Source organism: Reichenbachiella agariperforans, from assembly GCF_900142205.1.
Lineage (GTDB): Bacteria > Bacteroidota > Bacteroidia > Cytophagales > Cyclobacteriaceae > Reichenbachiella > Reichenbachiella agariperforans.
The window spans coordinates 1-57,671 of the sequence record NZ_FRAA01000010.1 but is presented as its reverse complement, the minus strand read 5'-3'; the positions used below and the strand labels follow the sequence as shown (position 1 = coordinate 57,671).

At 43.4% G+C, this 57,671-nt stretch carries 46 protein-coding genes (1 of these 46 running past the window's edge); 21 read left to right on the top strand and 25 right to left on the bottom strand.

Annotation, left to right across the window (positions count from 1 at the left end; all coding sequences use genetic code 11):
- Positions 1 to 63, top strand: the 3' portion of a protein-coding gene (locus BUB99_RS18555; protein WP_073125109.1) for a hypothetical protein. 543 nt of this gene lie to the left of the window's left edge; only the last 63 of its 606 coding nucleotides appear in the window; the start codon falls outside the window, past its left edge; its stop codon occupies positions 61 to 63.
- On the opposite strand, the gene ytxJ is transcribed toward BUB99_RS18555, so the two are convergent.
- From ytxJ to BUB99_RS18540, 3 genes are all read right to left on the bottom strand, one after another.
- Positions 60 to 413 carry a bacillithiol system redox-active protein YtxJ gene (gene ytxJ / locus BUB99_RS18550; protein ID WP_073125108.1) on the bottom strand — a complete coding sequence of 118 codons (354 nt, stop codon included), beginning with the start codon at positions 411 to 413 and terminating at the stop codon, positions 60 to 62. The two genes, BUB99_RS18555 and ytxJ, sit on opposite strands and share 4 nt — an antisense overlap.
- 2 nt (positions 414 to 415) lie before the next feature.
- Positions 416 to 1,795: a hypothetical protein gene (locus BUB99_RS18545; protein ID WP_073125106.1), complete on the bottom strand. Its 1,380-nt coding sequence runs from the start codon at positions 1,793 to 1,795 to the stop codon at positions 416 to 418.
- Positions 1,796 to 1,951: 156 nt separating this feature from the next.
- The gene (locus BUB99_RS18540; protein WP_073125104.1) at positions 1,952 to 3,931 is read right to left on the bottom strand and encodes an alpha-ketoacid dehydrogenase subunit alpha/beta; all 1,980 of its coding nucleotides are present in this window, start codon (positions 3,929 to 3,931) and stop codon (positions 1,952 to 1,954) included.
- 223 nt (positions 3,932 to 4,154) lie between these two features.
- On the opposite strand from BUB99_RS18540, the gene BUB99_RS18535 reads away from it, so the two are divergent.
- Positions 4,155 to 5,447 carry a M16 family metallopeptidase gene (locus BUB99_RS18535; protein ID WP_084190666.1) on the top strand — a complete coding sequence of 431 codons (1,293 nt, stop codon included), beginning with the start codon at positions 4,155 to 4,157 and terminating at the stop codon, positions 5,445 to 5,447.
- Here BUB99_RS18535 and BUB99_RS18530 read toward each other — a convergent pair.
- The 4 genes from BUB99_RS18530 to BUB99_RS18515 form a co-directional block, all read right to left on the bottom strand.
- The gene (locus BUB99_RS18530) at positions 5,444 to 6,079 is read right to left on the bottom strand and encodes a thioredoxin family protein (RefSeq protein WP_073125100.1); all 636 of its coding nucleotides are present in this window, start codon (positions 6,077 to 6,079) and stop codon (positions 5,444 to 5,446) included. The genes BUB99_RS18535 and BUB99_RS18530 overlap by 4 nt on opposite strands.
- Positions 6,080 to 6,091: 12 nt before the next feature.
- Positions 6,092 to 6,607: a TlpA family protein disulfide reductase gene (locus BUB99_RS18525; RefSeq protein WP_073125099.1), complete on the bottom strand. Its 516-nt coding sequence runs from the start codon at positions 6,605 to 6,607 to the stop codon at positions 6,092 to 6,094.
- Between the two features lie 267 nt (positions 6,608 to 6,874).
- A complete protein-coding gene (locus BUB99_RS18520; protein ID WP_073125097.1) occupies positions 6,875 to 8,650 on the bottom strand; it encodes a chloride channel protein in 1,776 nt (591 codons plus the stop codon).
- Between the two features lie 96 nt (positions 8,651 to 8,746).
- Positions 8,747 to 10,432 (bottom strand): M61 family metallopeptidase, encoded by a 1,686-nt coding sequence (locus BUB99_RS18515; protein WP_073125096.1) that lies wholly within the window; start codon positions 10,430 to 10,432, stop codon positions 8,747 to 8,749.
- A gap of 251 nt (positions 10,433 to 10,683) precedes the next feature.
- Between BUB99_RS18515 and rpmH the strand changes: the two genes are divergently transcribed.
- The 7 genes from rpmH (at position 10,684) to BUB99_RS18480 (ending at position 16,013) form a co-directional block, all read left to right on the top strand.
- Positions 10,684 to 10,842 carry a 50S ribosomal protein L34 gene (rpmH, locus tag BUB99_RS18510; protein ID WP_073125094.1) on the top strand — a complete coding sequence of 53 codons (159 nt, stop codon included), beginning with the start codon at positions 10,684 to 10,686 and terminating at the stop codon, positions 10,840 to 10,842.
- A 33-nt stretch (positions 10,843 to 10,875) separates the two neighbouring features.
- Positions 10,876 to 11,277 (top strand): ribonuclease P protein component, encoded by a 402-nt coding sequence (rnpA, locus tag BUB99_RS18505; RefSeq protein ID WP_073125092.1) that lies wholly within the window; start codon positions 10,876 to 10,878, stop codon positions 11,275 to 11,277.
- Entirely contained in the window at positions 11,278 to 12,921 is a 1,644-nt protein-coding gene (locus BUB99_RS18500) for a S41 family peptidase (RefSeq protein WP_073125090.1), read from the top strand.
- 12 nt (positions 12,922 to 12,933) lie between these two features.
- Positions 12,934 to 13,620, top strand: coding sequence for a tRNA (adenosine(37)-N6)-threonylcarbamoyltransferase complex dimerization subunit type 1 TsaB (tsaB, locus tag BUB99_RS18495; protein ID WP_073125088.1), 687 nt, complete (start codon positions 12,934 to 12,936; stop codon positions 13,618 to 13,620).
- The gene (locus tag BUB99_RS18490; RefSeq protein WP_073125087.1) at positions 13,620 to 14,138 is read left to right on the top strand and encodes a DUF2480 family protein; all 519 of its coding nucleotides are present in this window, start codon (positions 13,620 to 13,622) and stop codon (positions 14,136 to 14,138) included. The genes tsaB and BUB99_RS18490 overlap by 1 nt, the downstream gene beginning before the upstream one ends.
- Positions 14,139 to 14,208: 70 nt before the next feature.
- Positions 14,209 to 14,958, top strand: a complete 750-nt coding sequence (locus BUB99_RS18485) for a segregation and condensation protein A (RefSeq protein ID WP_073125085.1) — start codon at positions 14,209 to 14,211, stop codon at positions 14,956 to 14,958.
- Positions 14,958 to 16,013 (top strand): lysylphosphatidylglycerol synthase transmembrane domain-containing protein, encoded by a 1,056-nt coding sequence (locus tag BUB99_RS18480; protein WP_073125084.1) that lies wholly within the window; start codon positions 14,958 to 14,960, stop codon positions 16,011 to 16,013. Before BUB99_RS18485 ends, BUB99_RS18480 begins: the two co-directional genes overlap by 1 nt.
- Before the next feature lie 62 nt (positions 16,014 to 16,075).
- On the opposite strand, the gene BUB99_RS18475 is transcribed toward BUB99_RS18480, so the two are convergent.
- Positions 16,076 to 16,495, bottom strand: a complete 420-nt coding sequence (locus BUB99_RS18475) for a nucleoside-diphosphate kinase (RefSeq protein ID WP_073125082.1) — start codon at positions 16,493 to 16,495, stop codon at positions 16,076 to 16,078.
- 151 nt (positions 16,496 to 16,646) lie between these two features.
- On the opposite strand from BUB99_RS18475, the gene BUB99_RS18470 reads away from it, so the two are divergent.
- From BUB99_RS18470 to BUB99_RS18450, 5 genes are read left to right on the top strand one after another with little or no spacing between them, the layout of a single operon-like run.
- Positions 16,647 to 17,660 (top strand): DHH family phosphoesterase, encoded by a 1,014-nt coding sequence (locus BUB99_RS18470; protein ID WP_073125080.1) that lies wholly within the window; start codon positions 16,647 to 16,649, stop codon positions 17,658 to 17,660.
- Positions 17,650 to 18,543, top strand: coding sequence for an FKBP-type peptidyl-prolyl cis-trans isomerase (locus BUB99_RS18465; protein WP_084190665.1), 894 nt, complete (start codon positions 17,650 to 17,652; stop codon positions 18,541 to 18,543). Before BUB99_RS18470 ends, BUB99_RS18465 begins: the two co-directional genes overlap by 11 nt.
- A 5-nt stretch (positions 18,544 to 18,548) precedes the next feature.
- Entirely contained in the window at positions 18,549 to 19,397 is an 849-nt protein-coding gene (locus tag BUB99_RS18460) for an FKBP-type peptidyl-prolyl cis-trans isomerase (protein WP_073125076.1), read from the top strand.
- Between the two features lie 3 nt (positions 19,398 to 19,400).
- A complete protein-coding gene (locus BUB99_RS18455) occupies positions 19,401 to 20,231 on the top strand; it encodes an FKBP-type peptidyl-prolyl cis-trans isomerase (RefSeq protein ID WP_073125074.1) in 831 nt (276 codons plus the stop codon).
- Positions 20,232 to 20,235: 4 nt separating this feature from the next.
- Positions 20,236 to 20,808 carry a non-canonical purine NTP diphosphatase gene (locus tag BUB99_RS18450; protein ID WP_073125072.1) on the top strand — a complete coding sequence of 191 codons (573 nt, stop codon included), beginning with the start codon at positions 20,236 to 20,238 and terminating at the stop codon, positions 20,806 to 20,808.
- Positions 20,809 to 20,810: 2 nt separating this feature from the next.
- On the opposite strand, the gene BUB99_RS18445 is transcribed toward BUB99_RS18450, so the two are convergent.
- The 16 genes from BUB99_RS18445 to BUB99_RS20640 all read right to left on the bottom strand — a co-directional run bounded on the left by BUB99_RS18445 (position 20,811) and on the right by BUB99_RS20640 (position 35,944).
- Positions 20,811 to 21,284, bottom strand: coding sequence for a nucleoside deaminase (locus tag BUB99_RS18445; RefSeq protein WP_073125070.1), 474 nt, complete (start codon positions 21,282 to 21,284; stop codon positions 20,811 to 20,813).
- 18 nt (positions 21,285 to 21,302) lie between these two features.
- Positions 21,303 to 22,043 carry an EcsC family protein gene (locus tag BUB99_RS18440; RefSeq protein ID WP_073125068.1) on the bottom strand — a complete coding sequence of 247 codons (741 nt, stop codon included), beginning with the start codon at positions 22,041 to 22,043 and terminating at the stop codon, positions 21,303 to 21,305.
- 180 nt (positions 22,044 to 22,223) lie between these two features.
- Positions 22,224 to 22,718: a cupin domain-containing protein gene (locus tag BUB99_RS18435; protein ID WP_073125066.1), complete on the bottom strand. Its 495-nt coding sequence runs from the start codon at positions 22,716 to 22,718 to the stop codon at positions 22,224 to 22,226.
- Positions 22,719 to 22,728: 10 nt separating this feature from the next.
- Positions 22,729 to 23,469, bottom strand: a complete 741-nt coding sequence (locus BUB99_RS18430; protein ID WP_073125064.1) for an EcsC family protein — start codon at positions 23,467 to 23,469, stop codon at positions 22,729 to 22,731.
- Between the two features lie 218 nt (positions 23,470 to 23,687).
- On the bottom strand, positions 23,688 to 25,433 hold the full coding sequence (gene lysS, locus BUB99_RS18425; protein WP_073125062.1) for a lysine--tRNA ligase: 1,746 nt from the start codon (positions 25,431 to 25,433) through the stop codon (positions 23,688 to 23,690).
- A 266-nt stretch (positions 25,434 to 25,699) separates the two neighbouring features.
- Positions 25,700 to 26,350 carry a peroxiredoxin-like family protein gene (locus BUB99_RS18420; RefSeq protein WP_073125060.1) on the bottom strand — a complete coding sequence of 217 codons (651 nt, stop codon included), beginning with the start codon at positions 26,348 to 26,350 and terminating at the stop codon, positions 25,700 to 25,702.
- 286 nt (positions 26,351 to 26,636) lie between these two features.
- On the bottom strand, positions 26,637 to 28,136 hold the full coding sequence (locus BUB99_RS18415; RefSeq protein ID WP_073125058.1) for an ArnT family glycosyltransferase: 1,500 nt from the start codon (positions 28,134 to 28,136) through the stop codon (positions 26,637 to 26,639).
- A 497-nt stretch (positions 28,137 to 28,633) separates the two neighbouring features.
- The gene (locus tag BUB99_RS18410; protein WP_221407533.1) at positions 28,634 to 32,002 is read right to left on the bottom strand and encodes a M4 family metallopeptidase; all 3,369 of its coding nucleotides are present in this window, start codon (positions 32,000 to 32,002) and stop codon (positions 28,634 to 28,636) included.
- A 431-nt stretch (positions 32,003 to 32,433) separates the two neighbouring features.
- A complete protein-coding gene (locus BUB99_RS20705) occupies positions 32,434 to 32,562 on the bottom strand; it encodes a hypothetical protein (RefSeq protein WP_262501927.1) in 129 nt (42 codons plus the stop codon).
- The gene (locus BUB99_RS18405; protein ID WP_073125054.1) at positions 32,563 to 32,862 is read right to left on the bottom strand and encodes a hypothetical protein; all 300 of its coding nucleotides are present in this window, start codon (positions 32,860 to 32,862) and stop codon (positions 32,563 to 32,565) included.
- 761 nt (positions 32,863 to 33,623) lie between these two features.
- Positions 33,624 to 33,809 (bottom strand): hypothetical protein, encoded by a 186-nt coding sequence (locus tag BUB99_RS18400; protein WP_073125052.1) that lies wholly within the window; start codon positions 33,807 to 33,809, stop codon positions 33,624 to 33,626.
- Positions 33,810 to 33,908: 99 nt separating this feature from the next.
- Positions 33,909 to 34,085: a hypothetical protein gene (locus tag BUB99_RS20495; protein ID WP_170863848.1), complete on the bottom strand. Its 177-nt coding sequence runs from the start codon at positions 34,083 to 34,085 to the stop codon at positions 33,909 to 33,911.
- A 7-nt stretch (positions 34,086 to 34,092) separates the two neighbouring features.
- A complete protein-coding gene (locus BUB99_RS18390; RefSeq protein ID WP_073125049.1) occupies positions 34,093 to 34,443 on the bottom strand; it encodes a cupin domain-containing protein in 351 nt (116 codons plus the stop codon).
- A 349-nt stretch (positions 34,444 to 34,792) separates the two neighbouring features.
- Entirely contained in the window at positions 34,793 to 35,353 is a 561-nt protein-coding gene (locus BUB99_RS18385) for a helix-turn-helix domain-containing protein (protein ID WP_073125048.1), read from the bottom strand.
- Positions 35,354 to 35,457: 104 nt separating this feature from the next.
- Positions 35,458 to 35,631 carry a hypothetical protein gene (locus BUB99_RS20645; protein WP_245816880.1) on the bottom strand — a complete coding sequence of 58 codons (174 nt, stop codon included), beginning with the start codon at positions 35,629 to 35,631 and terminating at the stop codon, positions 35,458 to 35,460.
- The gene (locus BUB99_RS20640) at positions 35,609 to 35,944 is read right to left on the bottom strand and encodes a helix-turn-helix transcriptional regulator (protein ID WP_245816878.1); all 336 of its coding nucleotides are present in this window, start codon (positions 35,942 to 35,944) and stop codon (positions 35,609 to 35,611) included. The genes BUB99_RS20645 and BUB99_RS20640 overlap by 23 nt, the downstream gene beginning before the upstream one ends.
- 604 nt (positions 35,945 to 36,548) lie before the next feature.
- Here BUB99_RS20640 and BUB99_RS18375 point away from each other — a divergent pair.
- Entirely contained in the window at positions 36,549 to 37,850 is a 1,302-nt protein-coding gene (locus tag BUB99_RS18375) for an APC family permease (protein ID WP_073125046.1), read from the top strand.
- 193 nt (positions 37,851 to 38,043) lie between these two features.
- Here BUB99_RS18375 and BUB99_RS18370 read toward each other — a convergent pair whose 3' ends face one another.
- Positions 38,044 to 40,308 (bottom strand): glycoside hydrolase family 3 N-terminal domain-containing protein, encoded by a 2,265-nt coding sequence (locus BUB99_RS18370; RefSeq protein ID WP_073125044.1) that lies wholly within the window; start codon positions 40,306 to 40,308, stop codon positions 38,044 to 38,046.
- A gap of 154 nt (positions 40,309 to 40,462) precedes the next feature.
- On the opposite strand from BUB99_RS18370, the gene BUB99_RS18365 reads away from it, so the two are divergent.
- The 6 genes from BUB99_RS18365 (at position 40,463) to gndA (ending at position 57,403) form a co-directional block, all read left to right on the top strand.
- The gene (locus BUB99_RS18365) at positions 40,463 to 44,602 is read left to right on the top strand and encodes a two-component regulator propeller domain-containing protein (protein WP_073125042.1); all 4,140 of its coding nucleotides are present in this window, start codon (positions 40,463 to 40,465) and stop codon (positions 44,600 to 44,602) included.
- 147 nt (positions 44,603 to 44,749) lie between these two features.
- The gene (locus BUB99_RS18360; protein WP_084190662.1) at positions 44,750 to 47,944 is read left to right on the top strand and encodes a SusC/RagA family TonB-linked outer membrane protein; all 3,195 of its coding nucleotides are present in this window, start codon (positions 44,750 to 44,752) and stop codon (positions 47,942 to 47,944) included.
- Positions 47,945 to 47,963: 19 nt separating this feature from the next.
- Entirely contained in the window at positions 47,964 to 49,649 is a 1,686-nt protein-coding gene (locus BUB99_RS18355) for a RagB/SusD family nutrient uptake outer membrane protein (protein WP_073125040.1), read from the top strand.
- Positions 49,650 to 49,729: 80 nt separating this feature from the next.
- Positions 49,730 to 53,023: an FG-GAP-like repeat-containing protein gene (locus tag BUB99_RS18350; protein ID WP_073125038.1), complete on the top strand. Its 3,294-nt coding sequence runs from the start codon at positions 49,730 to 49,732 to the stop codon at positions 53,021 to 53,023.
- A 188-nt stretch (positions 53,024 to 53,211) separates the two neighbouring features.
- The gene (locus BUB99_RS18345) at positions 53,212 to 55,479 is read left to right on the top strand and encodes a glycoside hydrolase family 3 N-terminal domain-containing protein (RefSeq protein ID WP_073125036.1); all 2,268 of its coding nucleotides are present in this window, start codon (positions 53,212 to 53,214) and stop codon (positions 55,477 to 55,479) included.
- Positions 55,472 to 57,403, top strand: coding sequence for an NADP-dependent phosphogluconate dehydrogenase (gndA, locus tag BUB99_RS18340; RefSeq protein WP_073125034.1), 1,932 nt, complete (start codon positions 55,472 to 55,474; stop codon positions 57,401 to 57,403). The genes BUB99_RS18345 and gndA overlap by 8 nt, the downstream gene beginning before the upstream one ends.
- Positions 57,404 to 57,671 lie beyond the last annotated feature (268 nt).

Below are 57,671 nucleotides of genomic sequence, written 5' to 3'. Positions count from 1 at the left end.
AAGAAGGCTCAGCAGATCAAAAAGATGGTGGAGTCTCTAAACAACGAAGAAACCGAGATTTAAGCTGGGCTTAAATCTTTGGCTATTTTGATGATATCGTTGTAGGAGATGCCCATGTGAGAGTTGTTGTAGATGGCTTTGCCGTCTGAGATGACTACTACTTGTGGAGACTGGTGTTCTACGCCCAGTTGTGCTGCGATGGCACTCGATACATCTCGGTGAGCGATTAGGTCTAGATAGTATGGTGTCAAAGGCTGTGCTTCTTCTAGATTCCATGAGCGCTCTAATCTATTGAGAGCCATGCTACTAATGCTACAGCGTGTACTGTGTTTGAATATCAAGACGGGGTTTTCGTGTGATGCATTAATAAGATCCGTCAGTTGTGCTGTAGATGTTAGTGTTTCCCAGTTCATAATTAATTGTTCCAAATGTCTTTTTCGTCTTTGTCAAATTTGGCTTTGCCAACTTTGTCCTTAACCGCATCCGGTTGCGTTTGGTTCCCGAACATGCGTACCCACGATACATTTAGTTTTCTTTTGGTATCTCGTACGACTCTGCTGTCGTCCCCTTTGGCAGAGAGGTGTCTAGCACTCGGGTGCATGTCACTTGTTTTTCGGAGTTTTCGAACCTTACCTGTGTAAGTGGCTAGCTGATAATTGGGTGAGTTGCGTACGGATTTATCCGTTTGTTTTTTATAGCTCTTGATGCTTTCGTTGTGTTGTCCTGCTGTATTTGGTTGACTGTATGTTGGTTTGACTGTTTTTGGTCCTAGTGATTTTTGGGCGGGTTGCTTTTTGTATTTCGCTCTGTCAATGATCAGGTTGACATTCGTCAAAAATCCACTTTTTTGGTTGTTAGCAGTTGCTTTGGCATAGTCTGGCGGGATAGAATACCGTGGGGATACTTTTCGGTAGGGGACATCACCGGCGTTGTTTCTCGTGTAGCGTGGGCGTACACGTGTGCCGTGACCAAATTCCCCAGCATTCTCTTTCGAAAACCTCGGTTTGATGTTCTTTTTCTTGTATTCACCTGCGTTATTCTGTGTGAATCTTGGATTGACAACTATTTTATGTCCGACTTGTCCTGCATTCTCTTGCGTGAACCGTGGATTAATCACGATTTTGTGTCCTACTTCACCTGCATTTTCTTGCGTAAATCTAGGACTCACTTTCATCTTGTGACTAATCTGGCCAGAATTCTGCTGGCTAAATCTTGGTTGAATCTTCTTTTGACGTCCATAGTTGCCTGCATGCTCTTGTGTAAATCGTGGATTGACGGACATTTTGTGGCTGATTTGACCTGCATTCTGCTGGCTAAATCGGGGCTGTATTTTTTTGCTTCGACCGTAGTTACCCGCATGCTCTTGAGTAAATCGTGGACTGATTTTCCACTTGTGACCAACCTGTCCAGCGTTTTCTTGTGAGTAGCGTGGACTTACTTTGAATTTTCTTTTGGATTGTCCCGCATTGTTTTGGCTGTACCGCGGATTGACTTTGATGCCACGTCCAGATTGTCCCGCATTCTCTCTAGAGTAGCGAGGCTGAACCGCGTATCTTGATTTAGATTTTTGTGGTTTGCTGAACTTAGGGTTGATCTTTCTGGCTTTGTGATCACCTGCCACGTTTTTTGAAAACTTAGGTTTATCTGCTTTGACTACAGAGGGTTTGCCTTGTGCCTTTGATTTTTTTATACGTTTTTTAAAAGGAGAGAAACCTTCCCTTTTCTTTGAGTGGGTCTTCAGCTTGTTGCGGTCTTCTAATAGCTGTGCATAGGAGTTCTCTGTTGCCAGTAACATGACAACTATTCCTATGATCAAAATGAGAAGATTTCGTTTGTTCATTAATTATTCTACTACACCCACTAACACAACGGAAAGTTAGTAAATAAATTTAAGCCTGTGGTTGTAAAACATCTATCTAGCATGACGAATGACTGGGTATGTAACTAATGATCAAAACTGATGCAGCTCGATGAGCTTTTCTTTGAAGCGATTTTTAGGTAGGAAATTGTCTTCCAAGCTCTTTGCAAAGGGGACAGGGGTGTCCAGACTGCCCTCCCTCATCACAGGTGCATCTAGGGATAGAAAGCAGTACTCTCCTATCCAAGCAGCGATTTCTGCACCGATTCCACCCGTTAGGTTGTCTTCATGTAAGATGATGGCCTTGCCTGTTTTCTTGATGGATTGCTCTACCGTTGTTTTGTCCCAGGGAACTAGCGTTCTCAGGTCAATCAGATCGGCCTCTATGTCATCTAGTTCGTCTAGGATGTCCATCGCCCAATGTACACCCATGCCATAGGTGATGATTGTGAGGTCTTCTCCTTTTGAGATATACTTTGCCTTGCCTACTTCCACGGTGTAGTAGTCTTGCGGTACATTTTGCGTTTTCGAGCGATAGAGTGCTTTGTGTTCGAAGTATAGGAATGGATTAGTTTCCTCTATGGCTGCATTCAAGAGGCCTTTGGCGTCATAGGGATTGGAAGGGTAGACTATTTTAAGCCCAGGCGTGTGAAAAAACCATGCCTCTGTGGACTGAGAGTGATAGGGGCCTGCACCTACGCCCGCACCTGTAGGCATTCTCACGACTACATCTGCGAGTTGTCCCCAGCGGTAGTGGCTCATGGCGATGTTGTTTACGATTTGATTGAATCCGCAAGTTACGAAATCCGCGAACTGCATCTCTACCACAGCTTTCACGCCTTGAATAGAGAGGCCTAACGCTGCTCCTAATACAGCTGATTCGCAAATAGGCGTATTTCGGATTCTGTTCTTACCGAATGTCTCCACGAGCCCTTCTGTGACCTTGAACACTCCGCCATATTCAGCAATATCCTGTCCCATTATTACGAGTTCGGGATAGCGTATTAGGCTTTGTTTTAATCCCTCGGATATGGCATCTACGAACCGTAAGGTGTTTTTTCGTCTGGATTTAGGAATCGTGATTTTAGGTTGGTAAGACGCAAACAGGTCATTTATCTCTTTGTTGGTTTCTGCTTTGACCAGTTCTTCTTCGTTGGCGAGATTGATTGCTTCGCTGATCTGTTGATTGAGCTCAGATTTGATCGCTTCGCTTTTCTCCTCAGAGAGAATTTTCTTATCCTTTAGAAAAGATTCGAAATTACTAATAGGATCTTTTTTGCTCCATTCTTCTATTAGACCCTCGGGGTAGTATTTTGTCCCACTAGCCTCTTCATGTCCGCGGATTCTAAAAGTCATACATTCGATGAGGATGGGTTGGGGTTGCTGACGTATGGTCTCTGCTGCTTCTTGGACAGTGTGATAGACTTCTAGAAGGTTGTTGCCATTGGCTTGGCGGGTTTGTATACCGTACCCTGGTCCTTTCTGAGCAAAGGTCTTCATGTTGAACTGTTCGCTGCTCGGTGTGGAGAGTCCCCAGTGGTTGTTTTCGATGAGGAATATAACGGGTAACTGCCATACCGCTGCCAGATTGAGTGCCTCATGAAAATCTCCTTCACTTGCTCCTCCGTCTCCTGAAATGACCAGTGTGGCTTTTTGCTGTCCTTTGAGCTGGTGTGCGAGTGCTATACCATCTGCTACACCGAGTTGTGCGCCGAGATGAGAGATCATACCGACGAGGTGGTGTTCTTTTGATCCAAAATGAAAGGAGCGGTCTCTGCCTTTGGTGAATCCGCTGACCTTACCTTGGAACTGTGCAAAAAGCCTGTGAAGTGGAACTTGGCGTGTTGTGAATATGCCTAAGTTGCGGTGCATCGGCAGGATGTACTCGTCCTCTGTCATCGCCAGTGTTGCACCGACAGAGATGGCTTCTTGCCCATAGCCCGAAAACCACTTGGAGATTTTGCCCTGACGAAGTAGGATTAGCATTTTGTCTTCTATGAGCCTGGGCAGCAACAGCGACCTGTACATAGATAGTAATTCGGACGGGTTTAGTTTTTTTATGTCAAATTTCATCAGAACCTGCTTCAAACGGGTTGGGGCTTCATTGGTCTAAGTAATGCGTCTGGGACGAGGGATTTCTTGTTTGGTCATCCCTTTCCAATCACTTTGTGTGATATCTTCTCCTTTAACTTTATGCATTAATATGGTAAGTGCTTCACTTAAATCAGAAGCAAATTTAATTATAGGTGGCTATACCTGTCCTTTTCCAAGAGTTTTTGTCATAAAATTTAGAAGTATGCGGTTAAGTCGAAATGGATTCTATTTTTGCAGCGAACGAAAGGAAACTATGGAGTATCAGCGGTTTGAATTAGAGAATGGATTAAAGGTGATTGTGCACGAGGATCATACGACGAAAGTAGCAGTACTTAACTTGATGTACGATGTAGGGTCGCGTGACGAAGATCCTGAGCAGACGGGGTTTGCCCATTTGTTTGAGCATCTCATGTTTGGCGGATCGGAAAATATAGATTCCTTCGATGAGCCGCTTCAGAAGGTAGGAGGTAATAATAATGCCTTTACGAGTGCGGATATGACCAATTACTATATTACCATTCCATCTAATAATCTCGAGACGGCATTTTGGTTGGAGTCAGACCGGATGAATTCTCTCTCGTTTGATCCAGAAGTGCTCGAGGTGCAGCGCAAGGTCGTGATCGAGGAGTTTAATCAGCGCTATTTGAATCAGCCCTATGGCGATGCTTGGTTGAAACTGAGACCGTTGGCCTATCAGAAGCATCCCTACAGATGGGCGACCATTGGGAAGGAGATTTCTCATATCGAAAACGCAACGATGGAAGATGTGAAGGCATTTTTTCATAAATACTACATCCCTAATAATGCAGTCTTAGTGGTGGCTGGTGACGTGACGTTCGATCAAGTAAAGTCACTCACTGAGAAGTGGTTTGGCCCCATCCCAGCTGGGAAACCATATCATCGTGACTTGCCTGTTGAACCGAAGCAGGCAGAGGCTAGGAGTATTCATACAGAAGCTGACGTGCCTTTAGATGTTTTCTATAAGGTGTATCATATGGATGCAAAGTTCGGGGCGAACTATCATACACACGATTTACTGAGTGATGTACTGGGTAGAGGGAAGTCGTCGAGGCTTTACAATGCGCTCGTCAAAGGGAAGGCGGTACTCAGTGCTGTCTCGGCCTATATTACTGATTCTACAGACGCAGGATTGCTGGTAGTCTCTGGGAAACTCAAAGAAGGAGTGACTTTCGAGGAAGTGGATGAGTTGGTGGAGGAAGAGGTTGAGCTTTTGATCAGTGAAGGATTAGAACCAGGAGAGTTAGATCGTGTCAAAATGCACGCAGAGTCGTCACATGTTTTTTCAGAAGTCGAAGTGCTAAACCGTGCCATTAATTTGGCTTACTATACGATGTTAGGAAACACAAGCCTAATAGACGAAGAAGTAGATAGAATTAATGCGGTGACTGAAGAAAGCGTGGTGGCTGAAGCAAAAAAAGTGTTGAACAAAACAAATTGCTCAACACTGTATTATCATTCCAAACCAAAAGCCTAAGCTTCTTTCCATTTGATGGTGCAGCCTATGGCTTTGGTAGAGGTTGTACTGACTGGTTTGTTAGCGAGTAGTGCATCTACGGCATTTTCTACATATTTGTCGGTTGCTGATTTTTCATCTCTGGCATTGTTATCAATAGCGCCGATATACTTTACTTGGAGATTTTTCTTGTTTTTTTCTAGCACGTATACATGCGGAGTTTTGGTTGCGCCATAGGCAGTCGCAATCTCCTGTGATTCGTCATATAGGTATGGGAAAGAGTATTCGCCTGCATTTGATGTCTTGACCATTTCTTCAAAAGAATCTCCAGGCTGTTTGGTCATGTCGTTAGAGTTGATGGCGAGTACTGGGTAGCCTTTGCTTGCATATTTTTGGTTGAGTGCTTCGATACGGCTTTCGTATAGTTTTGAATATGGACATGTATTGCAGGTGAATACTACGATGAAGCCTTTAGCTGATTGGTAATCTGCTGGAGATACCATTTTCCCATCAACGTTCTTGAGTTGAAACGAAATAGCTTGATCTCCTACTTTATAGCCTTCTGCTTTGGGTGTGTTGGCTAAGGTATAATTGAATAATACGAAGCAAAGAAAAGCTGTAGCTGCTGAGCGGATAAAGATGGATTTTTTCATGAGATGTATGGTTTATTGGATAAAATCAAGGTAAGCCTTTTCTAGCTCTCCTTCTTTGAATTCTTTTTCGAGGAATGTCCTTTTCTCATTACGCGCATCCACAATCAATGTTGCGGGGATTGCGCCACTCCATGACGGATCGATTCGATCTATAAACGAATTGTAGTCTGTTTCGTCGAGCAGGTAGAGCTTAGATTTTAGATTTTTTTTCTCTGCGAATTTTTTCACTTTGGAGTCTAGATTTTGAACGAAATCCATACTAACGAGAATGACCTCTGTAGGAGAGTTTTTGTACTTATCTAATAAATCTTCAAACTGTGGTAGTTCTTTGACGCATGGAGCGCACCAAGTGGCCCAAAAATTAATGACTCGTATGGGTGCATTTTTGTCAGTGATGATTTGATGGAGTTGATCAAATTTGATGACTTGTATTTCTTGAGCGGGCAACAGTCGAGAACTGGTTAATAGTAGTGTGAGAAGTACTAATCCCGTGATTGTCTTAGGTTTATGTTTTGATACTTTTAGCATAACTATAAAGTTAGGGAATTATTACGGCATCTTTTCCTTGATGAAAAGTAAAGGAGATTACTTTTTGGGTGTAATATGTGTTTTGTGATAAAATCGTGGATTTTGATTTTTATCCACAATTAAAGGAGTTATCCACATTGATGTGGTAAATGTTATTATACGTATTGTTTTAGCCTGTTTTGTTTCTTTTGAAAATAGAGTAGTGTGGATAAAAATAAATGTTTTTAAATACGACTGTTGCAGATATTTGAATATTTATATTTTATACTATTCTTTGTCGTTTGAGATTAGTCTAGTTCTGTAGGCATTGAATATCCTTGATTTGGATAGGAAACCTAGATATTTTCCATTTTCTATAACGGGGAGGTTCCACGCTTGTGTGATTTCGAACTTGTTCATGACCTCTTCCATAGAGTCGTCGGGGTTGACCTCTGCTGGAGGGAGTTGCATGACTTGTTTGACAATGATCGATTTTCGTTTCTCTTCATCAAACATACGATCCCTGATGTCATCTAGCGTTACTATTCCCTCTAGACCTTGTTCATAATTCAATACAGGGAAGATGTTGCGTTTGGACTTTTTGACGAGTTTGATGAGGTCGTCTAGTGATGCGTCGTACTTGATGCTGAGTAGGTCAGACTCGATTAGTTTGCGCATATTCATTTGACTCAGTACCTGCCTATCCTTGTCATGTTGTATTAAATCCCCTTTCTCGATCAGTGGTTTAGTGTAGAGGGAGTAAGGTTCAAAATAATTGATCGTGGTAAATGAAATGGCCGACACGAGCATCAGAGGTACGAATAATTCATATCCCCCTGTAATCTCGGCAATCAAGAATATAGCAGTCAAGGGTGCGTGGAGTACGCCACTCATAACGCCGCACATGCCTACCAAAGTGAAGTGACTTTGGTCTATCTGTACGGGGAATATATAGTTGATCGTGCGTGCAAAAAGGTAGCCGCCGATTCCTCCCATGAACAAAGAAGGGGCGAATATTCCTCCACTACCGCCAGCACCGATAGTGAGTGCAGAAGCGACTGGTTTGATAACTAAGATTGCAAAAAGCAGGGCGATGACGATCAGAGTCTTGTCTGATTCGCCGTAGATAAGACTTTCGTCAAAAATAACAGCGTCGTTTCCGTTGAGGAGGTTCAAAATAACGTTATAACCTTCACCGTATATCGGAGGGAAAGCAAATATGATCAGCGCCAAGCCGAGCCCTCCTAGTAAGGCTCGATTGAGATCATTTTTTATTTTTTCTACGGCATTTTCTACCAGATAAGTAAGACGAGTGAAATGTACGGAGATGATACCGCATGCAATTCCTAGAAGTATATAAAAGTGGATGTGTTCGGGTTTGAACGCGTCCTGTAGTTTGAAACTGAATAGTAACTCTCTACCGAGTAAGGTGTAAGAGACCATAGACCCTACCACCGAGGATATTAGTATAGGGATGAACTTGTTAATGGTGACATCTGTCAAAATAACCTCGATAGCAAAAATAACTCCCGCAATAGGAGAGTTGAATATAGCTGCAATCGCACCAGAAGCACCGCAAGCGATGAGCAAAGTACGTTTCTTGTAGTTCATGTGTGTGAGCCTACCCAGGTTGGAGCCTATGGCAGATCCTGTCACGACGATAGGCGCCTCTAGTCCCACTGATCCTCCAAAACCTACTGTGATCGTACTCGTGATCATTCGGGTGTAGGTCATGGTGCGTTTGACCACACTAGACCTTTTAGAGATGTAGTAGAGGATTTTGGTAATCCCATGCCCCATCTTGTCCTTTAGAATATATTTAGATACTAGTACAGTTAAGAAAATCCCTATGACCGGATAGACCATGTAGAGAATATTGAGGTCGTTGTTGACTCGTATGTCGTGGAGTACATGTTGGAGTAGATGCACTGCACTCTTTAAAGTCACCGCTGCAAAACCTGAGACCAAACCTACAATTCCACTAAGGATAAGGATGAAATTGTTATTACTGATGTGCTTTAGTCTCCAGACCAGAAACTTTACCAACAAGTCCCTAAAATTCATTTGACCTATTTATTTTCTTAAACATTGGGGTTCGGGAGGGAAGTGTGATGCAAAGCTACAGTTAAGATGTTTAGCCCGAAACTTATATGTGATTAATTACGTTTTTAGCCAGCTTTTTTTCATGCTTATTTGTGTGTCGCTCGGAGATTCTTGGTCTTCGATGCGGTAGAAGCCAAAGTATCGGGAGTTGTTGATAGGGATGGAGATGGTTTGACGGATCGAATTTCGTTTAATCTCCAATTGAACAACCCCTTCTTGGAGCACTGTCTCGGAATTGAAATCCTCACCGTTGATTTGGAGTACAGTGTCACCTATGGATAGTAGGGAGTAGGCGGGGCTGTCTTTGGTGATTTCTATGATCTGCTTTTCCTCCAATGCTACTCCAGTTTTGGCCGTGAAGTCTATTTTGTGTTGTTGAGGGGTGATGTTACAACCGACTAGTTCTAGCGTCTCGGCTAGGATAGACTCTAGTGGAGTGGTTGTTTCAAGTAGCGTTTTTGCGAGCGAAAGGAGTGTTTCTCCTCCAGTCATTGCTAGGACTTGGTAGACATCTGCTTTGCTATAGCCACCCTGATCGTAGGTGTATCTGTCATACAACTGATGAATTACGTCTAGCAAGCTTGCTTTTTGCGTCGTGAAATGTAGGATCTGAATATCCAATATGAGCGCTACCAGTGCACCTTTTACATAGATAGAAACTTCTTTTGCAGGTATGCTTTTTTTGTATCCATCTACCCATAGGTTTCTTGATGACTCGATTAGGCTACTTTCGAATCTGCCGTAGTTTTGGAAATGTCGCTGTAGGAGCGTGTTGATTTCCTTGTAGTAATCAGTCGTAGAGAAGACCCCAGACTGTTTCAAGAACAAGTCTCCGTAGTAAGTAGTGAAGCCCTCAGCGACAAAGCCTGTTTCAAAAATCGTTTCTCTTGTTAGGTCATATGGCGACATCTCTTTAGGGCGGATGCGGCAGATATTCCAGATATGGAAGAGCTCGTGAGAAGCTACTCCCAGTAGATTTTCTTTATAGGTTTCTTTGCTGGTGTCATCGTTGGGGCCTAATACTAGTACGGTAGAGTTTTGATGCTCTACCCCATGGTAGTGTTTGTAATCTAGCGATTGGATGAGAAAGTAGTATTCGGGAGCTGGATAGTCGCCCATCGCTTCAATTTGTCGACGTGTGAAGCTTTCGAAATCTGCTAGCACTTGTTGCTCGTCTAGTGGATGGTCTCCTATGAAACAGATATAGAAAAGGTGTTCTGCTACCGTGTAGGTTAGGATGTTGAGGCTCTTGCTAGCGATCAAAGGAGAGTCTGCTAGTTGGTAGAAGCTTTCTGCTTCTAATGAAATATTTGTCCCAAGTGAACAGGCGATTTTGTAATCTTTTGGGAGGTCAAGGTCGATGTGGTAGGGCTGCTCGTTCGTTTGTTTTTGGAAGAATATGCAATTGATAAAGTTGATGTAGACCTGCGTTTCGTCTACCCACGAATTGCCAGCGTCCATTTTATATGCATAGTAGGTGTAGTGCAGGGTGATTGTTTGGTCAGCGGGGTTGTTGACAGACCATGTATTGGAGGCTGTTTTTTGCCAAGGTAAGGGGAGCCCCTTTTCGTTGGTAACCCTGAAGTCTAAAATATTGTCGGCAAAAGATGCAAGTTCGTATCGGCCAGGTCTCCATTTGGCGAGGGAGAAATCTTGAGGACCTTTAGGAACTAAGTCAAAGGTGGCAGAAAGGTGTAAAAGATGTGAAAGTGGATTAGGAATAGAGATGCGACAAGAGATCATAAAATATATATTTTTGCAAATATCATAAGCAGAGATAGAATTTAAAGCGATTTAGGAGTTATTCCTTCATTTTTAATAACTTGGACTAATAAAGAATGGGTAACTAATTTGTAATTATATAAAAGCTACTTATTTTTGCACTCCATTTTTCAAACGGGCTCTGGTTCAGAGTTTTTTGAAAAACAATGTGATTGATAAAGAAGGGACAGTGATATAATTCTCGTTCCGATTAAGATAAAAAGATAAATAAGATGAAAAGAACGTTTCAACCTTCGCAGAGAAAAAGAAAAAATAAGCACGGTTTCAGGTCTAGAATGGAAAGTGTAAATGGTAGATCTGTCATCGCTAGAAGAAGAGCTAAAGGCAGAAAAAAATTGACAGTATCTGACGAAAGAGGTAGCAAGAAATAAGTTTGAACTTATTTCTATTCCTTCGCTCATAATATGAAGGAAGCAAACGACATAGTTGGCAAACAGGGTTTTTCTAAACAAGAAAGACTCAGTAGCAAAAAAGAAATTGATGCTCTTTTTACGAAAGGAGCATCTTTTCATTTGTACCCATTCTCATTAAAATTTCTTCCCCAAGAAAAAGCCGATGCGTCTGTGCATCAGATTTTGATATCCGTCTCCAAACGGAGGTTCAAAAAGGCAGTGGACAGAAATCACATCAAGCGGCTCATTCGAGAGGCATATCGACTCAATAAGCATTTGATCTCGGATTTAGATCCATATTTGTCAATTGCCTATATTTACACAGCAAAAGAGGTGCAGTCTTTTGCCTTCATTCAGAAAAAACTAATCGCTTCGCTAAACCGTTTATTAGCCAAGTTTGAAAAAGAAGTGTAAATGAAAAGAATTATCATAGGAACAGTAGGAGTAGCAGTGTTGGTAGGGATGTTTTCGTTTACATTCTATAGTGATAACTACTTTGAGATTTCTCGCAATCTCAACATTTTTGCGACCTTGTATCGCGAACTTAATACGCATTACGTAGATCAGTTGCCCAACGAAGAGATCGTTACGACAGGTATCGATGCAATGCTCAGTTCGCTGGACCCTTACACGGATTACATCCCTGAGAGCGAACTGGAGAGCTACCGGACCATTACCACAGGGGAGTATGGCGGCATAGGGGCTATCGTAGGAAAGCGTGATGGAGTTAATACTGTCCTGATGCCATACATCGGATACCCTGCGCATGATGCTGGTTTGCTTATAGGTGATCAGATTACTCACATCGATGGAAAGTCCCTAAAGGGGGTGTCATCTCCGGCGATCAGTGAATTGCTCAAAGGACAGCCGGGTACAGAGCTGAGTCTAATTGTGGATAGGTATGGCGTATCAGAACCCATGCTCATCACAATCGTGAGAGAAAAAATCACGATTAGTAATGTTGCTTATTACGGAATGTTGCAAGAGGATACAGGGTATATTTTGTTGAGTGACTTTACGACTCACGCGAGTGAGGAGACCAAGAATGCGCTGTTAGACTTGAAAGCTAGGGGGGCAAAGAAAGTAGTATTAGACTTAAGGGATAACCCAGGAGGACTTTTGGATGAAGCCATCAAGGTTGCCAACGTTTTTATTCCGAAAGGAAAAGAAGTGGTGAACACAAAGGGGAAAAAGGAATCATGGAATAAAACCTATAATGCGCCTAACCTGAGTACGGATGAAGAGATTCCGCTCGTGGTACTGACGAGTAGTGGTACTGCTTCAGCAGCGGAGATCGTATCTGGGGTGATACAAGACTATGATAGAGGTGTTTTAGTAGGTAAACGGACGTATGGAAAGGGGCTGGTGCAGGCTACTAGACCACTACCCTACAATGCCCAGCTCAAAATTACCACTGCGAAATATTATATACCAAGCGGTAGATGTATTCAGGCTATAGATTATTCACACAAAAATGAAGATGGTAGTGTGGCAAAAATTCCAGATTCTTTAAAAGTAGCATTCAAAACCAGTAAGGGACGAACCGTCTATGATGGCGGAGGAATCAATCCAGATGTGCAAGTCGATGCGCAGAAGTACTCTCATCTTTTGTTTAATATCATTAGCAATGATTTTCTGTTCGACTATGCGACGATTTATCATGCGGAAAATGCGGAAATCAGTTCGTCGAGAAGCTTTGAGTTGTCGGATGCGGAGTATGCAGAATTTGTGACTTGGCTGGAAGCAAAAGATTTGAGTTTTTCGTCTCAGATAGACGAAGCGATCAATCGATTGGTGGATCTGTCTAAGGAGGAAAAATACTATGAAGGACTACAGCCAAGCATAGAGGCGCTCAAAGAAAAAGTATCGAAGATCAAGTCGAGCTATCTGGTCGATTATCAAGACGAGGTTAAATATATGCTCGAAGAGGAGATTGTCAGTCGATACTATTTTCAGGATGGGCTGATAGAGGCTGCTTTAGATCATGATCCCACGATCCTCAGAGCACAGGAGTTGCTCAATAGCCCTGCACAGTATAAGCAAATTTTGTCCAATTAATCACGTATTAGATTGTCCACAATACTCAGTATAGATACCTCTACGAAGAGCGGTTCAGTTGCGCTGATTCGCGCAGGACTAGTAGTAGGAGCTCAGCACTATAATATTGATAAGTCTCATTCGTCATTGCTGCATGTGATGATCGATGAACTGATGAAAAATACTGGAACGACGCTAGAAGAACTTGATGCTATTGCCATATCAGAAGGGCCAGGGTCTTATACTGGTCTTCGTATTGGCGTGTCGGCAGCCAAGGGACTCTGCTATGCACTGGAGCTACCATTGATAGCGGTCAATACGCTGGAAGCAATGGCGTATCAGGTATATCGATACTCCTCTCAGGTAGATTATTTATGTCCTATGATAGATGCTAGACGAATGGAAGTCTATGCAATGGTGAAAAATGGCAGTTTTGAGACGGTACAAGAGACAGAACCTGTGATTGTGGACGAAGAGAGCTTTGTTACGGAACTCGCAGACCATCAGGTGGTATTCTTTGGTGATGGAGCAGCCAAGTGCCAAGAGGTAATCCAGCATCCTAATGCTTCTTTCGTCTCAGAAGTGTATCCATCAGCGGTAGAGGTTGGACTGCTAGGAGCTAAAAAGTATGAATTGGGTCAGTTCGAAAACGTAATTGATTTTGAACCGTTCTATCTAAAAGAGTTTAGATTAGCCACAGCGAAGACATCCAAAAAATAATGCAAGGAGAAATAGTAAATAAGGTCGCAGAGAGTAGTTTGATTACTTTTGATTTAGAAAGCTACTATGATCATGCGCCGCGTGTTCAGTTTGATATCAAGGATAATCTGTACAACGGGCTAGTGCTTCGTGAGAAGGAGTTTCGTGCGTTTGTTTCTAGTCACGATTGGGCGCAGTATGACAGTAAGCATGTCGCGATATATTGTAGTGTGGATGCGATCGTACCGACATGGGCGTATATGCTTTTGACGTCTGTCATCGAGCCTGTCGCTAAGAGTGTCGTGTTCGGTGATTTGAGTCATTTGGAGAATTCACTGTTTCAAACAGCATTGGGACAGGTGGATTTGGAGGAGTTTAGAGATCAAAAGGTGATCATCAAAGGCTGTGGGCGATACCCTGTGCCAGAGTTCGCATACGTGGAGATCACGCGCCTGCTAAAACCTGTGGTGTCTAGCTTGATGTACGGAGAGGCATGTAGTGCCGTACCACTGTACAAACGCCCAAAGGTCAAATCCTAAGTAAACATGTCCCGCTGATTTTTTCAATAGGGCGAATCAATATACCTTTGAGATCTAAGGAAAAGTCAGTTTGAAATTCGAAGTTAAATTACCACTCTTTGAAGGTCCCTTTGACCTTCTTCTCTTTTTTATCGAAAGAGACGAGTTGGATATTTATGATATTCCTATTTCGCAGATTGCTAATGATTTCTTGGATTACGTTCATCAGCTCGAAAAACTCAATATCGAAGTAGCTAGTGAGTTTATCCTAGTAGCGGCGACACTGATGCGCATCAAGGCTAAAATGCTCCTGCCTAGACCCGTGATCGATGAAGAGGGTAATGAGATCGATCCGAGAGAAGAACTCGTGCGTCACCTGCTAGAGTACAAGCGATACAAATCTGTGATCGCTGAACTCGTGCAACTGGAGACGGATCGCATGGATAGGGAGCGTCGAGGCAATATCACCAGAGAAATCAAAGCACTGGCAGAATCGACCAACGTAGAGGCCGAACTCCAGAACCTGGATTTGTTCAAAATCCTCAAGGTCTATCAGAAGGTCATGCAGCGCTACGAGATGGAGAAAAATAAGGTGATTCATCAAGTTGTCCAGTACCCCTACACTATTGCGGACCAAAAGAGTTATATCTTGGACAGTGTTCGTGCATCTGGTCGCATGGCATTTACTGATTTGATCAAAGAGAACCCCGAAAAGATATACGTGATTTTTAATTTCTTAGCGATATTAGAGTTGCTACAGCTGCAACAGGTCAAACTTCACTTGGGAGAAGGCTTTAATAATTTTTGGATAGAAGGACGAGAGGAAGTAGCAGTAGATTAATGGACATTAGCAATAAGAAAGTATTCAAGGTTCTAGACCCGAACAAGATCTGGATTCCTATCGTCCTCGGTTTGGCAGTTGTGTTTTATATGTTCTACAGTGACCCGAACATTACAGCAGCTACGCTTCATCTGATCTTTGATGCCAAATTGTCGTCTGTGATTGTCGCTTTTCTGGTGCTTTTTGCACGAGATGTGGGCTATGTCTACCGGGTCAAAACCATATCGGACGGAGAACTCAACTGGTCACGCAGTATTGTTATCATTATTTTGTGGGAATTCGCTTCAGCGGTTACACCCTCGGTTGTGGGGGGGACGGCCGTCGTGGTATTCGTGTTTATGGCTGAGGGGATCAATGTGGGTAAGTCGTTGGCGTATGTGATGCTCACGGCGATTCTGGACAATCTGTTCTTCGTGATTGCTGCACCGATCGTGATGCTGCTGACGAAGGGTTTGATTTTTCCAGATGTCAAAGCGATGGACTTGGAAATCGGCACGAGCTTGCAGTTGTTGTTTTTTATGAGCTATGGGCTGATAGCAGCTTATACGCTGGTGATGTCCTATGCGCTGTTTGTCAGGCCGCGGGCATTCAAGTGGTTTCTACTCAAGGTGACCGCCATCAGATACTTCAAACGATGGAGAGGAAAGGCCAACCAATATGGTAACGAGATTATCATGGCATCAGCTGGACTCAAAGGCAAAGCGGTCTCTTATTGGTTGAAAATCACTGGCGCAACAGCCTTTATATGGAGTGCGCGCTACCTTATGCTCAATAGCCTAGTGGAGGCTTATCACACGCTGTCTGTGGCAGATCACATGGTGATATTTTCCCGTCAGGTGATCATGTGGATTGTCATGTTGATTTCGCCTACACCAGGGAGTTCTGGTACTGCAGAGTATTTCTTCAATCAGTTTTTTTACGAGTACCTAGGAGACTACACCTTCGTGTCTAGCATCTTTTGGAGATTGATGTCTTATTACCCTTATCTGTTGCTAGGTGCAATATTTTTACCGAGATGGGTGAGGAGTCGGTTTTTTCAGAAGAATACGAAATGAAAAAAGGTTCTTTTCGAGTTTAGTCAAAAAGAACCTCTTCCGATATCTTGATAAGATGTGTCTTATATTTTCTCTATCTCAGAGAAGTAGAATGAACCTTCGATAGCAGCATTTTCGTCAGAGTCAGAGCCATGCACTGCATTTGCTTCTAGTGATTTAGCAAACAATTTTCTGATTGTACCTTCTGCAGCATCATCGGGATTAGTAGCGCCGATGAGTGCTCTAAAGTCAGCTACTGCATTTTCTTTTTCGAGGATAGCAGCGACGATTGGTCCTTTGGACATGTATGCGCATAACTCTCCGTAGAATGGTCTTTCACTATGTACAGCATAGAATTGTCCAGCGTCCTCAGCTGTCAGTTTTACTGTTTTCATCGCTTTGATTGTGAATCCTGCTTCTTCAATCATTTTGAGAATTGCTCCTGTGTGTCCGTCTGCAAAAGCATCCGGTTTTATCATTGTGAAGGTTTTATTGTTCGTCATTGTTTCTTGTGATATGTGTTTTCAAAAGGCGCAAAGTTAAGGCTATTGGGTTGGATAAAAAAGCCAAATCCCCTGATCCAAAACTAGAAAGGAGCAGGCTTTTGGTTTTACCATAAAAAATGTCAATTTTGCACACTGTTTATCATGATAAATGCAGAATCTAGCAGCTCTTAAGGAAAAATTAAACCTACCCAAGCGAATAGTTATCACCACTCATGTCAAGCCAGATGCGGATGCTTTAGGCTCTTCATTAGGATTGGCAGGTTATCTATTGAAGCGGGGACATCAGGTGTGTGTGATCACTCCTACGGACTATCCAGAGTTTTTGAACTGGATGGATGGCAATGAAGATGTCATGATTTTCGAGGGAAACGAAGAAAAGGCACAGTATCTCGTAGAGAATGCTGATTTGGTCTTTTGTCTTGATTTTTCTAGTCTGAGTCGAATTGGAGCGTTGGGAGAGTTAGTACGTCAGTCGGAGGCCGAAAAGGTACTGATCGATCACCATCTAAACCCTGAGACTTTTGCGCAGTATGTTCTATGGAGTACAGAGGCAGCAGCTACCGCTGAATTGGTTTTCGACTTGATAGAGATGCTAGACGATGTGGAGAAGATAACCAAGGGGATGGCCGAAGCACTGTATGCGGGACTGATGACTGATACGGGCAATTTTAAGCTTCCAGCAACCACACCTCACGTACATAATATCGTGGCGGCTCTAATGGAATTGGGTGCAGATGTATCTAAAGTGAGCCACTGTGTATATGATGATAATTCACTGGATAGAATGAAGATGCTCGGTTTTGCCTTGTCCGAGAGATTAGAAGTGATAGAAGGGAGTACAGTCGCTTTCTTTTATTTGACACTTGAAGATAAGAAGCGATTCAATTATCAGACGGGTGACTCTGAGGGACTAGTCAACTATGGGCTAGCTGTCAAGGGGGTTAATGTGTCTGCTATTTTTATCGAGGAAGAGAAAAATGTGAAAATTTCCTTTCGTTCGTTTGGAGATATTCCAGTGAATGAGATTTCAAGAAAATATTTTAATGGTGGAGGACACAAGAATGCCGCAGGCGGCGCATCTTTTGATGATCTACAAACCACGATCAATAAATTTAAAGACTTAGTTCAGAACCAAATAAAAGAATTAAACTATGAAGCTTAACACCCTATTGTCACTATCAATGATCGCACTAGCGACATTATTTTCTTCTTGTGAAGATACTGCTACAACCAAATCTGGAGTTGTCGTGTCTTATGAATCTAGAGGCGATGAAGCCCTAAAGGATAGTAGTGTACTGTTGATTAATATGAGGTATATCACCGAGACTGGTGCGGATTTATTCAACTCTGCTGAGCGTGGAGGACCGATTACTTTGCCATACTACGCAGCGCAGTGGGATACGTCTAGAGTATTTTACGAAGTGTTGAGCACTGTCAAGGTAGGCGATAGTATCAGCTTCCAAATCGATGCAACAGAGCTATACCTCAAAACATTTGGACAGCCAGTGCCAGATTCTATCGGTGCTGAGTCGAACATTCAGTTTTATGTAGGAGTAGAAGATCAGATGACTTTTGACGAGTTTCAAGAGTACAGAGTTGCTAGAGTAGAAAAAGAGCAGGCTAAAATGGCTGAAGAAGAAAAGTCAAGAACAGAAGAGCAAGGTGCTGAAATCGATACTTTCTTGTCAGAAAACGGCATAGAAGATGTAGTCGTCACTGAGTCAGGATTGAGATATGTAATCACTGAGTCTGCTGAAGGACCAAAGCCTGTTGCTGGTGATGTGGTTATCGTTCATTACAATGGTACGTTGATGGATAGCACTAAATTTGATTCGTCTTACGACAGAGATCAACCTTTCGAATTTCCATTGGGTCAAGGAAGAGTGATTCCAGGATGGGACGAAGGTATCGCGCTATTAAATGTAGGTTCTAAGGCAACTCTTTTCGTTCCTAGTGCATTAGCATATGGGCCTAGAGGAGCTGGCGGAATCATCAAACCTAACTCTATCCTGAAATTTGAAGTTGAGTTAATAGGTATAAAATAAGAATTATGAAAATAAGAATTATCGCTACTGCGATGTTGGTAGCTACCGTCATCTTTACTGCGTGTAAGGATGACGAGAGCACACCAGAACCAAGAGGGACGATGGAGGAGTATTTGGCTGAAAACGATGTGTCAGAGTTTACATTGAGCAATACAGGTCTCTATACTCGAACGGATATCACTGGTGAAGGAGAGGAGATTAGTGGCGATGATGTTATTTATTTTTACGTCAAGATTCATTCGATGAATGGCGATTTGCTCTATGATGGATTTAAGGACTCTCTCCAATGGGTTACCTCCCTGAATGATTATGCGATTGCTGTCCCTGGTATTTTAGAAGCACTGAGAGAGATGAACTTAGGAGACAAAGTGACTATGCTCACGCCAAGCGAACTAGGGTGGGGACAGTACGGCGTTGATGGGGTGGTTCGCCAAAACGAAGACCTGATCATTGAACTTGCTGCTGGGGAATTTAAGTACTCTATAGAACAATTCGTAGCGGACAATGATGTAACAAGTGCGCAAAGCACATCTGAAGGCTTGTACTATACTATCGAAGGAGAGGGAGAAGGAGACTTTCCTGCAGATGGGCAATCTGTGACTGTGCATTATACAGGGTATCTAATGGATAGCACGAAGTTTGATTCGTCGATCGATCGTGGTACTCCGTTTACCTTTGTGATCGGGCAAGAGTCTGTGATAGAAGGCTGGGAAAAGGGTCTGACTTTCTACAAAAAAGGTCAAAAAGGAACCTTATTCGTTCCCTACGAAATGGGTTATGGTCTCAATAGTACAGGTGAAATCAATGCTTACGATGACCTGATGTTTGATATTGAAGTGATTGACGTACGTTAGTAGATGAAGATAATTAAAGAAGGTTTCTTTTTGGGAGTATTGGCGTTGATCTCGATGGTGGTAGCGTGTAATGACCCTGTTCAGGATGAGTTAGAGTCGCAACAAAAAGTATATGAAGATTCTCTAGCTCAGGCTCAAATAGACTCTAGTGTCATTGTGGATTATTGGGATGCCAATGACTATGGTGATACCTTGATTTACTCTGTTAGTGGGATAGAAGGAAGAGGAGTCCGCTATGTGATTCTTGAAGATGGAACGGGAGATTACCCAGTTATCAATGATATCGTTTCGATTCATTATGTGGGGAAGTTTACTGACGGAACTATTTTCGATACATCTATCGATACGTTGGCGCTGATGACCGATAGTTTGGCTTGGGTTGAGGTTTGGGAAGATTACCCTTTGGCGGATAATGATTTTTCTCAAGAGACGCTTTATGTCGGAGAAACAGTGGATGACAATGGCACTAGAGTGTCCGTAGATACGATTGATGTCACGGGAATGACGACAGGAGAGAAGCTCACAGAATTGGCTTTTTCATCTGAGCCATTAGATATCACACTCTATTATTCCTCTCGTAGTTTTACTCCTACGACCTATAATCATACCGAGACGGGGACAGGGATACCCTCAAATTTTGTGTCGGGTTATAGGACTGGATTGCATGCCCTGACTCCTTATCTTAACCATGGAGCTAGTGGTTTGATGATATTCCCATCAGCGTTGGGCTATGGTGTATATGGGACTGCTGGTGCGAATGGTACAGGTAGTGATGTGATTCCTGGGAATACGGTTATCGTATTTGAAATTTATTTGCAGAATATCAGACCATAAGTGAATGAAGATCTGCTTTGCGACCCATAATCCGAATAAACTTAAAGAAGTAAGACAGATATTAGGAGACCGATTCGATGTAGTCGGTCTTCATGATATAGGGTGTGATGAGGAGATTCCAGAGGATGGCATCACTCTTGATGAAAACTCCCATATCAAAGCAGCTTTTGTAGCTAAAAAATTTAAAATCAACTGTTTTGCTGATGATACAGGACTAGAGGTCGAAGCACTCGACGGAGCGCCAGGCGTTTACTCAGCACGTTATGCGGGAGAGCAAAAGGATAATCAAGCTAACATAAGATTATTGCTCGAAAAACTCCAAGGACATGCCAATAGGAGGGCTCGTTTCAGAACCGTGATTACCTTGCTTGTGGATGGGGTCGAACATCAGTTTGATGGCGTAGTAGATGGTCATATCACTACTGAACTAAAAGGTCATGAAGGCTTTGGTTATGATCCTGTATTTGTTCCTGAAGGTCATACGACTACCTTTGCTGAGATGAGCGCTGCTGCCAAAAATGAGATCTCTCACAGAGGACGTGCCATGCATAAACTTGTCGCATTTCTCCAGTCTTAACTTTAGTATTTCGTTTTATCCTTCTTCGTTACCCAAAGGTCAAATATAGTTTGAGCTTCATCTCTCATTTCTTGTTGTGTCAAGATTTGGCGCGAGTGGATAGGTAGAGCGATCTCGTCGTATATGAACTGATCATCAAAACCAGCAGTAGCAGCATCTGTTTTTGCGCTAGCATAGTACACAGCCTCGGGTCTAGCCCAGTAGATTGCTCCGAGACACATGGGGCAGGGTTCACACGTCGTATAAATATCACAGTTCTCTAGCTGAAAACTCGATAGCTGCTGACATGCATTACGAATAGCATTGATCTCTGCATGAGCAGTAGGGTCGTGGGTAGCGGTGACAGTGTTGTGTCCTTGACCGATGACCTGACCATTTTTAATGACCACTGCAGCGAAAGGACCTCCTTCTCGCGACTGTACCGAATCGATAGCCAAATTTATGGCCATCTGCATGAATTTAGGATGGAATGACATGGGACTAATATAACTCGATTAGTTGATTGGTGAAAGTTGATTGGAATTCAATTTCCTGAGTCTGTAGGCATTCATAGCGGTCTTGCCTAGACGGTACGTAAGTTTGTGGTTAGTGCATCCACCCACTACAGCTCCTATGCCAGGGATCATTTGAAACAATTTGATGAGGTCGAGATTGTTGCGGTACTCTAGTTGGAAACCGTGCCAGTTAAATTCATGTATGTTCTGAGGGAGTTTAGCTTTCATTTCATCCCAGTTAGCGATGATGTCATAGGTTCGTAGTTTTCTTTGACGGGAAGAAAACGCGAGTTGGAATACATGGAGTATAAACAGACGCTCTTGGAAATCTTTGGTATCGTACCCGTATAGTTTAGCAATTTCAAAGAGCATTTTCATCTTGATACTGAGCCATAGTGGAAAGTCCGCTACGCTACTGACCAGCCCACCAAGACCAGTGATGGCGCCCTGTGCTGCGGCAGAACTGGAGTAAAACCAGATTGTCTCACGAATCATCTCTTCGGCATGATGGATCGCTATGGTTCCTTCGCGTTTGGGTGTACTGAATTCTGCTCCATACAAAACAGCACGCATGATGTCTTTGATGGCGTGAGTGATGATGGTATGTATTTGATGTGGAATCAGTCGATTGAGCTTGCGCTGTATTCGCTTGATGGTACGAAACGAGGGTGCAGGTGGATGTGCAATTTGATGCTTCCAGTCGGCTAGTTCCGAATTAATTTTCTCTCGATAAATGTTCACCTATAATGTTGTTTTATTTTCAGTTAGGCTGGAAACAAAACAATTAGGTTGATAGCATTGCTACCATCTAAGGGTGGTTTATTCTCCTTGCTGAAGGGAGAAATAACTATGCAAAGAAAGCTTGTATGTACATATAATTGAATCCGTATGAATGCGTAAATGTCAAGCTACGCAAATTGCCTAACAGCGGGTCAAGCGGCTAATAACTTCTGAATGGTCGGGGAATGTAGCGTTGAGATCGGCACGATTGGCGAGTTCGAAATCCTTGAAATCAAAGCCTGGAGACACCGTACACCCTACTAAGGCATGTGCATCTAGTGCTGCTACTTCTGCTGCAAACCACACACCGGCTGGGACGACGTATTGTGGAACTTGCCCCATGCCTAGGTCGTGCCCAATCTCTATCAGCTCGTGGCGCCCATCCGGATGGATGAGATGGAGATCGATGGTCGCTCCTTGGTAGAAGTGCCAGATTTCGTCTTGTTCGATTCGGTGAAAGGCAGAGAAAGTCTCAGAAGTCAGTAAATAATAGATGCACGTGGAGTAGTTACGTGCCCCGTCAAAGGGGGAGGCAAGCTGGATACTGTCTGTGCTGCGGTAGGTTTCTTTGTAATAGCCCCCTTCTGGGTGTGGTACGAGTGCGAGGGTTTGGATCAAGTTGTCTAAATCAGTCATTTTGGAGGGGTTAATCTTCAATTTTGGGTGTGTTTTGAACGAGCCGCATGCGGTAAGCGTTCATGGCTGTTTTACCTAGGCGGTTGGTGAGTTTGTGGTTGATGTAGGCACCAACTACCGCACCGATTCCTGGGATTAGCTGCAGGAGCTTGGCGATATCAAGGTGATCACGGTACTCCTGTTGGAACGTGCGCCAATCGAAATTATTGATGTCTTCGGGCAAATTATTTTGGTTTTGTTCCCAGTTGGAGATGAAGTGGTAGAGTTCGATACGGCGCTGTTGACTAGAAAATGCCAATTGAAAAACGTACAGAATGTAGATTCGCTCTTTGTAGTCGTTGGTGTCAAACCCGTAGCTATGGGCAATCTCGAAGAGCATTTTCATCTTGATGCTCAGCCAGAGCGGAAAGTCTGCCAAACCACTGAGAAAGCCTCCGAATCCCGTGATAGCTCCTTCGGCAGTGGCCGACGAGGTATAGAAGTTGATCCGTTCTTTGACATGGTCTTCTGCGTCCATGAGATTGATGGGACCAGTGATTTTATTGCTTGTCGTGAATGCTGCTCCGAAGAGTACGGCGCGTGTCAGTTCCTTGACTGCTTTGGTTATCACTTGATGGACTTTTTCTGGGATGAGGTTTTGGATTTTGGATTGGAAATTCTTGATGCTCTCGTTGGAGAAACTCGGCGTGCGCTGCATCGTACTTTGCCATTCGGCCAACTCTCGGGTGATTTTGTCTTCGTAGCTGTTCACAAGGGTAAGTTAGTCATCTAGAGGGGTGATTCACAAATCGGATGTTCGAAGATAGTCTTGGAGGGTATTTCCCTACTAAAATGAACATGGCCTGAAAAACTGATGTATCTCAAAGGCTATAAAAAAAGCGACAAACTGCTAGGCTCGTCGCTTTCTCTTGTTTTTTGCCTCGATCAATTCGTCTAATTTCTAGAGTCTAATGATCGAGAATCTACATGTCACTCTTCGCCTGCTTTGGCGATCCAGCCCTGCACGTCTTCTAGGCTAGGGTTCTTTACCTCTTTGAGTTTCATCTTCTTTTTGTTGCCACAGACATCTTGGTGTAGTTTTCCATCTTTGGCTTCTGCGAATTGTTGCTTGGTGACCATGCCAATCTTCTGTAGGATTTGGATGAGGTCTTTGGCCACACCAAGTTCTTCGTACTGTGCTGCCGTGAGTGCTACGACTTTCTTCTCAGGCTTCATCTGGGGGAAGAACAAGACGTCTTGTATCGAGTTGGAGTTGGTCATCATCATCGAGAGACGATCGATCCCAATACCCAGTCCTGCCGTAGGAGGCATGCCGTACTCGAGTGCTCGGAGGAAGTCCTCGTCGAGTACCATCGCTTCGTCATCGCCACGCTTGCCGAGTTCGAGTTGCTCTTCGAATCTCGCACGTTGATCTACAGGATCGTTCAACTCTGAGAACGAATTACAGATTTCCTTGCCGTTGGCGATCGCTTCGAAGCGCTCTACCAACCCTGGCTTGTTTTTGTGTTTTTTGGCGAGTGGTGACATCTCTACTGGGTAGTCGGTGATGAAGGTCGGTTGGATCAACTGACCCTCGCACTTCTCTCCGAAGATCTCGTCGATGAGCTTGCCTTTGCCCATGGTTTCGTCGATGGGTACGTTGAGTTTTTGGGCGGTCTCTCTCAGTCCTGCTTCGTCCATCTCGGAGATGTCGATACCTGTGAAGTGTTCGATCGCTTCGAACATCGTGTAGCGCTTCCAAGGTCGCTGGAAGTTGATGATGTTGTCACCGACTTGTACTTCGGTCGTGCCGTGTAGATCCATGGCGACTTTTTCTACCATGGCTTCTGTCAAGTCCATCATCCATTCGTAATCCTTGTAGGCCACATAGAGCTCGACTTGAGTGAACTCTGGGTTGTGGAAGCGGGACATGCCTTCGTTACGGAAATCCTTGGAGAACTCAAATACGCCATCGTACCCTCCGACGATCAATCTTTTCAAATACAACTCGTTGGCGATACGCAAATAGAGCGTCATGTCCAGTGTGTTGTGATGTGTCTTGAACGGACGTGCCGCTGCTCCACCGTATAGTGGCTGTAGGATAGGGGTTTCTACCTCTAGGTATCCTCGGTCTGCGAGGAAGGTTCTCATCGAATTGACGAGTTGTGTTCTTTTGACGAAAGTCTCGCGAACTTCTGGGTTGACGATCATGTCGACATAGCGCTGTCTGTAGCGCATCTCTGGATCGGTGAAGGCGTCATAGGTCTTGACGTTTCCGTCGGCGTCTTTGGCTTCCTTGACGATCGGTAGCGGCTTGAGCGACTTGGTCAGTAGCTTGAGCGAAGTGACGTGTATCGATATCTCGCCCACTTCAGTGGTGAATACATAGCCTTTGATACCGATGATGTCACCGATATCCATCATTTTTTTGAAGACGGTGTTGTAGAGGCTCTTGTCCTCATCTGGGCAGAGATCATCTCGTCGCAAATAGATCTGGATACGACCTGAGGCATCCTGCAGCTCCGCAAAAGATGCTGATCCCATGATGCGTCGACTCATCAGTCGACCTGCGATAGAAATATCCTTGTAGTCTGTCTTTTGCTTCTCGTAGTTTTGGTGAACGTCCTTGGTGGTCACGTTCACTTCGAAGGTGTCAGATGGATAGGGATCAATGCCCGATTGCATCAATTGCTCTCTGGCTTGACGTCTGATTATTTCCTGTTCGCTTAAAATCATGGTATTGTATAAAAATTAAGCGGCAAAATTAATTTATTCGGTCAATACTGTGCAGGGATTGACCAATAATATTAGGCGCGTGTGAGAGGGATTTAGGTTTTACCCAGCCCTCTTGTGACGTAGCGTGATTGGACATGCCATTGGGCTATTTCGTCCTTGTAGAGGATACTGGGGTTGCAAGGCAGTTATGAGGGATAGGTACCGCTGGGTATTCGTAGAAAAGCTTCTGCTTTGGGCGTATACCAAAATCGTTGTATGCGCTTTGTTTAGGACATGTTTTTCAAGACGTCAATAATTTCTTCAGGTTCTGAACGTGTTCGATAGTCAACGTTGACATAATTCCATAGGACTATCCCATCTTGCCCGATGATGAACGTGGCTGGAATCGGTAATATACTACTGTTGCCGTTATTGATTGTTTCCAAATCAAGGTCGCGATCCACGCGCATGTGTTCCTTCAAAAATGCGGGCACTTCCCAGGCTATGCCGTATTGAGAGGCAGTTTTCGCATCTTGGTCTGACAATACGGTGAAATCCATTTCTGTTATTTCATTTTTGCTCATTGATCCATCAGGTACTTGTGGGCTGATGGCAACCAATGTCGCACCCAGTGCATGAATCTCATCTAGTCGAGCCTGCAAGGCGCTAAGCTGTAAGTTGCAATAAGGACACCAACTGCCTCTATAAAAGGTCAGCACAAGTGGCCCTTTGGCTAGTAGAGTGTCTAAGGATCCCAACTTGCCCTCAGCGTTGGGGAGTTCGAAAGCTGGCGCTTTTTGCCCAACTTGAATCGCATCATCGCCTTGTTGAAAAGCTTTGGCTTTTCGGATGATATCGTCAACCCCTTTCATGAAGTCAGGATTAGCTTGTCGCCCTGCTGCAATTTTGGCTTCTGTCTGTTCTTTTAAGGTTTTCATCGTTTTCTTTTTAGGACTTATGTTGTTCTCAATACGTCTAGTTTAGGATTCTGATCGTGCGCTATATCAAGTAGTCTACTAATATTCAAAGTCTACAGCTCTATTTGGGTTGACCAAACTAATCCATCTGCGTGAGACTTTCGAGTCGTCTCTAGTCATTTGTATGGGTATGCATGAGGACGACCTTGGTCTCTCTGTAGTGGCTTGCCGCGTGAGCACTAGAGTGAATCCTAGCAACAGCCGTGCTGTTGAGGTTTGACGAATCCTTAGAAGTGAGGGTTTTGGATCAGTCAAAGATATGCGCTTCATAGTCTCTCCACCATTTATCAATGTCAACTTTGGGTTTTCGGCAGAGGTATAGTGGGATATTGTTCTCTTCTGCGATGGCATACGGGTGTATGATTGTTTTTATCAGTTTTACCTCTTCAAAAACAGACATTATAGCTGGTTTCTCATTGCCCAAACTTATCCATACGGTAGCCTTTGTGTCGCCATAGCCCCAAGTCCAAAAACTTCCATGCCTGCTGATGGGATCTGGGAGCTGGTATTTCTTTCCTAGTATTTTGAGGGCTCCTGCTTCGCCATAGTTTTCTGCCCAGAGCACACAGTGCTGTCGTTCTATGGGCGTGAGGGATCGGTAGACACTATCTACGAGTTGGACCTGCTCTTCCCAGCCAAACATATCTGCATAGTCCCCTGTCAGCTCGATACGCCCTTTTTCTTCTTTTAGTCCAGCATATTTTACGTAAGTATCGATCGGTAGAATGGGTGTTGCTTGGGGGATGAAATAGAGGGATGGCAAGAGCACAATGGCCGAGACGATATACATGAGGGCTGGCTTTTTGGTGAGGAGTGCTTCGAGCTTTACCGCTCCCGCCGCGAATAGAGCGGGGTAAATAGCAAAGACATAATAGGCTTTGGCGTGAAGCAACCACATGGTGGTGAAAATCACCAAAACGGCTACTCCTATGGCGCGGTATTTTTTTAAGTTTTGATCCGCGACCATGGTGACTACTCCGATGAGGCTAACGACTAGTGTGAAGGGGTACTCCAACTGATCCATGCCAAAGGCGATCGGGTCAGTGTCGTCCAGTTGATATTGGTTCAGCGCTTGGAGGTGCTTTAGGATAGGGTAGTCATGGAGCACTTGCCAGATGACGTTGGGCAAGAAGATGACTAGCGACAGGCACGCAGAGAGGTAAAGCCATTTGTATCTGAAAAGGCGTCCTCTCTCGTAGAAGAGCAAACCGATGCAGGTACTAAAAGCCCAAACCAAGAGGGTGTATTTGGTCATCAATCCTAGTCCTAGTGTGATGCCTACTGCCAGCAGGTGCTTTTTGTGGGGGGAGTTGATGAACTTGATCACAAAGTAAAACCCCAAGGTCCAAAACAGTTGGTCAAAAGCCACGGGTTGGAACAGGGTATGGTTTCGGTAAAAGGGGAGGAAGGAGAGGATAGAAACCCCTGCCAGTACAACGGCCTTGAGCTTTCCGCCCAACTCTAGCGCCATGAGACAGCAGAGGATGAGGATGCCCACACCGGCCAGCGTAGGGAAGAGCCGGACTCCCCAAAGCGCGTAATCAAACAGCAAATAGGACAGCTTCCCCAGCAGAGCGATCAGTGGAGGAAACTCCATAAATCCCCAATCGAGATGCTCACTGACGGAGAGGTGAAGCAATTCGTCGCGATGAAAGCCATACCGTTGGTTGCCGAGGCATTGGATCAGTAGCTTGATGCCCGATAGTGTCAGGATGATTGGAAGGTATTTCTTGCTGGATGGGTGCATGTGTGTCGTTTTGTATCAAGTTAGCCACAGCAAAATACTTTAGTTTCTTCGAAAGTGTAGCGATGATGTGATAAACGGCTTGGCTAGCTTCTTTCTATTCTTATTCGACATTGCAAATGACTTAGAAGGTTTTTGTCTCATTTTGACATGCGACTAGGAAATCGGGTACTAGGACAACTAAAACCAAGAATGAAGGATTAAATAGAAAAAAAGACAATCCAAAGCAGGACTACATTCTAACCTGTTTACTCATCAAAGGATTAAGATTATCTTTGTATACTCATATCCGTATTTATCTAAAACCTGTCAACTTTTTCTAGGATGCTTCCATATTTACAATAATGACCGACCTCACTGGAGCTGTTGGATGAATACGCCTGCCAATATACACCAGTAAGACAAGGTCAAAATAAGAACCTACAAAAACAAAAATCGCATCGAGTCAAAACCCGATGCGATCTAAATATTTATCCTAAAACTATATCGCTTATTTAAGACTAGTCATTCTTGCTAATCCTATAGACTTTCAGTTCATCTTCGATTCTCACTTGCAGTAGATAAATACCACTTGGTGAGGTAGATAAATCAAATTCTGATTTGCCCACTGATGTATACAGTACTCTTCCAGTTACATCCAATAGTTGAATATTAGCATCGGTAGGAATCCCTTCTATTTTTACCCAATTGGTAGTGGGGTTAGGATAGACTAGAATGTTTTCAAAACCGCCAGTTTCAATAACGGCAACCGAGTTTGCAGGCAAATCTCCAAGTTCGTTGACCATATTTACCGTAAAGGCTGAGCCACTGATACCCACTATCGTGACCTGATCAATGTAGATCAAATCATTGTTTGCACTGGCATCACAGACGAACCTAAAACCAGAATTGCTACTAAAGGTATAGGTAGAGGGATCAATTGAAACATTGGCCACATAGAAACTATTATTATCAAAACTAGTACCACTCACATATGTCGCAATGGTCTGCCATGATGATCCATCATAAAATTGTAACCAGAAATCTTCCCCCGTTTCCATACCAAATGGATAGAAATAAAACGATATGTCTATGGCGTCATAGGAACTAACATCGACTCCTGTATAGCTCATGGACGATCCTGTACCGGAGTTATCTCTGATATAAATGGAATAACTCCCTTCAAATGATCGCGAACCAGAATATCTGGCTACATCGCTCCCTCCATCGGTCCAACCATCCCATCCTGTTTCAAAATAGCTTTCGATGAGGATATCGGATCCAGAACCGCCTCCAGAACTGGTAGTTACTGAGGTTGTAGCTGGAGAAGACGTATTTCCCATGGCATCATAGGCCTCTACCGAAACTGCATAATTCGTTGATGCCACAAGACCAGCAAAAGAATAGCTCGTGGAAGTAGTAGTGCCCTCTAATGCACCATCCAAATACACTGAATAGCCAGCAACACCTACATTGTCAGTAGAAGCTGTCCATGAAACATCAAAAGAAGAACTGGTTATATTAGAAGCTGTCAAAGCTGTCGGTGTACTTGGCGTCTGTGTGTCTCCAGACCCATCGATCAATGTCACCGTGTAGTCCTCTACCTCTCCATAAGAAAAGCTTTCACACGAGGTAGGGATTCCGTTGTACTTCATAGCTACCCTCATTCGTGTGCTGCTAGTAGTGGCAGTAGTAGGGACAGTAAAAGATCCTGACACAGAAGCGGTTTGATTAGCGGCCATAGACCAAACCAATTCATCAGAATCAGTAAAATCCCCGTCTTGGTTGTAGTCAATCCACATTGCATAACCTTCGTTATAGATAGTACCTGTCCATACTGGTGTGACCGTGATGGTATAGGTATTACCTTTCACTAGACTGGTAGATATCGAAGTGAAATCTCCATATCCGCCACTGGAAGCACTTGTAGAATTATTGATTGTATTGAGCTGTACAGTACCAATGTACTCATCTGAAGTGTTGTTGCCATTAGAAGCACAGTAAATCAATGGGGTAGTACCTGTAGTGCTTACACTGAGAATAGATGATGAACCAGAACCTCCAGTAGTACAATTGGCTGCAACAGAACAACTATACGAAGTACCAGATTGAAGGCTCGTCGCATCGTAGCTCGTACCGCTGACAGTAGTAGAAGTTGAGCCCACTGTTACAGTATAAGATGTAGCACCTGATACCGCATCCCAACTTAAGGTAAACGAGTCGTCTGCCACGTTAGACGAAGCAAGACTTCCTGGGGCTCCCAAAGTACAAGTTGTGACATATTCGGCACCAACTCCCACTGCATACCAAGAGTTGGTCACAGCTATCTCTTGGGGTGACCCACTGCCATATAGATCTTTGGCGGATTGTATAGAGTACGCTCTAAAATCAGCATAATTAGAAGAAGAAGTCAGATAGGTAGATTCCGTACGCCATGTGATAGCAGCGGCAGCATCTATGCCAATACCTGCTACGCTATAGGAGTCGCCTAGGTCGTTGGTGTCGGTTTCTCCTACTGCTAGGACATAGTACCAGTGATTGGTTACTCCACTATTGGTATGCACCCCACAATAATCATTATTATTGCTAGGAGTACAGTTTTGACTCACCCAATAAGTCCCTCCGTAAGTATCAGGATCTCCATAGGCTTTGGGATTGGACATGGATCTAAATGTTTGACCAATTTCCGTCCCTAGATTCCACAAGTCTTTGGTCGTTCCATAGTTTTGGTTGGTATAATATTCTACACTGGCTCCCCATATATCACTAAGCCCCTCGTTCATGGCGCCAGATTCCTTTTCATAGATCAAATCGGCGGTACCTTCACAATAAGCATGTCCAATCTCATGCGCTGTAATATCCACGGTAGTCAGTGGGTCTAGGCTATTGCCCTTGCCGTACACCATGACATATCCAGTCCAAAAAGCATTGTCATTGTATCCAGAGGGGTAATTAAATACATCTTCTATGTCCGTGTTTACATAACTGGTTATTGCTGCTCCATTGTCATTGTAACTATCCCGTCCAAAATTGGTAAAGAAAAAATCATAGGTTGCTTCTGCGGCAAAATGCGCATCCAGAGCGGCGTTATCCTTGTCTGTATTGTTGAATTCAGCAGCAGTCCAATTGTTGTCACTATCGGTGTACTCCGAGGCATTGGTCGGTGCACCAGTAGTGCCATTGTAAGTTGTGGAAGTCGTGGCGTCATAGGTCAGTACTCCGTTTCCTCTAGAGTAATCTCGCAACCTATAGGAACCATTAAAACTATCCGTGATGATAGTTTGTGTACCACTGTATCGAGTCGCTGCTGAACCTGTTGCATCCGCATGCTTGATCACACTATTGTACCTCACTACTTCGCCAGTGAGTGCATCGACATAGATGTAGGCATTTACATATGGATCAGCCGCGATGATGTGGTACTTGTATGTCAATCTAGATTTGTAACCGTTCGCAGTATTCTGGATAATGACCAACTCTCCCTCAGGTTTTTCGAAATTCTCGCCTGAAGCAATTCTCATATTACTCGAGGTGTTTTCCCAGGCAAAACTCTTAGCTTGCGTTGCACTTTTTGCAGCTTCCAGTGCTGTGGACGTTGACAAAGATGGAGAAACAGATATGTCTTCTATCTCTCGATAATTGCCTGTCATCAAGGTTGTTTTTCCATCCTTGGAATGAATCGTATAAGTGGAGCCTTCTACTTTGATTCCTTTGTAGTAATGTTGAAACTTTTGGTGTTCCATACCCAGATCATCTTTTTCAATTTTAAGAGACCGCATCTCTTCGTGAGCATTCATTCCTAACTCCTGCTTCATCAAAACTTGAGGTGTCTGATCAATCTTTGCAGCGTTTACTTTGATTATGTTTTTGTCATTTGTCTGTTGCGACATGTTTTGTCCATGGGATGAATATACGATTCCCATGACAAGAAATAAGTAGCATAACTTTTTCATTGTTAACTGGTTAAGTGATTAAAAAGAAAAGAAGTTAGCACATGCATTGATAAAACACAATACCCGGATTTTGCCATATTTATGTTTTTTTAATCACTTTATCAAAATTTAATTCTGATATTTCTGTATTTAGTACAATAAAATAAATGAACTACTTGTGTGTGAAGTAGCATGTAACGGTTTAATTAAGGTTTTGGGAAATGAAGCACTTGTCTAAATGCAATTCCAGCTCTTTCAGTGCTACGATCAAATAAAATTCAGTTTTTGATAAAAAAAATAATCAACTGAGCTTCAGTGTTATACAAATCATGTGATTGTTGACCGAAATCTTCCAAAAATGGACTACTACCAAAAAGTGAAGGTGTGATTTAGTGAGCCAGTACGAGAACTGCTTGGTCTGTCCTGACGAAGGAAGTATTGGGAGGTGTGAGAGGCGCACCGTGGGCGATAAGCCCAAGGCAGTCTATTTGATCGGCAAAAGGTATTTTATTTTTCAATCATTCTAATTCTAACCAAACTTGCCATAGAGCATAAAAACCTGCCAAGGTTGTTCCAACAGCTACTAATATGTTATAAAGATCATCTTTTAACCTCTTTCTTTTAATATCCTTTAATTGTTGTTTGTATCCTCCGTATCGATGAAAAATTATTCCTTCATAATTAATAGAAAACACCCATTTATCTGATTCATCTACAGTTAGGTATCTATCTAAGCTTAATTTCTCTGAAATTATATAAGCTTCATGTGGGTTGATTTTAAGTCCTGTTAATTCACATATACTCTTGCTATGTCTCAATTGAGTATTCCCTTTTTCAATGCCATTTTATGTGTGTCTGAAAACCCGCGCAGATCTGATGTAAAGTCTGCGCGGACTTGAAGGAAAACCTGCGCAGATCTGATGTAAAGTCTGCACGGACTTGAAGGGAAATCCGCGCAGATTTAATAAAAGTCTGTGTAGATTTTAGGCAAAACCTGTACGAGTTTGAGACAAAACCTACTGTGTCTTGCGGCAAAACCTCAGCAGACTTTAGGAAAAACTTCAGTAGGGTTGGGACTACATCTGCGCGGATTTTTGGATGTATGTTTTTAGCTAATGAATCTACCCCTAGCGTGTTCATTTAGTCTGGCATCTTCAAGGTGAGAACCTTGGGGCGGTACGGCTTCTATTGTTTGGCTATTTCGTTGATTTCATCGCATGTGCGGATCATTCACTCTCTTTGATCAGGGTTGCTACCTTATTGAAAACCATTTCGAAATCGTCGCTTTCTGTATAGTGTGTATAAACCGCAGCTACGGGAGTCAGGATGTCAAAGTCAGATTTTTCGACATTTCCAGTCGGAGAATTTATTATAGTTTTTAACAAAACCACGTCTCATATACAGCTGTTACAATCGCTATTTTTAATGAAAGTTGTTATTTGGATAGAATAACCAAGAACCTCTCTACCCCTAACCTTTGCCAAAACAGAACGCTAAGGGAAAGCACATAAACGTATAGGTATCCTCCTCGATCCACTCCTTTTATCCATTCTCATCACAATGGTTTAGCCGTGACACATCAATGATTTTGAAGCTCTGTTATCATTCCTTCGAGCTCTGTTCTTGACGTATTGAGTTTTTGGGCTAGCCGGTCAAGCATGTTGTCTTTGTAGCCTTCTTCGTATTCAAAGTCCGCATCGTTAAGGGTGGAAAATTTCCATTTCAGCATGATTTTGATTTCTCGCCAGCTTCTAATGATGTTCATGATTGCATTTGGTTTACTTGCTGTATATATGGCGCGTGCTACGCTGCGCCATGATCGCCCTTTTGCTTTGGGGGGGCTGGACATGGTTAGGCCGGAGGTTTAGGGCTGTGGTTTGTCGATCAGTTCTCTTTCGAATAGAGCCAACTCTTTTCGAGTCGGGTCATCAGGAAACTGGCAGTAGTAGATTCTTTTGATGTACCGTCGCACGATCAATTTGACTCTCTGGTCTGTCTGCGTATATACGGTGTCTCCTTTTTTGTATTTGTGTTCTTTCATGATGATGTTATACACTTATGTCTTCGTACCCACTTTTGATGATGGTGGATAGTATTTTGAATCGTACATGGGCTTTTATGCTATTGGAGGAGTGTGCGGGGATGATCATGAGTTGCCCAGTTTCGAGTAGCGTCGCGTGCCCGTCTATGACTACCTCGGCAGTCCCATCGATCACCTGTATCAGGCGGTCAAAGGGAGATATTTTTGTCGCTAGCTTCTGCCCTGTATCAAAAGAAGAGAGGCTTACTGTGCCAGTCTTCTTTTCGATGATGGATCTGATGACTACCGAATCGGATAGGTAATCAACAGCATCTACTAGCTGATGAGCTTTAGAGGGCTCTATGTCATTAGTTGTCATACCATTCTACCTTTCGATCCGCTGTGTTTTTTAGACACAACTGCCGGTGACCTAGTTGTCATTGCGTTTTTTCTCTATGCGTTTGGCTGCTTTGGCTGCACGTTTTTCTTTGAGGTTTTTGACAGCTTCTTTTTTGCCCGATTTTAGTTTACCTTCTTTTTCCTTTGACATGATTTCTTGATTCTGTGGGATGGAAATCTAGTCCTACTGGATAGATTGTCCAAGGACACAAAGCTCGGTAGTAGCGGACAAATAACGTTACATACTGATGGGCTAGGGTTACATATATCCCATGTTTTGCTTTTTAATCTGTCCGTCAAATAATTGAATATGGCGTGGAGCGTAAGGGCTACAGATCCTCCAGATTTGCTTTTCGTTTGTCTTTGAGCTGTTTGTAAAAGGAGGGGGTCAACCCTGTGACTTTCTTGAACTGATTGGATAGGTGGGCGACACTGCTGTAGTGCATTTTGTAGGCGATCTCAGTGAGATTTAGTTCGTCATAGATGAGCAATTCTTTGATGCGCTCTATTTTGTGCAGAATGATGAACTGCTGGATCGTGATTCCTTTGACCTCCGAAAAGGTGTTGGCCAAATAGGTGTAGTCATAGTCTAATTTTTCGCTGATGTAATCCGAATAGTTTACATGGGGCAGCTCATCAGAGTAGTGGATCATTTCGGTAATTACATTTTTGATCTTTTCTATCAAAATGCTCTTCTTGTCATCTAGTAGTTCTAGCCCTGATTTTAGCAGGTTTTCTTTCAGCTGCTTTCGTTGTACTGGAGTTATGTCTTCCAATATCTCAATCATACCCAATTCAACTATGGCGTATTGGATATCCAGTTTTTTCAACTCTTCTCTTACCATCATTTTGCAGCGCAAACTGACCATGTACCTGATGTATAATCTCATGACGGATTTTGGGGATATTGCTTACTTACTATTTTGGTAAGGTAGTGCACTCTACCTATTGCCCCATCATATGAATAGAGTATTCTGATGTAGGGTATATGGGATCATGCATATGCGACCGAGCAGAACGATGGCTCACGGTCAGTGGCTATGCCCTCCTTGTTGATGTATTGTATTTTGATCAGGTTGTAGTTGGTGAGTGCATATTGTAGGTCAGACAAATTGGAGCTGTTTCTTTCTTGATTCAGTGCTTCGTTATATTGGGTTCGGTCCGCCAATAAGTTGGCTTTGTCTTGGATCGTATATCTGAGGATGGATTTTATCCATAGCCTCCGAGTAGTCCTGTACAAATGAGGCGTCTTTACTTTTCAAAACCAATTGTTCGGCTAGGATCAAGGTGTTGGCCTGTTGTTCGGTGAACATGATTGGTGGGATTCTAAATCCCCCCATTAGGGTATACCCCTTGCCTTCTTCGGTCAAAATCGGGACGCCGGCTTTCTCCAGTGCTTTTATGTCCCGATAGATCGTTCGTCGCGTGACCCCAAATTTTTCGGAAAGGCTTGCTGCCGTTACGATTCTTTTGGTCTGCAACTGTGTTAGTATGGCAGTCAGTCTCGAAATTCTCTTGATGTCATCTCATTCCATTCCCTATTCGTTGAGTTTACGTTGGTTATCGCTAGATAGCCCTCCGTATAGTACTGTGACTGTACAGGCGCTGTTATTTAGGTGTTGATTTTAATGTTTTTTCGAAAGTCATGTAAACGGCATGGAGCAAATCGTCTCCATGTGTCTTGTCTTCAAAAAAAGTCGTAGCACAAATCCGTGTTTTCGTTCGTGTTAGTACCCATTTTGTTTCCGTCGGATTTTTTCACGTATAAAGATTCTTGCATCTTTTTGGGGATTTATTAGCCTAGTATTTTCAATGCGGGTAACTCAGATCGTCTAAGTTCGGGGAAGCCTACACTATAGGCTTACATTTCTTACAAACATAACCCTCGCCCCATTTCAATTAAAGTAAATATATTTTTTAAAATTGAGCTATATGAGAGTAAAAAGGCCTTTTGGGGAGAGGTATTGTGAAAGCTTATTGAAGAACTCTAAAACAAGATTTATTAATCGAACTTAGGTTTCTAAGTGTCAGGAGGCTTTCTTTTCTATATTTGAATCCGAACCAAGTTGTGAAACCAAGAACCGTATGCCAACAAAGATCAAACTAAGAGATGCCATATCCATCGGGGTAGGAGGTATGGTGGGAGGAGGGATATTTGCTGTCCTAGGATTAGCTACGAATCTTGCCAAAGGCGGGACACCGATTTCTTTTTTGATAGCGGGAGCAATTGCCTTGCTCACATCCTACTCTTATAGCAAATTGTCATTTTCCTATCCAGATAGAGGAGGGACGGTGAGATTTGTCAATCAAGGGTTTGGTATAGGTGTTTTTAGTGGCGGGGTGAATAATCTGCTATGGATCAGCTATATTATTATGCTTGCACTCTATGCTTCGGCGTTTGGTTCTTATGCGCCCAACCTACTCTCTATGACTGGTGATCAAACCATCGATTCCCACATTTATGCTAGTGGGATTGTGATTTTTGCCACGGGGATTAATTATTACAGTATAGCTGTGGTGAGTAAAATAGAGTCCATAGCCGTCGTGACCAAATTGGTGATTTTGCTGGGCTTTGTAGCAGTAGGAGTCTACGGGTTATTTGGTAATCCCTATTTGGAGCAGTTGTCACCACAGTACTGGGAGTCCCCATTTCATCTGGTGTCTGCTGGGATGGTGATATTCGTAGCGTACGAGGGATTCGAACTCATCGCTAATGCGGCCCCTGATATCGAAAACCCTGAAAAAAACATTAGCAAGGCTTACTCCATTTCTGTGATATTTGTCATTGCTCTTTATATCACGATTGCATGCGTGACAGTAGGCTCTTTGGGATTTGATCAGATCGCAGGAGCTGAGGACTATGTGCTGGCAGAGGCCGCCAAGCCTATGTTGGGGCAGATAGGTTTTACCGTTATTACTGTTGCGGCGTTGCTCTCTACGTTTTCGGCCATCAATGCGTCCCTATATGGTGGGAGCAGGGTCAACTATGAGATCGCAGAAGATGATGAAGCCCCTCATCAGTTTACAGGAATGTTTTGGAATCAACCAATTGGGTTGTTGATCACTTCTGTGGCTACTTTGGTAGCGGTCAATGTATTGGCTTTAGAGAGTATCTCGACGGCTGGTAGTGTTGGTTTTTTGTTCATTTTTTCGGTCGTTAATCTAGTAGCATATAGACTATCCAAAGAAATCAAGGGTAATAGGCTCATATCGGGTGTAGGGAGTGTGGCTTGTGGTGTTGCGCTGGTGGCACTGATTGCACAGCAGTTCACTTCCAATCGCTTGAGTGTCTACATTGCTGCGTCTATTGTTGTGGGTTGTTTTTTGGCGGAGTTTGTTTTCAAGCAAAGAGAGCATCCTGCCCAAAAGAAACATGAGAATCGCTAAGCCACTTAGGGCAGGATTATATAAAAAAAGAAACCTCAGCGTGTATACCCTGAGGTTTCAAATCAAAAACTTATGTGTTTAAATCTCCTAGGCATTTGATGCTAAGGAAGAAGCAAAAGAGTTTGTCATCGGCTCTTTTATTAAGTGTTAAAATCAAAAAAAGCGAAAACCAATATCTAGTCTATGTAGTGAACTACTTTAACTCGAACGTTGATTTTTTGTCACCGATACTTACTGTAAACTCTCCTGCTTCTAAGGTCTTTTGGCTTTCTGCATTGATGTAGGTCAAGTCTTTGCCATCCAACGTGAAGGTTACCGTTTTGGTTTCTCCTGCTTTGAAATTCTCTTTGCTGAATTTCTTGAGTTTCTTATAGCTAGGCGTCACTGAGGCATAGAGATCCGAAACGAATAGGTCTATGGCTAGTTTGCCATCTCTGTCCCCAGTGTTGGTGATGTCGATCGCTACTGTGATAGTTTCATTTTTGGCGTATGCCTTCTTGTCCAACTGGATGTCTCCGTACTCGAATGTCGTGTAACTGAGTCCATATCCAAATGCCCACTGAGGGTTGTACCCCCCACCACCATAAGAATCTGGGATGAATTCGGTCACCTCTTCGGTGTGCTTTCTGTCATAGAGGAGAATGTCTCCCGCATGTCTTGGGTAGGAGAAAGGGAGCACCCCGTTCGGGTTGTAATCACCGAATAGAATCTCCATGGTCGCAGTAGCTCCCTGACTAGCAGGGCGGTACAGGTTGACGATTGCATCCGCCCCCTCTACGATGGGCGAGATAACCCTCGGTCTCCCCTGTGCGATTAGTAGAACAACGGGTTTGCCAGTGGCATAAGCTGCCTTAGCGAGTTCGATTTGGTTTGCTTCGAGATTCAAATCGTGAATACCTCCTGGTGACTCTGCGTAAGATTTTTCTCCGATTGCGAGTACGATGACGTCTGATTTAGCAGCATTTTTCTTCAAGAAGTCAAGGCTTGTATTAGCAGCATCTTCGAATACAGCAGTGGTATTGCAAGTGACATTACCCGTGCCGATTTTGGCTTCTAGAGCTGACTTGAGTGTCAATGTTTCGTCAGCGAATTGACTCTCATCTTGCCCTTGCCAAGTGTATGACCATGATCCGTGTAGCGAGCCGTGGTTGTTGGCTGCTGGCCCCATGAGGAGGACTTTTGCATTTTTGTCGAGCGGTAGCGTTTGTCCTTCGTTTTTCAGTAGTGTGATAGACTCTAGTGCAGCATTCAGTGCGACATCTTTGTAGGACGCTTTGCCAAAATTGGCTATTGCTTCCTGCTCTGGATAGGCATTGTCAAATAGCCCGAGATCATATTTCAACTTCAAAATTCTATATACCGCTTCGTCGATTCTCGACATAGGTACTTCTCCTTCGTTGACGAGTTCTACGAGGTAGTCGAAGAAACTGTAGTCTACTGGTACCATACTCATGTCTATCCCTGCATTGATGGCGATTTTGACGGCTTCTTTTGGTGTCGCAGCGACATGGTGCCTGCCATGTAGGCGGATGATGTCTTCCCAGTCCGTCACAGCGAGTCCTTCGAACCCTAGTTCTCCTCTGAGGATATCCGTGAGGTAGTACTTGCTCGCATGAACGGGTACTCCGTTGATTTCACCTGAATTGATCATAACAGTAGAGGTGCCACTCTGTACGGCCGCCTCGAATGGAGGCAAGAAGATCTCTCGGAGTTGCGTGTCAGGGATGTATGCAGGTGTCCGATCTTTTCCACTCAAGGGTACAGAGTATCCGAGGAAATGCTTCATACATGATGCAACAGCTGTGACTTGGTCTAGTCCATCTTCTTCGTATGCGGTGATTGCAGCACTGCCGAGTACGGTAGACAGTACAGTTGCTTCGCCGTACATCTCTTCGTATCGAGACCATAGTGGCTGTCGAGCGATACCTAGTGCTGGATCAAAGTTCCATCGGATACCAGAGGCACGTGTTTCTAGTGCGGTGATTTTAGCCGATTGTTTGACTAGGTCAGGGTTTCGGGTGGCACCCATTCCGATGTTGTGCGGAAAGAGCGTCGAACCCTGTGTATATGTGGTCCCGTGGATGGCATCTATACCATATAACACAGGGATTTTTAGTGTGGTTTCTTTTGTAGCGATGTCTTGGATGCTGGTGAGTAGCTCGTGCCACTCTTCGATGCTCAGTGGTGTACCGTTGACATTGAGTATTGAACCAACTTTTTTGTTGATGATGGCATTTTTCAACTCTTCGATGTTGAGCTGATTGTCCTTCATGAGCATGCTCAGTGTGATCTGTGTCATCTGGCCTACTTTGTCCTCTACAGACATCTGGCTCATGAGTTCGGTGACTCTGCCGTCTTGGTCGCTATTTGTTTGCGGCGTACTTTGTTGGCATGATGCCAAATAGAATATAGAGATAGTCACTATACCTGCTATAAACTTTGTATATTTTGTAATCATTAGAATGAAATACTTGGTTATAAAATATTGAATCACAAAGATGATTTAGAAGGGCATTTTCGCACAGAGGTATATATACCAAAGAGGCGAGGGTATTTGTTCAGGCTATTTTACTTACGGGTATTTTTGAATTATTTGCGGTAAACAATGTATTATGAAAGCACTAGGGATATACTTTTTGGTCAATCTTATCACGATTTCTTTGCTCTTTTCTCAGCAAGGGATTTCGGACTATCAGTTTGTTACCATTGATCAGGAACTATCCCAAAACACAGTGTCTGCCATGGCCCAAGATCAAGAAGGGTTTCTATGGATAGGATCTAGAAGCGGTCTCAATCGCTATGACGGTATCAACATGATGAGCTTCATGCACGATGAGCGTGATTCTACATCCCTTTGCAACAATTATATAAGATCGCTTTATATAGGTACTAACAATCGAGTATTTGTTGGATCGCTGGCAGGAGGATATTGCATCTATAACGATACCGATGGTACATTCGGTAAACTGCCCACCGCAGAACGGTATCCCGAGTTGGATCATGTGACGGTCAATGCATTCTATGAGGATCAAAAAGGCAATATATGGATTGCGACGGAGCGAAAAGGGCTATTCATGTGGAGAGCGCAAGATCAGGTCATCGTACAGTATCGTCACAACGAAAACGATTCTTGGGGGATTTCTTCTAACACCGTGACAGGAGTCATAGGCGATGGCCGTGGCAATCTCTGGGTATCGACATGGGGAGGTGGTCTGAACCTATTTGATACCAATACCAAGCGATTTATACACTATCGACACGACGAAGAGGATGTCAATAGTCCTTATTCGAACATTATCCGATGTATGACTGGTGGTAGCGACGGGCATATTTGGCTTGGTACAGATCGAGGAGTAGATCGAGTCTCCTACGATGATAGAGGAAAGTATAGGTTTGAACACATGGTGATCAAGAGCGAGGAGGATGAAGAGCCATTTGTGCTTGATTTGATAGAGGACAAAAAACAGCGACTCTGGATTGGGAGTGAAAACCATGGTTTGGGTATTCTAGATACGGATGATGGAGCGTATCACTGGTACACCGTTGACTCTAAGAAGGAGTATAGCATCAAGAATAACTCTATATGGTCTCTCTTCGAAGATCAAAAAGGAGTGATTTGGGTAGGGACTTTTAACAAAGGGATATTTAAACTAGATGAAGGAAATCGAAAATTTCCCGTCTATAAACATAATCCCTACGACGAGACGTCTCTAACACACAATGCCGTAAGTTCATTCTATGAAGACAAAAAAGGGAACGTATGGATAGGAACTGATGGAGGAGGTCTGGATTATTGGGACACTGAGGCAGAGAGCTTTACCCACTATCGAAAGGATGAGTACCCCCAGATGAGCAATCAGGTGCTCAGCGTGATGATCGACAGTCAGGAAAATGTCTGGGTGGGAAACTGGCAAGGTGGTGCGCTGGTCAAACGAAAGGGCAGCTCTACGTTCAAGAAGTTTAAACTTCCGCCAGGGATTAAGGTACGTGAAGGCAGGGAGAATGTGTTTTCTATCAGGGAGGATCAAGAAGGGAAGCTTTGGTTTGCAGTTTTTCGCAGTGGGATTCAAGTATATGACCCCAAGACAGAGACGTTCGAAGTGTTTACACATGATGAGGATGACGAGCAAAGTCTTAGTTCTAATCTGACGAGATATATTTTCGAAGACAGCAAAGGTCGATTTTGGATTGGGACAGAAGGCGGGGGACTCAATGTTCTAGAAGATCCATCTACAGGAGTCTTTAGACGGTTCAATCACTCTGCCGACGATACGACAACTATCAGTGACAATACCGTCCAATGTGTTCTAGAAGATAATCAGGGCAATATTTGGGTGGGTACATCTGGGGGAGTGAATTTGTACAATCCCGAAAATGATAGTTTTACGAGGTATGGGTATGACGAAGGTTTTGCTGATGTGGTGATTCATTCGATTTTGTCTGATGACAAAGGGATGCTGTGGATGAGTACGAATAAGGGATTGGTGCGATTTGACCCAGAAACTGGAAAAGTTAGAAATTTTGATCTCAACGATGGGTTGCAATCCATGGAGTTTTTCAAACATTCGAGCTTCAAGCTGTCAACAGGAGCGTTACTCTTTGGGGGAGTTGACGGATTCAATGTGATCCACCCAGCGCAAGTTTCGGATGTCTTCGAAGAGCCAAAGGTTTATTTGGTAGATTTTAAGGTCTCTAACGAGTCTATTAAGAATATGGCAGGCGTCCATCTAGAAAAGGGATTGATAGAAGGGGGGCAGGTGAGGCTCAATTATGACCAGAACGATTTTGATTTTGAGTTTGCTCAAATCAATTTTAGTCAAACCAGTAAAAATGAATATGCCTATAGGTTGAAGAACTACGATAAGACGTGGCAACAGGCGGGGAACCGTCGGGAGGCATATTATACTAATGTACCTCCGGGGAGTTATACGTTTGAAGTCAGAGGTACTGACAATGGTGGAGAGTGGAGTAGTCAAGAGGCTTCTTTTTCTTTGGTTGTTGATCCGCCATGGTATGCTAGTGTGTGGGCTTATGTCCTTTATTCGATGTTTTTGCTGGGAGTGCTCTACTGGGCATTTCAGGTGATCATCAATAGAGAACGCTTGCAGACCAAGCTCATGGTCGAGCACATGGAGTTGTCCAAAATGCAAGAATTGGATCAGATGAAGTCGAGCTTCTTTGCGAATATTTCACATGAGTTTCGCTCGCCATTGACCCTGATATTGGGACCGCTGAAGGCCATGATTGAGAAAAAAAACTATGTGAGTAATGAGGAGCAAGTCCACATGATGCTACGCAATGCCGAGAATCTGCTAAATCTGATCAATCAGTTATTAGAGTTGTCCAAACTGGAGTCTGGTAAGATGAGGTTGGAACTCGTGACCAAGGACGTAACTGCATTTTTGAAGCCCATAGTTCATTCCTTTTCATCCTTAGCCAGCCGCAATAACATGGCTTATAAGGTTGTAATGCCTAAAGGTGCTGTTGAATTGTCTTTTGACAAAGATAAGTTGGAGAAGATCGTAGTGAATTTGCTGTCCAATGCTTTCAAATACACCAATGACTATGGGAAGGTCACCGTATCGCTCCGAGAGGAGGAGGATAAAGTGGTACTGGAGGTAAAGGATGACGGTATAGGGATTCCTCAGGAAGACCAAGATTACATATTCAATCGATACTATAGAGTCCGTGACCACAAGTCACGGAAGAGTAAAGGGACTGGCATAGGTTTATCTCTGACAAAGGAATTGGTCGAGTTGCACCATGGGCACATAGCGTTTAAGAGTGAGGAAAATGAAGGGACGAGTTTCGAAGTACACTTGTTTAAAGGGACGATGCATTTTGAAGCAGAGGATTTTGAATTGGAAGACGAACAAGTAGCTCCTATATCCGCCAATCAAGGCATCTATGAGATAGAAGAGTCGCTTTATAAGTCCGCTTCATCCAATGATCAGATTGCCGAGGAAGAAGATAAAAAACTACCCTTAATTCTGGTCACAGAAGATAATACCGATATACGGTTGTACATCAAGAGTATATTAGAAGAAGAATATAGAGTGATTCAGGCTGAGGATGGAAACGATGGCGTGTCAAAGGCACAGGAGTTTATCCCCGATCTGATCATATCTGATGTGATGATGCCGGGCAAAGATGGTCTTGAGTTATGCGAGGAGATTAAATCTAATGTCAAGACGAGTCACATCCCCGTGATATTACTCACGGCTAAAGCTTCCAATGATAGTGCCTTGACCGGATTTGAATTAGGAGCGGACTACTATATTACTAAACCATTTAATCCAAAGTTACTGAGCCTACGGGTGAGGAACGCCCTCAAGACTAGAGACCAAATTCGTGGACAATTGCTCAACAAGAGCACTTTCAACATCAACCCGAAGAATGTAAAAATCGCATCAAGAGATGAGGAGTTCATTGCTAAAGCGGTAGCTGTTATAGAGGAGAATATTTCTAATTCTGAGTTTTATGTGGATGATCTTGGACGAGAACTAGGAATGAGCCGCATGCAATTGTATAGAAAGCTCAAAGGACTGATAGGTCAGTCGGCCAACGAGTTCATCCGTTCTATTCGACTTAAAAGAGCAGCCCAGTTGATTAGGCAAGATGAACTGAACATCTCAGAGATTACTTATCAGGTAGGATTTAATGATTTACAATATTTCAGAGATTGTTTCAAAAAACAATACGGCGTAAATCCATCGGAATATGCTCAAGATGTGAAAGAAAAAATAAACTAAAAACCTTGTTTTAAGCTGTATAAGAGGGGATTGCAATAATTACCCGTTCCCTTTGTGACAAATCCCGTGCGCTTGGCAGTGTTTGAAATAGGAAGTTTGGAAGACGATTATTACTAAATCTATTTACTAATTATTAAATCTATTAGCATGATTAAACTTAGACAAGTTAAAATTAAGTTGAAGCGCTTAATGAGTCTATCCCTGATGCTGGTTGCACTAGTTTGTTTTAGTGTTCAAGCGCAGGACAGATCCATTAGAGGTAAAGTGACTTCAACTACTGGCGAAGAATTGCCAGGTGTGAGTGTTCTAGTAAAAGGAACCTCCAACGGAACAGTCACAGATATCTCTGGAGACTATTCACTCTCAGTCGGAGCAGATGCTCAGACAGTTGTTTTTTCTTTTATTGGTATGAAAACGCAGGAAGTAGCCATAGGCTCTCGTTCTGTTGTGGATGTCAGCTTAGAAGAGGATATTGCTTCTCTACAGGAAGTGATTGTGACGGGTTATTCTTCCGAATCAAAGAAAACCATCACAGGATCTATTGATGCCTTGGATACAGAGAAAGCTTTCTCTATTCCATCTACTTCAGCTGCAGAAGGCTTCCAAGGTCGTTTGTCTGGTGTGACTGTCGTATCGAATGGTAGTCCAGGAGCAGCACCGATCGTAAGAATTCGTGGTATCGCTACTACGGGTAATAATGATCCGTTGTACATCATCGATGGGTATCAAACCAATGATCCAGATTTCTTGACTGATCTCAATACGAGTGATATCGAGAGTGTGACGGTACTGAAAGATGCTGCAGTATCTTCTGTATATGGAGCTAGAGCGACCAACGGTGTGATTGTAATCAAGACCAGAAAGGGCAACTATGACATCTCGGGAAAACCACAAGTTACTTTGGATATCTCTTATGGTGTGCAGACACCAGTAACAGCTCCAGATATGTTGAATTCTGAGCAGCTGGGAGAGGTGTTTTGGGAAAGTATGAGGAATGATGGATTGTCAGTAGGTGATGAAGCTTGGGGACACCCACAGTTTGGAAGTGGTGATACACCTAGTATGTCTGATTACTACAGAGGTGATCCATCACTGCCGTATGATGCAGGGTCTAACAGACTGACAGCTACCAGCGGTGGTACGGATTGGTTTGACCAAATCTTCGAAGATGCTACTTATCAGAACTATTACATCTCAGTGAATGGTGGTACAGAAGCCAGTAAGTATATGATGTCTATGGGCTACATGGATAGAGAAGGTATCTTGACGGGTACTGGATATGACAGATATACTGGGAGAGCCAATACAGAGTTTAGTATCAAAGAAAGAATTAGAATTGGTCAAAACTTAAGCTTTGCATATTCTAGACAAATCTTATTTCCAGGTCAAAATGGTGACGATAGCCCACTGGGCCTAGCGTACAGAGCGAGTCCATTGATGCCGGCTTATGACGAAGGAGGAAATTTCGCGGGTACTTATCAGTCAGCTGCTGGTTTGGGTAACGCACAGAACCCGTTAGCTGTCATGACCCGGGCTAAGAATAATAACAACTCCAACATGAGAATCTATGGAGATGCGTATGCTGAGGTGGATATCATCGATGGGTTGACAGCTAGATCTAATATAGGGGTCAACTATCGATCAGGAGTGGGTGATGTATTTAATTCTCTTAATCCAGAACATAGCGAAGCGATTACTACTAATTCGCTGATTACGGGAAGATATATCAGCTCAGGGTATGTGTTTACAAATACACTGAGATACGAAAAAACAGTAGGTAATCACAACATTGGGTTCCTTGGAGGTATTGAAGCTATCGAAGATCACTTTGAGTTTACTTCGGTTGCACAGCAAGATTTCTTGTTGAACGATGTGCCTGACAACCACTTATTAGGTTTTGGTGTAGGAGCGACTTCAATCCAACAGTCACAGAGTAACACGTCTACGTTGTTCTCTTACTTTGGTCAGCTTAAATACAACTATGCTGGTAAGTACATACTGACGGCTACTTTGAGAAGAGACAAGACGTCTAGGTTCGAAGATGGCAACAACACAGGAGTGTTTCCTGCAGTGAGTGCTGGATGGGTCTTGAGTGAAGAGGCTTTCATTCCTGAGTTCTTTTCTAATTTGAAAGTGAGAGGATCTTATGGTGAAATGGGGAACCAAAGCCTTCCTAATTCTACTCCAACAGTCAATGTTAACAAGGCTAATGATCAATTAGCGTTTTACAACTTTGGAGGCGTGTATACACCAGGAGCTGTATTGTCAACACCAGGTAACGCTAATTTGACATGGGAAACATCTGTTCAACAAAACCTTGGATTAGATGTTGGGTTGCTTAATGATAAGTTAGAGTTGACATTTGACTACTTTAACTTAACTAGTCAGAACAACATCATTGCCACATCAGCACCATCTACAGCCCCTGTTGCTAGTGATGGAAACAAGTATATCAACAATGGTGAGATCAATAACAAGGGTTTTGACATTAGTCTAAACTATGGTAATCAGGGAACTAGCTCAGATTTCACATACAATATCGGTTTGAAATTCTCTAAGTATAAAAATGAGATTATCAAAACAGATGACATTGGCACGAGTATCGTAGGTGGAAACCTAAGAGGAATTACGTTTACCAACTCAGCTGTAGGTGGCCCTGTCTCTAGTTTTTATGGCAGAAAGGTCATTGGCATCTTCAAAGATGAAGCAGAAGTGCTTGCTGCTCCTGATCAAGGTTTTGCCACGCCAGCAGATGGTGTTGGACGTTTCAGATATGCGGATATAGATGATAGTGGTACGATCACGGACGATGACCGTACGACTCTCGGTAGCCCTAACCCAGATTTCACCTATGGTATCAATATCGATTTGGGATACAAAGGCTTTGATTTGGCTATGTTTTTCACAGGATCGCAAGGAAACGAGATTTACAACTATACGAGAATATTTACTGATTTTGCTAGTTTCTATGATGGCAACAGAAGTACTAGAGTACTCGATGCATTCTCGGCAGACAATCCAAACGGAAGTGTTCCTGCTTTGAGTAAGAACGTGACCAATTCAGAGACACAAGCCAATAGCTACTTTGTAGAAGATGGCTCTTACTTCAGAATGAAAAATATTCAGATAGGATATACGCTTCCCGAATCAGTAGTGTCTCGTGTTGCTATGTCTAGAGCTAGAATTTATGTACAGGCATCTAACCTGTTTACCATCACAGAATATAGCGGCCTAGACCCAGAAATCGGAAGATTCAATAACAGTGATATAGACACAGGTATTGACTTTGGTAGCTACCCTACGTCTCAGACTTACCTCATTGGTTTAAGTGTTGATTTTTAATATTTAAAAGGAAAACAAGATGAAAAAACATATAATAGCATACATCCTTACAGCTTTGGTTGTACTGGGATGTAGTGAAGATTTTTCTGAAGGTACTAATAAAGGTGCTTTGAGTGACGCGGCTCTAGCCAATGCGGATGGGGTAGATTTACTTCTGACCGCAGCATATAGTGCGCTGGATGGCCAAGTAGGAGTAGTAGGTGATTGGGAACCGACTGGTGACAACTGGTGGATGGATGCCTTGACAGATGATTCGCACAAGGGTAGTACCAATGGTGACCAGCCTTTGTTACATGCATTGCAAACTTATGATTGGACAACAGGTAATAGTTTTATCAACAGTAAGTGGGTAGCGCTTTATGCTGGAGCAAACAGAGCCAATGCAGTGATTGCACTAGCCAATACGATCGAAGATGTAGATTTAACTACCAAAATTGCTGAGGCTAGATTTTTACGTGGACATTATTACTTTGAGTTGACCAGACTCTATGGTGATGTGGCCTATGTAGATGAGATCACTGCGATAGAAAATCCTGACGTACCGAATGAAGGTCCCGTTTGGGCAGAAGTAGAGGCTGATTTTCAGTTTGCGATTGACAACTTGCCTCCTGACAATGGAGCGGGTAGAGCTAGCTCATGGACTGCTAAAGCTTATATGGGTAAAGCACTCTTGTATCAAGAAAAATGGGCTGCAGCAGAGACCATGCTTGATGATGTGATTGATAACGGCCCATATGCACTCAATGCTGAGTTCAATGATAATTTCAACGCAGCGGGTAAGAATTCTGCGGAAGCAATATTCTCTATCCAGTTCGAAGCGAATGATGGAGCTACTAATAATGCCAATGGCAACAAAGGTGGGACATTGAATTTTCCAGGTAGTGGTCCTTTAGGCACATGTTGTGGGTTTTATCAGCCAACACAAGATTTAGCTAATGCATTTAAGACGACTGCTGGTTTGCCAGAGATCGATACCTATAATGATACAGATATCAACAACGATTACGGTTTGACATCTGAGGATCCATTTACTCCGTATCCTGGTGATTTAGACCCACGGTTGGATTATACAATTGGTCGTAGAGGTATACAGTACAATGGTTATGGTATTCATGCTGGGTTTGATTGGGTGAGAGCTCAGGCAGATGCAGGACCTTATCTACCTAAGAAGAATGTTTATAAATCAGGTGAAACTAGTACAATGGGTACAGGCGACTGGGGACAGCAGTTCTCTGGTATTCACTACAATGTGATCAGATACGCAGACGTACTATTGATGGCTGCCGAAGCGAAAGCTGAGCAAGGTGATGCTGCTGGAGCGATGGCATTAGTAAATGAGGTGAGGAACCGTGCCAAGACCTCTACGACAGTCAAAGCAGAGGACGGTACTACGGACGCTGCGGCTTATTCGATAGAGCCATATACTTTGCTTACATTTACTGATCCTGTTGAGATGGTAAGGTTCGAAAGAAGACTGGAGCTCTCTATGGAAGGACATAGAATGTTTGACTTGAGAAGGTGGAGTCAAAATGATCCTTCTTATGCAGTTGATATCATCAACGAGTTCGTTGCAAACGAAAAGAGAACAGTGACTACTTTCTCTGCGAATACATATACGGAGAAGCATAACATATTCCCAGTTCCATTGCGTGCATTGGATATATCTGAGAATTTAACGCAGAATGATGCTTGGTCTGGACAATAAGTTCTAGAAAAAACAATTGGAAAGGGCTGGATATTCCAGCCCTTTTTTTTATTTACAGAATACAATAAGTAAGCAGAGTTATGAAAATTAATTTTTGGTCTTTGTGGTGTGTCGTGGGTGTTTTTGTTTTAGGCTCATGTGACGATCCGCAGTATAAAAGATTCGATAGAATTCAAAGTGAGCACTCTAAGGTCACTTTCTCCAACACCCTTACAGAATCAGACAGCCTCAATTATTTTAAGTATCCCTATCTCTATATGGGAGGAGGGGTAGCCATCGCAGACTTTAACAATGATGGTCTACAAGATCTTGTCTTTACTGGAAATATGGTCGCAAATAAGTTCTACCTCAACAAGGGCAACCTGCAATTCGAAGATCTCACTAACTCTGCGAACCTTGAGGGTGATACGACCAAATGGTACACAGGAGTCAGTATCGTAGATATCAACTCTGATGGGTGGATGGATTTATACTATAGTGTCGCTGGACTAGGCGAGGATAGAACCAATGAACTTTATATTAATAACGGCGATTTGACGTTTACCGAATCAGCCGTGGAGTATGGGCTAGCCGACCCAGGTAATTCTGTCCAAACATCATTCCTCGATTATGACCATGATGGCGACTTAGATGTGTTCGTGACCAACTATCCTATTACTAGGTTCAACACGAGTAATTTTACTTATTACAATCTGGTCAATAATCCAACCCTAGAGAAAAGCGACCACCTATATCGAAATGATGGAGACGGTGTGTTTGTCGATGCGACAGCAGCGTCAGGATTGCTCTCGTTTGGATTGAGTCTGAGTGCAAGTATTGTAGATTTTAACCAAGACGGTTGGGAGGATATCTATGTGTCTAATGATTTTAGTACGCCTGATTATTTCTATATCAACAATGGAGACGGTACATTTCGAAACGAACTACAGCAGATCACCAAACAGACCTGCTTCTATGGCATGGGGTCAGATGCCGCAGATATCAACAATGACGGTCTTATCGACTTGATCCAAGTAGATATGTCTGCCGCCAACAACCGCAGATCCAAAGCCAACATGGCCAGTATGAACCCTGCATTGTTTTGGTCTACTGTTAACAGTGGGTTTCATTATCAGTATATGTATAACAGTCTACAGCTGAATCGAGGGATCAAAGATGGATTGCCAGTCATGAGTAATGTCGCATGGGTTTCAGGCGTTTCTTCTACGGACTGGAGTTGGACACCTTTACTCGCGGATTTTGACAATGATGGATTCAAAGACTTGTTCGTGTCCAATGGAACCAGAAAAGAGATTAATAATCGAGATTTTTTCATTCCACTGGATGGCAAACTTGACAGAGCATCGGATCATGAACTCAAACTTTTGTCTGACAGTATCCCTTCTGAGCCGATAGACAACTTCATTTTTAGGAATAAAAAAGGTGAGGGATTTGAAAAGGTGAACCAAGAGTGGGGAGTTGAATTTGTAGGGTTCTCTAATGGTACGAGCTATGGTGATTTGGACAATGATGGAGATCTTGATTTGGTCGTCAACAACATCGACAGTGAAGCGCTCATCTACCGAAACAATAGTGAAAATATCGCAGGGAGTAATTATTTGCGCCTTTCATTCACGAGTAAGGAGTCAAATAATTCGGCATACGGTGCTGAAGTCAAGGTATATACCGATGGACAAATGCAAACAGGACAACTCAATCCCGTTCGTGGTTTTCAGTCTGCCGTAGAGCCTTTGTTGCACTTCGGATTGAAAAACGCAATCAAAGTAGATTCTATCTGGATAGTCAAAAACGGCGAAGTGATCGAAAAGCGGTTTGACTTACCGGTTAACCAAACCTTAGTGATAGCTATGGATAGCCAGCAGCAATATGCTACTGCACCCAAAGGGAAATCATTGCTCACAGAAGTGACAAAAGACAAGTTGGGCAAATCAGTTATTCATGTCGAAAACGATTTCAATGATTTTAAAGTCCAAGTGCTACTCCCTCACAAGATGTCCAATTTTGGCCCAGCACTGGCTGCCGCAGATGTGAACGGTGATGGCAAGCAAGATTTCTACCTAGGAGCTGCATCTGGTTATGCGGGTCAACTTTTCATGCAAACGGACTCAGGAGAATTTGTGTCTCAGCTACTGGATGCTAAGGACAATATATGGCACGAGGATTTAGATGCTGTATTTTATGATGCAGATGCAGATGGAGACTTGGATCTCTATGTAGTGAGCGGAGGTAATCAAGATGCTCCAGGGCATCAAAATTATCAAGATCGACTTTTTCTTAATGAAAAGGGTGTGTTTACACGTAGTGTCAATGTGCTACCGATGATGTACCACAGTGGTGGATGTGTACGACCGTATGACTATGACGGAGATGGTGATTTGGATCTCTTCGTAGGCGGGAGGCATTTTGCACAAAACTATCCTTATCCAGGGCAGAGTTATTTGCTAGAAAACACGGTGGAAACTGGGGAACTCAAATATAAGCCCGTGACTGATGAGCTCTTACCTGAACTAACCAATATAGGTATGGTTACGGATGCTCTGTGGACTGATATCAATGCTGATGGCTTGACAGATTTGATGGTTGTAGGGGAATGGATGTCCATCAAAGCATACATTCAAACTGAAGAAGGGTTCGAAGATCAGAGTACACAGTGGTTAGCGGGCAATACCACCGGATGGTGGTTTAGCATAGATCAGGGTGATTTTGATGGTGATGGAGACATGGACTATGTCCTTGGTAACTTGGGCAGGAACTATAAGTATCAGGCCAGTCCAGAGGCGCCTTTTGGTATCTATGCAGATGATTTTGATAACAACAACAAAAGCGACATAGTCCTCAGCTATCACAACGAAGGAGAGGAGTATCCCGTCCGAGGGCGTCAATGCTCGTCGCAACAGATTCCAGCGATCAAGGTAGCTTACAAAGATTACAACTCTTTTTCTACCGCGAGTATGCAGGACATCTTCGGGGACGATATGCTCGATAGCTCCTACCATTTTCAAGTGGAGCATTTTGCTAGTGTGTATTTGGAGAACAAAGATGGTAAGCTGGTGAGGCATGAATTGCCTTATGAAGCGCAGTTTTCTACGATCAATGATTGGTTGGTCAATGATCTGAATGGTGATGGAAACCTAGATCTAGTATCTGTTGGCGGATTGTATGCCTCAGAGATAGAAACACCGCGAAACGATGGAGGTATTGGTCTAGTCATGTTAGGCGATGGACAGGGAAACTTTGCAGCGCAGAGTATGATGGAGTCTGGTCTGCTTGTTCCGTATGATGCCAAGAAGGTACAGTTGCTAGATGACGGTACCAAAACCATAGTAGTGGCCAATAACCAAGGGCCTCTTCAAGTGTTTCAACTCAATCAGTAACGAAAAGGAGTATTGAAAAAGCCCACAAGTTCTAGCTATACCAGAACTTGTGGGCTTTTTTGTTTTACTTGATTTCCTGTCAAGTTTTCACATTGATATATTTACCCATCCATTCTGAAATATATACAAGGGACTTCTATTGCCTCTCTTGGTAGTTTTGGTGTTTAAGATATTTCAGAATTTACTCGATGAAAAAACAACTCGTTTCCAAACTACTGTTCATACTACCGGTTTCCATCATGCTCACAATGGTTGGCTGGCAAACACCATCAGAAACCAACGATCCAGTCGAGGAGTATATAAGTGTTTTACTCTCCAAAATGACTTTGCAGGAGAAACTCGGACAGCTCAATCAGCGAGGGACATCCTCTCGTGAGAACGGAATATCTGAAGAACTAAAACAAATGGTTCGAGACGGGCGAGTAGGGTCGTTTCTCAATGTCCAGAGTAAAGAATCTATCCTCGAACTGCAGCGCATAGCCGTCGAAGAGAGCCTTAATGGTATTCCATTGATTTTCGCACGTGACGTGATTCATGGGTTCAAAACCATTTTCCCGATTCCTTTAGGACAAGCAGCCAGTTGGAATCCTGATTTGGTAGAGCAGGGGGCTAGAGTGTCAGCGATAGAAGCCAGTTCGACAGGTATCCGTTGGACATTTGCTCCTATGATTGATATTGCTCGTGATCCGAGGTGGGGGAGAATCGCAGAGTCCTCTGGAGAAGATCCTTATTTGACATCCATGATGGGAGCGGCCGCTGTACGAGGATTTCAAAGCGATGACTTGTCTAACCCTAACTCTATGGCAGCATGTGCCAAGCATTTTATAGGCTACGGTGCAGCCGAAGGAGGACGAGACTATAATACCGCCGTGATCAGTGAACCGCTGTTACACAATGTGTACTTGAAGCCATTCAAAGCAGCAGCCGATGCAGGTGTAGCCAGCTTTATGAGTTCTTTCAATGAAATCAATGGGGTACCAGCTTCGGGCAATGAATATGTCTTGAGACAAATATTGCGAGATGACTGGAAGTTTGACGGTATAGTAGTGAGTGATTGGAACAGCGTGACGGAGATGATAGCACACGGATACAGTGCCAATGAAAAGGAGGCAGCATACAGTGCTGCACGTGCTGGACTGGACATGGAGATGACCAGTCACGCGTATGAAAACAATATGAAACAGTTGATCAACGAAGGACGGTTGTCCATGGAGCAGTTGGACGAGAAGGTGAAAAATATCTTGCGTATCAAACTTCGGATGGGACTATTCGAGTCACCCTATTTTGATCCCAATCAGGACGTGCTGTATGCAGAAGAGCATTTAGAAGCGGCCAAAGAAATGGCAATCCAAAGCATGGTCTTGCTGAAAAACGAGTCGGTCCTACCACTTTCGTCAGAGACAAAGAATATAGCTGTCATAGGTCCGTTGGCGAATGCACCACGAGAACAGTTGGGCACTTGGATATTTGACGGAGACGAAAAACACTCGGTCACACCGCTTACTAGTTTAAAGGGAAAGTATGGTGAAGCAGTCAAGTATGCTTCTGGATTGGCATATAGCCGTGATCAGTCGACTTCTGGGTTCAAGTCTGCGATTAAAGTGGCTAAGAGCTCGGAGGTCATTTTGTTTTTCGGAGGTGAGGAGGCTATTTTGTCAGGAGAGGCGCACAGTCGTGCAGATATTAGCTTACCCGGCAGACAGGAGGATTTGATTCACGAACTGGCGAAAACAGGAAAACCAATAGTACTGGTAGTGATGGCGGGGCGTCCGATTACATTAGGTAATATTATAGAGGAGGTAGATGCCGTATTGTTTGCTTGGCATCCAGGTACGATGGCAGGGCCAGCGGTGACTGATTTGCTGTCTGGAGAAGCTTCTCCTAGTGGTAGGCTGCCAGTGTCTTGGCCTAAGTCTGTCGGACAGATCCCTATCTATTATAACCATAAAAGTACAGGTCGGCCAGCGAACGAAGAGAGCTTTGTGCATATTGATGATATTCCATTACATGCATGGCAAAGTTCCTTGGGTAATACTTCGCATTATCTCGATGAGGGGTTCGAACCGATGTATCCTTTCGGATATGGTCTCACCTATAGCCAGTTTGAGTATAGTGATTTGACTATATCGGATGATAGAATCAAACCGACCGACACCTTAGTAGTATCAGCCACAGTACGAAACACAGGAGATGTAAAGGCAGCGGAAATTGTACAACTTTACCTGCAGGACAGATTCGGTAGCCTCACGAGACCGGTAAAGGAATTAAAGCGATTCGAACGTTTGATTTTGAATCCTGGACAACAAGCTAGGGTTGATTTCAGAATCACCCAAAAAGATCTAATTTTCTACAATGCATCGGGCGATTGGGTAGCAGAGTCAGGAGTATTCAAAGTGTGGATAGCAGAAAATGCGAAAAGTGGATTAGAAGGAGAATTTGAATTGCTGAATGAATAATAAGAAACAAATATCCATTATTGTGGTCTTGGGGGTCAGCGGGTCGGGTAAGAGTACTGTTGGTACAATACTAGCTGAGGCATTGAAAATACCCTTTGATGATGGAGATGATTTTCATCCTATTGAAAACAAGGAGAAAATGGCATCAGGCCAACCCCTTAATGACCAAGATCGTCAGCCGTGGTTAGAATCCATGGCGCGCCATTTGGCAGTCCAAGCGAAAAATAGAGGAGGAGTACTCGCCTGTTCTGCATTGAAGGAAATCTACAGGCAGACGCTGGGTCAATATTGCCATCTCCCGATCCAGTGGGTGTATTTGTCAGGTAGTCGTGAACTTCTGGAACAAAGGCTGAGTAACAGGCAGGGACATTTTTTCAAACCAGAGTTGTTGCAGACTCAGTTGGAGACGATGGAGCCACCTAGGTACGCATACAATGTCGATATTGCTAAACCACCTAAAACTATAGTGTCAGAGATAATAGAGAATATGAATATGAAGAAATCCGATTTGGGACTGATCGGCTTAGGTGTGATGGGCAAGAGCCTTACACTCAACCTCGCCCATCACGATATAAATGTATCTGCTTACAATAGGTCAGTGCTTGGTGAGGAACATGTGGCTAAGGATTTCGCTTCGACGAATAAGCATTTAACTAATCTTCAGGTTTTTGATGACCTCAGTTCATTTGTAAAGACCTTGATCTCTCCTCGTAAAATTATGCTTATGGTCAACGCTGGGCCAGCAGTGGATCATGTGATTCAGGATTTACTTCCATTTTTGGAAGAAGGAGATATCATGATAGATGGAGGTAACTCTCACTACCACGACACCACGCGTCGCATAGATCTTTTGAACCAGCATTCTATTCATTTTGTAGGCTGTGGTGTTTCTGGCGGAGAGGAGGGAGCCTTGAAGGGACCTTCTATTATGCCAGGGGGAGACAAAGAAGCTGTCGATGCGGTATTACCATATCTCAAGCAAATTGCCGCCAGAGACCAACAGGGGAAAGCCTGTTGCACGAATATAGGCTTGCAGGGCTCTGGACATTTCGTCAAGATGGTTCACAACGGAATCGAGTATGCAGAGATGCAATTGATAGCAGAGGCTTATACTGTGTTGCGAGAAGGGGCAGGTTTATCGATCGATGAGATTGCCGTAATATTTAAGGAGTGGAATCAAGGAGAGCTTAAGAGTTATCTTCTAGAGATTACAGCGGATATACTTATGGTCAAGGAAGGTGATGTTCACCTCGTAGAGCTCATATATGATGCGGCTCAGCAGAAAGGGACAGGAGGCTGGTCTACAACTTCCGCACTGGAGGTTGGTGCACCTTTCGGTACCATTTCAGAAGCGGTGATGGCGCGGTGTTTATCTGCACTCAAAGCTACCCGTGTAGAGGCCTCAGAGCACTATGGGGATTACCCAAAGAACCCCTCAGAGAATACCGAAACTATGATTGCGGAGTTAAAGGTCGCTTATCACGCCGCTCGTGTGGTCAACCACGCCATAGGGTTTGAAATGATTCGTACGACATCAACGGAGTATAGGTGGGATATCAATTTGTCTGAACTGGCTCGTATCTGGACCAATGGGTGTATCATACGTTCTTCCTTAATGGAGCAGCTGGTTCAGGAGTATAGTGACAATCCTTCAAAACACACGTTATTGATAGATTCCTTTATTCATCAACTAAAGGGAGAGCGTATAACACTAGCTAATACAGTGGCATATAGCTTACAAATGGGAATTGCCATGCCTGTATTCTCGGCGGCTATTAATTATCTTCATGGATTTACCTCCGAACAGTCCTCTGCCCATATTATACAAGCTCAGCGTGATTACTTTGGGTCTCATACCTATAAGAGGAAAGATAGATCACTAGAAGATGTGTTTCATACCGATTGGCAACAGATAGTCGAGTAGGGCTTGTGTCCCATATGTAGGAGTGTTATTACTCTAATTGATCTCTCTGATTAGAGTAATAACACAAAGTTTGATTTTTTTAATATACTTAACTTGCTGGTCTATAATAGGTTGATCGATCAAGTAATATTAGTGTTCAATTAATCTAGTTTACGATTAGTGATTTTGATCAATATCTTTCTATCTTTGCGTCCCGTTAAGGGGGAAGGGAGCGAAAGGTTTCTGGATTTTTTTAGTGAGGTATCGATATAATTTTGGTGTTAGGTGG

Bases quoted from the DNA above. Each gene is read 5' to 3' on its own strand.
- BUB99_RS18350 (WP_073125038.1), top strand. From the start codon at position 49,730: ATGAAAATTAATTTTTGGTCTTTGTGGTGTGTCGTGGGTGTTTTTGTT.
- BUB99_RS18470 (WP_073125080.1), top strand. From the start codon at position 16,647: ATGCAGAATCTAGCAGCTCTTAAGGAAAAATTAAACCTACCCAAGCGA.
- BUB99_RS18445 (WP_073125070.1), bottom strand. From the start codon at position 21,284: ATGTCATTCCATCCTAAATTCATGCAGATGGCCATAAATTTGGCTATC.
- BUB99_RS18435 (WP_073125066.1), bottom strand. From the start codon at position 22,718: ATGACTGATTTAGACAACTTGATCCAAACCCTCGCACTCGTACCACAC.
- BUB99_RS18545 (WP_073125106.1), bottom strand. From the start codon at position 1,795: ATGTTACTGGCAACAGAGAACTCCTATGCACAGCTATTAGAAGACCGC.
- BUB99_RS18460 (WP_073125076.1), top strand. From the start codon at position 18,549: ATGAAAATAAGAATTATCGCTACTGCGATGTTGGTAGCTACCGTCATC.
- BUB99_RS18400 (WP_073125052.1), bottom strand. From the start codon at position 33,809: ATGAACATCATTAGAAGCTGGCGAGAAATCAAAATCATGCTGAAATGG.
- BUB99_RS18390 (WP_073125049.1), bottom strand. From the start codon at position 34,443: ATGACAACTAATGACATAGAGCCCTCTAAAGCTCATCAGCTAGTAGAT.
- BUB99_RS18370 (WP_073125044.1), bottom strand. From the start codon at position 40,308: ATGATTACAAAATATACAAAGTTTATAGCAGGTATAGTGACTATCTCT.
- BUB99_RS18410 (WP_221407533.1), bottom strand. From the start codon at position 32,002: ATGTCGCAACAGACAAATGACAAAAACATAATCAAAGTAAACGCTGCA.
- BUB99_RS18520 (WP_073125097.1), bottom strand. From the start codon at position 8,650: ATGAATTTTAGGGACTTGTTGGTAAAGTTTCTGGTCTGGAGACTAAAG.
- BUB99_RS18500 (WP_073125090.1), top strand. From the start codon at position 11,278: ATGAAAAGAATTATCATAGGAACAGTAGGAGTAGCAGTGTTGGTAGGG.
- BUB99_RS18365 (WP_073125042.1), top strand. From the start codon at position 40,463: ATGAAAGCACTAGGGATATACTTTTTGGTCAATCTTATCACGATTTCT.
- BUB99_RS18345 (WP_073125036.1), top strand. From the start codon at position 53,212: ATGAAAAAACAACTCGTTTCCAAACTACTGTTCATACTACCGGTTTCC.
- BUB99_RS18490 (WP_073125087.1), top strand. From the start codon at position 13,620: ATGCAAGGAGAAATAGTAAATAAGGTCGCAGAGAGTAGTTTGATTACT.
- BUB99_RS18420 (WP_073125060.1), bottom strand. From the start codon at position 26,350: ATGAAAACCTTAAAAGAACAGACAGAAGCCAAAATTGCAGCAGGGCGA.
- ytxJ (WP_073125108.1), bottom strand. From the start codon at position 413: ATGAACTGGGAAACACTAACATCTACAGCACAACTGACGGATCTTATT.
- BUB99_RS18385 (WP_073125048.1), bottom strand. From the start codon at position 35,353: ATGAGATTATACATCAGGTACATGGTCAGTTTGCGCTGCAAAATGATG.
- BUB99_RS18480 (WP_073125084.1), top strand. From the start codon at position 14,958: ATGGACATTAGCAATAAGAAAGTATTCAAGGTTCTAGACCCGAACAAG.
- BUB99_RS18475 (WP_073125082.1), bottom strand. From the start codon at position 16,495: ATGACGAACAATAAAACCTTCACAATGATAAAACCGGATGCTTTTGCA.
- BUB99_RS18355 (WP_073125040.1), top strand. From the start codon at position 47,964: ATGAAAAAACATATAATAGCATACATCCTTACAGCTTTGGTTGTACTG.
- BUB99_RS18450 (WP_073125072.1), top strand. From the start codon at position 20,236: ATGAAGATCTGCTTTGCGACCCATAATCCGAATAAACTTAAAGAAGTA.
- rpmH (WP_073125094.1), top strand. From the start codon at position 10,684: ATGAAAAGAACGTTTCAACCTTCGCAGAGAAAAAGAAAAAATAAGCAC.
- BUB99_RS18525 (WP_073125099.1), bottom strand. From the start codon at position 6,607: ATGCTAAAAGTATCAAAACATAAACCTAAGACAATCACGGGATTAGTA.
- BUB99_RS18515 (WP_073125096.1), bottom strand. From the start codon at position 10,432: ATGATCTCTTGTCGCATCTCTATTCCTAATCCACTTTCACATCTTTTA.
- BUB99_RS18530 (WP_073125100.1), bottom strand. From the start codon at position 6,079: ATGAAAAAATCCATCTTTATCCGCTCAGCAGCTACAGCTTTTCTTTGC.
- BUB99_RS18375 (WP_073125046.1), top strand. From the start codon at position 36,549: ATGCCAACAAAGATCAAACTAAGAGATGCCATATCCATCGGGGTAGGA.
- BUB99_RS18360 (WP_084190662.1), top strand. From the start codon at position 44,750: ATGATTAAACTTAGACAAGTTAAAATTAAGTTGAAGCGCTTAATGAGT.
- BUB99_RS20495 (WP_170863848.1), bottom strand. From the start codon at position 34,085: ATGAAAGAACACAAATACAAAAAAGGAGACACCGTATATACGCAGACA.
- BUB99_RS18540 (WP_073125104.1), bottom strand. From the start codon at position 3,931: ATGAAATTTGACATAAAAAAACTAAACCCGTCCGAATTACTATCTATG.
- BUB99_RS18535 (WP_084190666.1), top strand. From the start codon at position 4,155: ATGCGGTTAAGTCGAAATGGATTCTATTTTTGCAGCGAACGAAAGGAA.
- gndA (WP_073125034.1), top strand. From the start codon at position 55,472: ATGAATAATAAGAAACAAATATCCATTATTGTGGTCTTGGGGGTCAGC.
- rnpA (WP_073125092.1), top strand. From the start codon at position 10,876: ATGAAGGAAGCAAACGACATAGTTGGCAAACAGGGTTTTTCTAAACAA.
- BUB99_RS18415 (WP_073125058.1), bottom strand. From the start codon at position 28,136: ATGCACCCATCCAGCAAGAAATACCTTCCAATCATCCTGACACTATCG.
- BUB99_RS18465 (WP_084190665.1), top strand. From the start codon at position 17,650: ATGAAGCTTAACACCCTATTGTCACTATCAATGATCGCACTAGCGACA.
- BUB99_RS18455 (WP_073125074.1), top strand. From the start codon at position 19,401: ATGAAGATAATTAAAGAAGGTTTCTTTTTGGGAGTATTGGCGTTGATC.
- lysS (WP_073125062.1), bottom strand. From the start codon at position 25,433: ATGATTTTAAGCGAACAGGAAATAATCAGACGTCAAGCCAGAGAGCAA.